Source organism: Fodinicola feengrottensis (assembly GCF_010993775.1).
In the GTDB taxonomy this organism is placed as follows: Bacteria; Actinomycetota; Actinomycetes; order Mycobacteriales; family HKI-0501; genus Fodinicola; species Fodinicola feengrottensis.
On record NZ_WOTO01000069.1, the window covers coordinates 1 to 47,306 of the forward strand.

A 47,306-nucleotide genomic window follows, 5' to 3' on the forward strand; every position below is an offset into this window, starting at 1 on the left:
GAGCGGGGCAACCGGAAGCAGTTTTCGGAGATGAATGTTCGGTTTTCCGAATTTTTGAGGCATTTGTATAAGTGGAGGCCGCACACGGGTCGCTGACGCGGCGTTCGTCGCGCAGAACGCCGCCCGCTCGTGAATGCCGGCGTGTCGCCCAATACCGTCGCTTCGTTCAAGGCTCAGAACCCAGACGTCAAGCGGTTACGGACGTGGGACGGGAGCGATGAGGGCCGCTACGGGCCGCTGTAGGCCCTTCAGAACGCACATCACAGCAGGGCTGAGCGGGTAAGTGAAATCCCATGGAAAGGCGGTCGCCTTAGCGCTCTGCGCGGCCTGTGTCCGCCAGAGAAGGTGACCAGTAGGGTTTTCGGTCTGTACGCCGCCGTCGGCGGTTGTGTTCGCGCAGCTCATGGCCATGCCGGGGGGCAGCGGTCTCCCCGGCGTTCTAGTCGCTGGGTGATCGCGGGGCACACCGCTGGGCAGAGCGCTGATCTGATTGCCGTTCCCCGGTTTGTGGCGTTGACGCGAGAAGCGGTGAAGACAGCTCTGGCCAGCTGAATCAGCCCGTACCGGAGTCGCTCACCGGCAGGCTCCGTGACTGGCTCAACGGGTGGCTTGTGGGGTGGGTCCAGACAGAGCCCCGTGGGCCATGGCGTTGCCGCAGGTCAGATGGGTCGCATAGTCCGGATGGGCGTGGCTGACTGATCTACGACCACGCTGGCCAGAGAAACTTGCTGCCGGCTGCGAACGTGGTTCCAAGGAGCTGGTCATCCATCGCAACGGTGGAGTGCACCTGTGTCGCACTCTGCATCGTCGCGCCGGCCGCGACCTGCGGTGTTGCCGATATGTCGCCGATTGCGTCGCGCGGTCGTGGATCCGTAGCGGGTCGCCCGTGGCGCGGTGACCAGGGGAGCTACCCGCTGCCTATGCCCTGGCTACCCGCGTCCTTACCGCCATTGACCTCGCGCGACGGTCACCAGATCTCCTCCACAGGCAACCTGTGACGCGAGTGTCTGAATTGGCCACGAACGCCGCTATTAGATAACGAGCGGAACCCCGTTTGCGGCAACGTGGCCAGCACCAGATCCTGACACCCGGTTGCCCCCGCGCGAAAAGGTGACCATCTCGAAAGGAGTACACGAACAGTCCAACCCGTGACCCGCGAAAACAGCGAAAACGGCTTCCTGCAGCAGCGTGCGGCATTGCGGCTCTCTCCCGCCGACTGCGCAGCGACTATTTCGTCAACCTATTAGCCCAAGGTTGCCCAGCCGGTTTATCGGCTCGCGTTCGGTAGCGGTCGCCGGAGAGAAAATTAATGTGTCGGTCGGGCCGTTCGGATGACCGCTTTCCATGCCTCCGAAACGGTAACCCAAACGGTGACGGTCGCGAGAGGTCGCGAATGAGAGAAACCGCAGGTCAGACCCTGAACACATCATGGACGTCCAGGTGTTCGTCGAATGCGGGTATTTGCCGCCGCGAACGGGGTGTTCGCGTGCGTGTTCATGATGTGTTCAAGCGAAAATTCATGCGTTCGGGTCCTTGCCAATGACTGTTTTCTGGTTCACCGTTGACGCCAATCCACCCCTTTGTGTTCCCCGTCGCCGCGCGGGGAATTCCGTGCACGGTGGAGACCACGAACACCGCACTACGCCATCGGCGGACGCGCTGAGGGAATTCCTCTCGAAGCGCGTCCACCACACATGTGACCTCGGCCGCGTCCGGGCGGCCTTGGCATGTCGTACCACCACAAGGAGGAGCGCCATGAACAGCCCTGCAACAAGCACCACGGGTCACCACAACCGCATCGCGATCGACCGGCCCGCGCCGGTCGGTGGACGCGCGCCGCACCGCAGCACCCTCGCCGGGTTTCTCGCGGGACCCCGGCGCGCCAGGAGGGCGGTGAGCAGTCCTGTCGACCGACCCTAGCCATGACCCGCCCAAGGTCCCCGCCCCGCGCCGACCCGTCTCCCCGAACGCGCAAGCGCCGCAGTCCCCGCTGCGTACCAGGGTCCGTTGCGCGAACGGCCGCGCCGACCCACACGGCAGCCCTATCGGTCTCGCCACGGCACCAACCAGGACCACTCCCGCCAGGTCCGGGACGGTGGGCTGCGTTCCTCGCGGCGTGCTTGTCACTTCGTGGGGTCGTAGCGTTGCTGCTGTCCGGTACGGCCACTGCCACGTTCGCGGTGACATACGAGCACATCGTCACGTTCGCCGTCCAGCACGGCCAGAGTGACTGGACGGCGCTGGTGTACCCGTTTTTCATCGACGGCTTCGAAGTCATCGTCACGCTGTACTTGTTCTACTGCAAACGCGACGGGCAGGCCACGAACGTGCTGGCCTGGACGTTCCTGGTCGTGATCGTCCTCGTCAGCGTCGCAGTGAACTGGCTGTCCAGCCCGAAAGCCGACGACACGCTCTCACACCTGTTCGCCGCACTGCCCGCGATCGCCCTGCTGGGCGAAATCAAAATCATGGCCACCCTGCTCGGCCACAAACCCACCACCCCACCAGCGGAACGGCCACGCGGGCCGATAGTGAGCCCGATCCCGCCGTACGCGCGCTGCTGCCGGCGCGCGCGGGCCGCCCGGGACCAGCTCGCCACCGCCGGTCACAAACTCACCCGGCAAAACCTGGCAGACCAGATTCGCCGCAACGGGCAACCCGTGTCCAACGAACGGGCCTGCGAGCTCCTCAAAATCCTCACCCAACCCACCCACGCATGGGCGAACCCGCTCACCCACCTACCCGGCCTCCACAAGCTCCGCCACCGCGGACAGACCGGCAGCCAAGACAGCGGCGGGAGGCGGTCGTAATGTTGATGCCCGGCACCTCCAGCGGCGGTCTGCGACCAGCCGCCGCACACCCCGCCATCCTCGGACTCTTCGGCCCGGTGCCCGCTGCCGCTCGTCCGTCAGTCACCCACATGTCCCCGATGGGGACATCTGCCGTTGGGCCGATCACGGTCGGCGCGGCTGGCCCGGCGGGTGGATCGGCGGGTGGCCCGGCGACCAGCCGGCGGCCAGGACCCGCCGCCCCACCCGCCGACGGAAACACCTTGATACGCCCAGGTCAGAGCCATGATGGGCCGGCCGTGAGTAGTGCCCGACAGAATCCAATAGATTCTCTCTCCAAGGAAGTACACAACAAAACAAAAACAACACCACCGCTGCTCAACAGCCTCAACAGCCAGCTCCTGCTCCCACACCACAGTCAGCTCCACGACGTGACAGTGACGGTGCCAGCGGGCAGCAGCCCGTCGGACAGCCTCTGCGCTCGTCACTGTCGGCGCGATCGCAGCCGACAGGACGGCGCAGCGACGGAGGAAGACGCAACCGGCAGCGCGATGATGGGCACAGATCGGCGCGACGAGGGAGCCGTGAGCGGGCCGATCGTGATCCTGAGGCGTTCGGTGCGCTGTGGGCGCGGCTGATGCCGCGCGATCACCGCATCCTGGGTCTGCTGGCTCTGCACCGAGTGCTCACGATCGACCAGCTGGCCCGGCTGGATTTCACCTCCGCTCGGCGTGCGCAAGCGCGGCTGCTGGAACTGGTCAAGCTGGAACTGGTCTGGCGGGCACGTCCGCCGCTCTCTGGCGGCGGCACGTATCCCACCCGATTCACCCTCGGATACCGCGGCGCGTGCCTCATGACCGCGCAACTGGGCGACAAGCCACCCCGGCGAGCCGCGTACAAACACCGCAACGACGGCATGCTGCTCTCACCCAAGCTGCGTCACCTGCTGGGCATCAACGATTTCTTCACCGACCTAGCCGGCTACCACCGGGACCACCCCGACCTGACTGGCCCCGGCGGGCAACCCGGCGGCCTAACGCTGTGGATGCCCGAACGTACTGCCATCGGACAGGTCCAGGCTCTGACGAGCGAGATGTACGCCCGGATCAAACCCGACGCCTACGGCTGCTTCGAAGCCGAGGGCCGCGCGGTGCGGTTCATGCTGGAGCACGACACCGGCACCGAACCCATCGCCACCCTCGTGGACAAAGTTCTCACCTACTACGACCACGTCAACGCCTCCCGCGCGGGCATCGTGCTGTTCTGGCTGCCCAGCACCACCCGGGAAACCCACCTCAGAGCCGCACTGGATCGTCAACGGCACCACATCGAGGTCGCCACAGCCGCCCGCGACCACGGCCATCCAGACGGCCCCGCAGGACCGATCTGGGCCGTCCACCAATCCACCGGCACTGAATACGACGGCAGCCTCTTTCGGGCGCGCCTGCACCAGCTCCCCGAGCACGGACCCGACGCGCACCATCACCCCGACCTCGGCCTTCCGTTCCACCAAGCCGCCGTCACCAACACCGCCGTGATGCTGTCTCCGTGGGGTGAGCCATGACCAACCCCCACGCCACACCAGCAGAAACACCCAACGACCCGCCGCAGGCCGGCAACAGCGACGCTGACTGCCCACGATCGCAGGACCCGTGCGCGACCAAGCCGCCGCACATACCTCGACCGAGAAACCCGATTCCCCGCAGGGCCAACAAGTCCCAGGCAGCAACACCCAGAAAGCCGATCCCGAGCCCAGAGGAATGGGCGCGCGAACAGGTAAAAAACGCCCCGCCTCGGTCGCTGGAATGGGCACGAGGGGTCGCGCGCATCTACGGCCTCACCCTCGACAACGACATGGAGACCGAATCCGGCACCGACTCGGACACCTGACCAGCCCGGAAAGAAGCCCGGGGCCGAGATTGTTTTGAAGGCAAGCTCACACGTTCAAGGAAGCGCTAGCGTACCGCATCCGGCGCGCGCTGCAATATAACGCCTCTGTCACGGATGAACGACCCTGCCAGTCCGCTGCGGCGCGGATGAGTCAAGGAAGGAGGTTGTCTCTTCCTTATCTTGTTGCTGGTGCCGAGTTGGATCACGTCGGCGACCGTGTCAGCTCTCAGCAGGACCGGGACCCCGTGGAAAAGACTCGCCATTGAATCTCTCCAGCGTGCTCGAAATGGCCCCGATCGGAGGATCCCAAACGGGCTTGTTGGTGTGGGCGTCACAGGCTCTTTGAGGTACTCGCGGCGGGCACATTCGTTCTTGTAGTCTTCTGCAAGAAGGTCGGCTCGGCGACTCGCGCCGGTACAATCGTATTCGAATGCGGCAACCACACTCTCCACGAAACTCTGCGCCATCATAAGGCGATCAGTAAGTCTGATGGTCTTCCAAAATGGAAGGTTCGGCCACTCTGCCACCTCAGGATCAATGCCGACCCTCGGATTGATCTCGGCGGCAAATCCGTCTCGCCACGGAGAAATAGTAATCCTCGCCAGATCGGCTCTTCCATTAATGAGCAGACGTTGCCCCCATTGCAGTTTCACCTCACAGCCCTGCGGCACCGAGACAACTGGCTCCATCTCGGCTAAATATGTCGTGCTGATCGTCAACCGCCGATGCCGATCAATACGCGCCAGCTCATTTATCACGGCAATGACACTAGCTCCTGAAGTGTTGTTGAATGGCTGCATCTTCAAGAGCATGTCCCGGTGCGGCTCATCCAAATGCTTCAGACGGTGGATGTTGTTGTTCCATGCCTTCGGTGTGTCGTATGCGGGGAACTGAAGTATGCCCTCATCTGGAGGCGGCAAGCGGCCCGTGACGTGTGCACAGGCCGCCCACACTGTGTAGTCAAGGCATGCACGCAAGTTGTATAGCCATTCACCCAGCTCGAGAGCGAAAGCGACCGGAATAGGGCGGCTCTGGCAAGCTTGCAGGATATGCACACCGTCACCTTGGTGTTCGAATGTGAAATCGAATGGACTGGTGTCGATGTACTCATTCCAGACTTCGACTAAGCTGTAGCGATGTTTGTCGGCACGATCGAGCCGATCCCAACATGCCGCAAACGGAACGTTCCCCATCCCATAATCATCGCCAATGTGCTCGCCGGATAGAAGGGCCAAAGGGCACCTGCGCCTCAACCGAGCGGCCGATCTATGGCTGGGCATAGTGACAAATCGCGGACGCGGACGCGGACACCTGCCTCACCAGTGAAGAGGTACCTGGCTTACGTGGCTGACAACACCCTCGACCATGTGGGCAGGAGGCGCCAGGCGAGGGTGATGCTGTGGGGCATATTGAGTTTCACCCTTTGCTAGGACGCCTGGTGCAGCGATGACACTTAGCAGCCCGACTGGAATTGATCTGAAATCGCCGCAGATCTGGGGTACGAGTTCCCCCCAGGTTGGGATCAGATGTGGGTACAAACCGAGGGCTGTACCCAATCATGCAGCAACAACGCGCTCCTGGCCGATATATTCGCAGGTCAGCGTAGACTCTCCGTGGGAGCGAAGAGTCCGACGAATATATCTTCTTTCTCCTTATCTTGGAGGTGTGTTTTCTACGGCTGCTCGCGACGTACTTCGTTCTACTCCGTCGATCACCTTTCGTGACCGGTCATCATGAGTGGCTGTACGATCACCAGATCCTGACCACATCAATGTCCATCTTGATGATCGTGTGTCCGGGTCTCGAGCCGCCTCTTTGTTTGCGCGTCCTCCTGTGTGCGGTTCGCGCGTCGCCGCTGGTTTCGTTTCGTCGCCTCTGCCGCCCGTTAACGAGGGTGGTTTGCTTCTGACATGGAACATCTGCTGCCGTCTAGTGCTCGGTGTTTTGGAAACTTCCCGTTTTTGTTCAACGTGAGGGGTCTGCGATGGCAGCAGGTGCAGGTTTGCTTGCTCAGTGGCCTTCTGCACTTCCACCTGCGATCGCGGTCAGGCGTGTATCGGGTTGTGCCGGAGCCGGGACAGGCCGTTTGAGGGCCGCCCCAAATGCTTCTGGAGTCTGTGTAGTGCTTGGGCAGCGTTTTGTCCTTGTTCAGGGACAACCGCAGGCAGCACACGTCACAATGCGCCATCGAGCCGCACGCTCCTTTCGTCCGACGTACCGGTTGTGGTGGACCGCATGTGCGCGCAGGCCGCCGTTGAGCCCGACCTGAAGGGCGTTCGGTGGCGGCGGGCCATCGTGCGCCAGAATCCGCGTGCGTCGGCGGTACTGCCCGGTCGTGTACCAACTGAAGCCGTCGCTGGGTCGACCACCCGCAGCCAAAGCAGCATCGACGAGCAAGCCACCGATTCCGTACCCGTCGTACGGCGGGTAGGTCTCTACCTTGCAGACCAGCCCGCGCTGACAGATAGCGCAGGACTCGAAACCGATCTTGCCGATGGCGTCCCCGTGCAGGTTGGCGACAACGATCAGCATGTCGTCAGCACGACGTGCGTGCTCGAACGTGAGGGCGCGTCGGAGCTGGTGGCGTCGCCACCACCAGACTGGATTGAGGCGGCGCCGTTTGCGCAGCCACCGCCAGTTACGAGCCCACTGCCGCGGTCGATCCCAGAGGGTCGACGACGCCGCCGGGGTCGAGCGTTGGTGTATCTGCCGAAGCAGACGCTCGCGCGCTTGCGGGAGCTGGTATCCGCCCCGGCTGTCCGCACTCGCGCGGCGCCCAGCTCGGCAAGGTAGGCGCCCCAGACATCGCCATGATGTGGTGGACAACCGGCGGCCGTGTCCTGGTCAGCTCGCTCTCGACACTGGGCAGCTGCGGCGGCGAGCCGATCAGGATCTGCCTCCAGCTCCTCCACGATCAAATCGACATAGTCGTTGATCAACGCCTGCTGGTCGGCACCGGCCTGCTCGGGCGGATGCTCGTCATCCAGGCAACAGTTCAGGGCGTACGTCCACACCCGAAAGGCGTCATCGCCGCCCGCGTTACTCCCACCTGGTTCGCCCACAATCCTGACGTTACGTCAGCAGTACGACACTTTCCGCGCATTCTGGAGGTTGCGGAAACGCACGATCGACATCCGGCTTGGGTTAGGAGCCGCCGTCGGTTTGGTGCCAGATCAATTGGATCTGGTCAGGATGGAACGCGACGCCCTTGTTGGCGGGCAGCAGGATGACGGCGGTGAGGCTCTTGGCGACGGCGGCTTGTTTCTCCTCCATGGTGAATTCGGGCGTATCCCATCGGGCCTCCAGATCGGCCACAATGCTGCGGCGCGCGCGTCCTGTTCCCGGGAGTAGGCGCGCAGTTCGGCTTTCAGCTCCGCTTCATCGATTTCCATCCGATCCAGAGACGAGAAGTAACGAGACGCGTCGCGGTATTCACCGGCCTCGTACCGGCGGGTGGCTTCCTTGATCCGGCCCTGCAACGCCTTCAACTCGGCCGTGCGGGGCCACGGCGGCAGGTCCTGCACCCGTCGCATCGCGTTCCGGCGGTGGTCGGCGATCACGGCCGCTTTCACGAACATGTCGATGTCCTCGGCCTTCCGGGACACCCCACCGCAGCCACCCTGACCACTGGACGGGCACCGATAAATCGCCACCAGCGACCCATCGGCACGGCGCCGGGTCGAACCGATGACCCGCGCCTGACACTTCCCACACCGAATAAACGGCGACAGCAAGTAGATAGTGCGGTACCCGCGCCCTTTGGCGCGCAACCGGGATCGCGTGGCCGGGCGTCGAACGGCGGTGGCGGGTTGGCCGTCGTCGCCCGTATCGTCGTCGTCGTCGCGTCTTTGTCGGTGGCGGTCTCCGGACGCCACAGGCGCACGATCTCGTCGTAGTCCTCATCGCTCATCATGGGCTGCCACTCGCCACGGACATAGCTGCCATCCTCGTTGCGCAGCACCGCGCCGCGGTACTTCACCCGTCCACACATCCGGGGCGCCAGATACATCGCCGCCACCGTGGACGCGCGCCACTGTTTCCCCGTCGCGGTCAGGATCTGCTTGGCGTTCCATTCCTTGGCCAACGTCAACGCGGTCACCCCAGCCTTGATCCGAGGCAACTCCTCCTGGAGGATTTTCGCCTCGCGTTTGCGGAGCCGGATCTGATCCTTGCGCCAGCCGAACGGTCGGGTGCCCCCCGTGTTTGCCGCCCTTCCAGGCCGCGTGCCGCTTGCCGTCCGTGACCCGCCGGGAAGTGTTCCGGGACTCGGTGTTGCGCTGGTCCACCAGCCGCCGCGCCGCCGAGATACCGACATCGGTGGTCAGATCCATGTTCCCGGTCATCGACGCCACGTGCACGCCGTAGTACTCCACAACGTCGACCAGATCCTCGAGCATCCGAGGATCACGAAACGCCCTGTCACCATCGGTCACCGCCAACGCGTTTCGCCTCGCCGCGCCGCAGATCCGTCAAAATCGCGTCCCACTTCGGACGCTTGACCTCCCACCCGTACGTGCCATCCGGGAGCAACTTGCGGGTCTTCTTCGTCGCCGAGACCGCGTTCTCCGGCACCTCACGAAAAATCGTCCCGCCGATGTCTTTCACGAATTTCCGCAGGTCAGTAAGCTGGTTGACCACCTGCTCCTCACGGTCAGTGGACTCCCGAGCGGACAAGATCCACCGCAACTGCGACGGATCAACCGTCAGCTCTGTCCGACCACCTGACCGCATCAATCTCGATGTCGTCATACATCCATAGTGCACTAAAACCGCAGTCGCTACAGCGCGAAAATGTCGTACCCCCTGTATGAATTGGCCGCCACCAAGGTTCAGCGCAGCGCACGCATCGCGTCGATGCGGACAAACGCCGGGGGGGGCGGGCGGGCGGTGGTCGTTCGTTCTGAGACGATCGGCGGATGGGTGCTGAAGAGCTGGTCACGCTGGCGGATATCCAGGCGGCGCAGAAGCTGCTGTCCGGGATCGTGCGGGTGACTCCGCTGGACGAGTCGCCACCGCTGGCCGCGCGGCTCGGCGGGCCGGTTTACCTCAAATGCGAGAACAAACAGCGCACCGGTTCGTTCAAGATCCGCGGTGCGTACACGCGGATAGCGCGCCTCAGCGAGGCCGACCGGGCCCGGGGCGTGGTCGCCGCGAGCGCTGGCAACCATGCGCAGGGAGTGGCGCTGGCCGCGCAGCTGCTGGGCATCAAGTCGACGGTCTTCATGCCAACCACCGCGGCGTTGCCGAAGATCGCCGCGACCAAGGGCTACGGCGCGTCCGTACGGCTGCGTGGCCTGACCGTCGACGACGCGCTGGTGGCTGCGTCCCGGTTCGCCGCCGACACCGGCGCGATCCTCGTTCACCCGTTCAACCACCCGGACATCGTCGCTGGTCAGGGCACCACTGGGTTGGAGATCCTGGAGGCCTGCCCGGAGGTCGCGACCATCGTGGTGGCCACTGGCGGCGGCGGTTTGCTGTCCGGCATCGCCGCCGCGGTCAAGGCCATCAGCCCGCACGTACGTGTCGTGGGCGTGCAGGCCGAGGGCGCGGCGGCCTTCCCCGACTCGCTGGCCGCCGGCCAGCCGGTCGCGCTGGCCGCCATGACCACCATCGCGGACGGGATCGCCGTCGGCCGTCCTGGCGAGGTGACGTTGGCGCACGTACGCGACCTCGTCGATGACGTCGTGACGGTCTCCGACGAGGACATCACACGCGCGCTTTTGTTGCTGCTTGAGCGGTCCAAAGCAGGTTGTCGAGCCGGCCGGCGCGGCGGCGGTGGCAGCGCTGATGGCCGAGCCGCACCGTTTCACCCCACCGGTGGTCGCGGTGCTCTCCGGCGGCAACATCGACCCGTTGTTGCTGCTTCGGGTCATCGAGCACGGCATGGCCGCGGCCGGTCGCTACCTCTCCTTCACGGTCCAGTTCGACGACCGGCCCGGCTCGCTCGCCGCGCTGCTCACGCTGGTCGGCGAAGAAGGCGCGAACGTCCTCGACGTCTCACACCTGCGTGCTGACCCACACCTGCACCTTGGCGAGGTGGACGTGGAGCTCCGGGTCGAGACGAAGGGCACCGACCACTCCGCCCAGCTGCTCACCGCGCTCAGCGCCGGCGGCTACCGCGTACAGCTGCCGTCATAGTGGTCTGCCTGTGATTTGGCCGGCCAAATCACAGGCAGACCACTAGCTTCGGTGCTGGGTCCAGATGAGGCCGCGCAGGATCCAGCCGCCGCCGACGACCAGGGCGCCGATGAGGCTGACCAGGCCGAGGTTAGGCCCGTGCAGGAGGGCGTAAATGGCGACGAGAATTCCGTAGAGAACGGTGACGCCGGTCATTATCCGTGTGAACAGTTGTGAGGTCATGGCTCATTAGCGTGGGCCGCTCGGCGGTTGGCCGGCAGTCGCCGACCGGTGGGACGGTTTCTCCAACGACAGTTGGATAGCCAACCGGCCGTTGGGTCGGTCATGCTGTGGTGGTGAATGCGCCGGCCGGGGAACGGCACGAGTGGAAACGGGTGGCGCGCGGATGGTATCTCGCGTACGGGGTGCTCGCGGCGATCACCGGCGCGCTGTTTTTCGTTGACGACACTGTGAGTCCGGCGCAACGGTGGGGTGGTCTCGTCGTCCTTGTGGCGCTCTGTTGTTGGTACGCCGCGATAGGCACCAAGTTGATGCACGGTGGCGGGCACGGCCGTGGGCTGCTCTATGTTTCGCTGGCGCTTCCGCTCACCGTTGGTTTGTACGCCATAGTGCCTTTCGGTGCGGTGATGTTATGCATGCTCTACCCGCACATCTGGTCCATGCTCCGGCTGCGGCAGGCGCTTGCCGCCACTGTCGCGGCGTGATCGCCACTGCCCTCGCGATGGTGCGCTGGACCGGGTTTTCGGTCGATGTCCTGGTCGTCGCGATCGCCGGAATGCTGGTGGCGCCGGTTCTGGGATTCTGGATCGGCCGGATTATCGAGCAAAGCAAGCGCAGGGCCGAGTTGATCGCCGAGCTCGCGGCGACCCGCGCGGAGCTCGCCGAGCTGAGCCGGCGGGCCGGCGCGATGGCTGAGCGGGAGCGGCTGGCCCGGGAGATCCACGACACGCTCGCGCAGGGATTTACCAGTGTCCTGCTGCTTTTGGAGGCTCTCGAGACCGAACTTGGCAAGGACGATAGGGCAGCTTTGGGGCATCTGCACAATGCCCGCAAGACGGCCCAGGAAAACCTGGCCGAAGCGCGGGCAATGGTGGCCGCGAGCGGCCCACCGCATTTGCGCGACGCGTCGCTGCCGGACGCATTGCGTCAGCTGGTGGACCGCATTGGTCCGGAGTTGGCGGTCGAGTCACGGCTGGTCGTCACCGGCGAACCCCGCCCGCTCGCGACCAGCGGGGAAGTGGTGCTCTTGCGGGCAACTCAGGAGGCGCTGGCCAACGTTCGCAAGCACGCCAAGGCAAAACACGTCGACGTGGTGTTGGCGTACGAATCAGCGGAGGTGGTCCTGCGGATCGCCGACGATGGCTGTGGTTTTGATCCAGTCCGAGCTACCGGTTTCGGGCTCGTGAGCATGCGGGAAAGAGTGGCCCAGGTGGGGGCGGAGAAATGCACGTTGACGCTGTCGCCGGCACCGTCGTACGAGTGGCGCTTCCACTATGACCGTGCGGGTGATTCTCGTCGATGACCATCCGATCGTACGGGCCGGACTGCGGGCGGTGCTGTCCAGCGAACCCGACATCGAGGTGCTCGCCGAATGCGGCTCGGGCGAGGAGGCGGTCTGGTCCGCGGCCCAGTGCCGGCCGGATGTGGTGCTGATGGATTTACGGTTGCCGGGCCTGGATGGGGTGGCCGCGACCGAGAGCAAATTGTGGCCGCTGGCCACGGATCCGTGCTCGTCCTGACCACTTACGACACGGACGGCGACATCGCCCGCGCGGTCGCCGCCGGTGCCACTGGCTATCTCCTCAAGGACGCGCCACGGCAGGATTTGGCCGCGGCGGTGAGAGCGACCGCCCGCGGTGAGACCGTGCTGGCCGCGCCGGTGGCGGCGAAACTGGTCAACCACGTCCGCGGTGGCATACAGCTGACACCTCGGGAGACCGAGGTGTTGCGCTGCATCGCCCGTGGCTTGTCCAATCCGGAGACCGGCCGGGAGCTTTTCATCAGCGAGGCAACGGTGAAAAGCCATGTCATGCGAATTTTCGAGAAGCTGTCGGTGAAAGACCGGACGGCCGCGGTGACGGTCGCGATCGCTCGCGGGATTCTCCCGGAGCCTCGTTAGGCAACTCCCATCGCGAAGATGTGCATGGCGGTGGAATGGCCGGCCGAGCCCGCACTGATCCCGGGCAGCGCCACCGCTCGACCCGTTTGGCCGGGTTGATCGGGACGGTGGTGGCGAAAATCCGTACGGTGTGGTCATAACGGCCGGTGGGGCTGTTGACATAAGGCATCGCGGCCACCGAGGTGTTCTCGGCGCCCGGATCGAACCAGAAATCATCAAGCCCGGCACTGAAAGTGTCTGTCGTGCCGTCGGTGTAGAAAACTGTGCCGGTGCCGCTCGGGCTGCCGGAGTTGCTGGCGCCGAGGAACCCCAGTGTCGATCCCTGTCCGCTGACCGCGATCAACTGTCCGTTGGAAGGGGCGTTGTCGGGCTGCCCTGGCGTGGCCGTCGGCCAGGTGAAATCGACTCCAGCGGCTCGTACGATCGCGCCCGGAGTCAGGCCAGCGGCGGCCAGCGCCTGCGCGGAGAAACTGTAGCCGGCGCCGTCGAAATCGCCGGTCGTGGGCTGGGCGTCATCGGAGATTCCCTTGTTGCTGAAGGCATCCGCGATCTTTGGGTACGGCACGGCGAAAGTCGCGGTGCCGGCGGTGCCGCCACCCAGGTCGGTAGCGGCGACTTGGTAGCTGCCCGCGGTGAGACCGGCCGGGACGTGCACTGTCCACTGTAGATCGGCGTGCCCGCCGGGCGGCAGCGCACTGACCGCGATCGGATCGGCCGGGCTGACCGTCCAGCCGTCTGGGGCGGCCAGCCTGACCTGGGTCGCCGCGGTCGAGGTGGCACCGGAGTTGGTGAGTTTTCCGTTCACCGTAAGGGTGTCGTTTCCGTGCAGCAGCTGCGTGGGGCTGGACAGCGCGAGATTGACCTGCGACGGCTGGGCGGGCGAGCCGTACGTGTGCTGGCTCCAGGACGGTGCTGGCACCTGCTTCACTGGTACGCCACCGGAATACGTGCCGTAGGGGACGAGTTTGACGGTGCCGAGGCCACCGCCGGCCGCGTCCGAGCCGGTGACGGCGATGGCGACTGTGTTGTGGCCGTTGGGGTTCAGGATGCCGGTCGGCAGGCTGAACATGTGCTGCGGGCCAAGGTCGTTGGCGTAGAGCCCGAGAAGCCAGCCATTGACGTAGATTTCGGCGCGGTAGCGATAGGTTGGTTGGTCGCTGATCTGCAGGCCGATCGGAACATCGGTGCCATGCGGCAGATTCAGGTCGAAGCTGGTGCGATACCAGCCGACCCCGGCCGGCAGCCCACGGCTCGACCAGCGATCGGGCAGGGTGGTGTTCTGCCAGCTGCTGTCCGGATAGCCGGGCAGGAACCAGCCGTGCCGGGCACCGTACAGACCGCCCGTGTTGAGCGGTCCACGGGCCGGGTCGACCGGGGTCTCGCCGCCGAGGTTGCCCTGGATTTTCCAGGTGACCGCGGTGGTCGCGCCGGTGAGCTGGCCGGTCCGCAGACCCCTTGGGTTTTGGAAAGACCCGCACGGCGCGCCGCATTCCTCGTGGCCGGCATTGTGGACGAGCACGGCTACCACGTTGCCCGCGCCGGTACGGGCAACCCCGGCCGGGAAAGTGAAAGTGTGGGAGCCGCTGGTCTGAGTGCCGAGTAGGGCGCCATTTAGCCACGCCGACCAACTGCCGGCCGGCGAGCCGCCCTGACCGTCCAGCGTGATGCCGGTTTCCTTGCCCGTACCGGTGAAATGGCCGCGATACCAGACATCACCGGAGTGGAATCCGTAGTCGTCCTGGTAAAGCACCGGCAGGCTGCCCGGTGCGTTCGGGTTGCCGGTGCTGGTGTGGTCGGCGGTGATCCAGCCGGAGTCGTCGAAACCCGGCTGCCGCTCGGCCGATTCGTAGCCGAACTTCCAGTTGGTCAACGCTGGCAACGAAAGGGGCGGGGGACCGGTGAGCCGGAAGGTGAGGCTGCCATCCTGGTGCCGGCTGGACCATACCGGACGCCCGTTCCAGGTCACTTGAGACACGTTTGCCGGCGCGAAAACCTGGGCATCGGTGGTCGCGCTGGTGTCGCCGGTCAGGGCCAGCACCGAGCCGTACGTCCGCGCCGATCGCACCAAATAGGGCGCCTGGGTGAGGACCAGCCCGGCCGTGGTCTGGTCCGGCCAGAAATTCAGCGCGGTGGTGGTGTCCGCCAGCAGCAGTTTTTACCGGCCGCCGACCGCCGCCGCTGACCTGCACTTCGGTCAGCCCCCGGTGGTGGTAGTTCAGCCGCAGGTCGCCGCGGGACGGATCCCAGCTGGCGGTGGCCTGTCCGGCCAGCACCTGGACCTGCGGCCGGCTCGGGTAGCGCAGCACGGTCTCGCCGTCCGAGCCCGGAACGCCATACAGCAACGCGATCCCCTCGCTGGCGGTGACGAGTTGTGAGGTGGAGTAGACCATCCGCTGATCGCCAAACGGATAGTTGGCTACCAACAGCTGTGAATCGCGGCCGCCGACCGTGATGCTCGTGCCAGGTTGTTGCGGCACGGTGGGGTAGAAGTCATTCGCGGTCGCATCGTACGCGTCGATGCCATCCACCGGCACGAAAGTGCCGGAAGAGGCGGAGTTTTTCGTACCGGTGGCACAACCTTGACGGTATGCGGCCCGGAAGAAAGCCCGCTCGCCCGGTAGAGCACCTGCTCATATTGTTTGTTTCCAGGGGCGTACGTGTCGATGGTCGCGGCTTTGGTGCCGTCCAGGTAGATTTCGGCGATGCCGCCGTTGCCGCTCTTGGCGCCTACCAATCGGATGGCGTTGGTCGTGAACGTCATCGACGCGCTGGCGCCGGCCGCGCTGGCGAAAGTCTCGGTGTCACCGAAATCGCCGGCCGTGTAGTCGACCGCCTTCGCGTGCGTCCACTCACCGGAGTACGTGATCGCCGGGCTCGGGTCGTCGTTGCTGATGGCGGTACGGCCGGCCAGATCCAGGGCGAGATGCGTCTTGCTGGTCGCCGTCGAGGTGGTGTCCGCATGCCGCAGGGTGAGGAGTTCGAAGGCGTTGTCGGGATTCGCCCGCCCGAGCACGGTGAGGTCGTTGGCGTCCGGCGGCGCGACCGCGAGCTGATCGGTTTTCGTCAGTGGGGTAGCTGCCCGCAAGAACTGCGCGATCAGCTTCTGCTGGTTGAATTTGGTGCCGATCTGCCGCGACTCGGTGATCGCCGATCCGTAGTCGTACGAGGAATAGACGCAGGTGCAGGGCAGGAAACCCCAACTGGTGCCGCCATACGTCATGTAGAAGTTCATCATCGTCGACCCGGCTGCGATGTTGTTGTCGTAGTAGACCTTTTCGAACTGGTCATTGGTCAGTTGCTGGCATTTGTCGTAGTCAGCGCCGCCCCAGGGATCGAAGGCGCCGCCCTGAAACTCAGGAAAGAACAGGGGACTGTTCGGGGTCACCCGATGGGTGCCCATTTCGTCTGGGACCTGGTTGGGCCAGACAGTGGGATTCGAGCAGTCGAAGCCGAGCGGATAGCGGTCGAAGCCGGGCAGTTGGGTCGCGCCCGTGCCGCTGACGTAGGCCGAATTATTGTTCCCAGTCAACGGAACGGTGATGCCGTCAGCGCGCATTTGGGCGGCCAGTGGCCATGTAGTTCTGCCCGTCGGCGGTGTCCGAGTCGTAGATCTCGTTTTCCACCTGCGTCGCGATCACCGAACCGGTGCCATTGGTGAGCTGGTGCCGAGCGATGATCGGATCGATATGGTTCAGCCACTCCTTGCCATACTGGAGATAGCGTGGATCAGATGTTCGGGGCGTGCCGGCCATCCGGGCCAGCCAGCCTGGGAACCCGCCGCCGTCGACTTCGGCGTTGATGTAGGGCCCTGGTCGCGCGATCACGTAAAGACCGGCGGCCGCCGCGTCGGCGAGAAATTCGTCGACGTTGCGTACGCCGGAAAAGTCGTAGACGCCCGGTGCGGGCGAGGCATAGCCCCAGTCGAAATACGCGGTGACAGCGGTGAAACCGGCCGCCTTCATCTTCTCCAGCACGTCCGGCCAGAGGCTGGGGCTGGGGAGCCGGAAGGGATGCACCTCGCCGCTGTAGAGAAACATCCGGCGGCCGTCGACGGACAGCGAATAATGATCCCAGGTCCCAGGTGACCGAATGCGTTTTTTTTGGTGCCGGCGCGGCGCTGGCCGGAATTTCCGCTCGTACGGCCGGTAAGAGAGCGAGTAACACCGCCAACACCACAGTGGCCACCAACGGCCGACGTCCGGATCTGGCCGTATGCTTGCCAGTGACGGGAGCAAAAAACGACAACATTGCGTACCTCCGAGACCATAGAGTCCCCGCGACGCCGTCGTTGGGCCGCGCCGAAATCGACCGGACAAGCCACGAAGAGGCTATAGGAACAACCCGCAGCTGGGAACATCCTCAGGCAGCAAAACCTACTGAGGAGTAACCTCGTGGATGTCACCCCAATCGAAAGGCCTAACCGATGACCGTGAGTGTACGTACGGTTACTCTACACGGCCACGATGTTGGCTATCGCGAGCTGGAACCCGCGCCTGACAGCGAAAACACCGAAGTCGTGGTGCTGCTGCACGGGCTCGCTGGGAGTGCCGAGACCTGGTTGCCGGTCCTGGAGCGGCTGAGCCCGAGCCGCCGCCGGTTCATCGCCCCCGACCTGTTGGGCCACGGATCCTCGGCGAAACCGCGGGGAGATTATTCTCTTGGCGCGTACGCGAGCGGGGTTCGCGACCTGCTCGCGGCGCTCGGGCACGAGCACGCCACCATCGTCGGGCACTCGCTCGGTGGCGGGATAGCGATGCAGTTCGCCTACCAGTTCCCGCAAAGTTGCGACCGACTGGTGCTGGTCAGCAGTGGCGGTCTCGGCCGTACGGTAAGCCCCGTGTTGCGCTCAGCGGTGCTTCCGGGAGCCGGCCTGGTGTTGCCGGTGATCGCCCATCGCCGGGTGATCTCGGCGGCCAGCCGGATGGGCCGGACGATGCAGCGGTGGAAAATCGGGACCACGCCGACGCTGCGTGAATACGCCCGGCATTTCGCGTCGCTGTCGGACCCGGAAGGCCGGAAAGCCTTTCTGCACACCGCCCGCAGTGTGCTGGATATCGGCGGCCAGCGGGTGAGCGGCACGGATCGGCTCTACCTGGCCGAAAATGTGCCGACCATGGTGATGTGGGGGAGCATCGACCCGGTGATTCCCATGCGGCACGGCGAGCGGGCGGCGTCGGTGATTCCCGACTGCCGGCTGGAGATCTTCGAGCGAGCTGGCCATTTCCCGCACTGTGATCAGCCGGGGCGGTTCAGTCGTACCCTGCTGGATTTCCTGGACAACACTGAACCCGCCCGGCTGGAGATCTCCGAAGTGGCCGCCCGGCTCACGGCTGTTCGACCGTACGATGGACAAGCCAGTCACGGGAAGTCTGAATAAGCGCATAGCGAACGGTCTCGGCTCGTCCGTGCAAGGTGAAAAGAATCCGTTTGTCCGTACGGTTGTGTTCTTCCCACCAGCCAGTGTCGGCGATGCTCTTGTTCGCGTCGTGGTAGTCGAGATGGTCGAGGTCATGGTCGGGAACGGCGACCGCGAGCCGGTTCTCGCCGGGTTCGCGAGGCATTCCGCGAGGCACCGCCCAGGACCGTAGAACGCCGTTTTCCTCCAGCCGAAGGTCGAAATGGTGCCGCGGCTTGTGGTGTTCGTGCAGCACGAAGGCCGGCCGGACGGCCGGTGGGTTGTCATTGGACGGCATCTGCACCTCCCCACTTGCGAGAGTAGATCAGCACGTACCGCGGGCTGCATGCGTGGGCGCCGTCACGCGCACTTGACAGCGGACGAAACTCCGGGGGAAGGTAGCCAACGTGTTGCGCGACGTTGGCCAGGACGGCGGCGGTCGGGTGGCACCTGACTTTATGAGGATGATGCCGATGACTACGGTCGCCAGCAGCGACGCCGGGTAGTTCTTTCCGGCTCCTTCCCTCATCTCGACCGCCTGGGTTCTGACCAGCCGTCGAGATCCTTGCTTTTTCACCGTTGGTGGGCCCGTTTACGCTGCCCTCTTTCGGTTCCCGTACGTCTACAGAAAGGACTTTTCTATGCCTGTTAACCATGTTCCGTTCACTCCCGCCGAGGTGGCCGCCGTACGCGCGCAACTGCCGACAGTCTTTCGTGATCCACCCGTGCTTACCGGGAAGGCGGACCGGTCCGAGGTACTGCCGAGCCCGGCGGCGGCGTGCCGGGCCAGTGGATCACCGCCACCGATCGAGTACCGACGCCCGAGGACGGGGTGACGATTTACGTCCACGGCGGCGGTTTCAGCATCAGCAACCCGCCGCTGGAGCTGGTCATGGCGCAGCGGCTGTCCGAGGCCACCGGTCGCCCCGCTTTCGCGGTCGACTACCGACTCGCGCCGGCTCATCCGTTTCCGGCGGCCATCGACGACGTGGTGGCCGTCTATCGGAGCCTGTGTGATCAGGGCGTGCCCGCGGAGCGGATTCTGCTGGTCGGCGAGTCCGCCGGCGGAACGCTGGTTTTGTCGATCCTGCTGGTTCTCGCGGCGGCCGGCGACGCGTTGCCGGGTGGGGTGATTTCGGTGTCACCAGTGACCGATTTCGTTGGCGACAGCCCGTCCATCAAGGCCAACGAAGGCCGCGACGTGATCAACCCGGCGATGCTGGGGCCGATCGCCACCCAGTACCTGGCCGGGGCGCGTCCGGACGTGGCACCACAGTCGCCGATTTACGGCGAACTCGGTGGACTGTCGCCGATCCTGCTCGCGGTCGGCGCGGACGAACTTCTGCTGGACGACTCCCGGCGCTTCGCCGCGGCCGCGGAGGCTGCCGGAACGCCAGTGACGCTCGATATTTACCAGGGCCTTCCGCATGTCTTCCATGCGGCGGTTCTCGTTCCCGCCGCTGACCAACTCACGGTGGCCACGACGTACCTGCGCCGAGTAGCCGACTGGATCAGCGCATTACCTGCCCGCGGCCGCATCTAGCAATCGGCCGGTTCGTACGGCCGTCGCCCAGGTCAAGCCCCCGCCGTCGTTACAATCGGATTCCGATTGTCACGACCGGGGGTCAGCCGAGGGCGGCGATGAACTTGCCGGCGAGCGGCACCGCGGCCTGTTGGGAGTTGCGTCGCGCCGTCGTAGACGAACACCGCGAACGCGAGGTCACCGTGATAGCCGGCGAACCAGGAATGCGTACGCGGCGGGGTGTCCGTGCCGTATTCCGCCGTGCCGGTTTTCCCGCCCAGTCCGGAAACATCACGCAGCGCCTTCGCGGTGCCGTCGGTGACCACCGCGCGGGTCATGTCGCGCAGCGGGCCGATGATGTTCGCCGGGATGGCGGGCGGGGCGGTTTTCGGGGTGCCGGGCTGGCCGACGATCAGGGACGGCGTCGGCAGGCTGCCGCGCTGGATCGCGCCGGCGACCAGCGCCATGGTGAGCGGACTGACCTGCACCTTGCCCTGGCCGATCGCGTCGGCGCCCTGCTCGGTGGTGTTCGCCGGGGTGGGCAGCGAGCCGGAGAAGGTGGAGCCCGGCAGGTCCCAGCCGGCCCCGATGCCGAACTGCTTGGCGGCGGTTGTGAACGCGGTGGTCGGCAGTTTTGAGCCGAGGCCACCGAAAGTCGTGTACACGACTGCGCGAACGCGGTTCGCAGGGGAACTTGGCCGAGGTCGAAGGAGTTCTCGTTGATGAACTTCTTGCCGCCGATGGACAGCGAGCCCGGGCAGGCCACGCTGGAGTTCTCGGTGACGCCACCGGCCTCCAGTAGCGCACCCGCGGTGATCATCTTGAAGGTCGAGCCGGCCGGGTACGCGCCGTTCAGCCCGATGTCGTACGACAGCGCGCTGGTCTGCGCGACGGCGAGGATCTCGCCGGTGGACGGCCGCAGCGCGACGATGCTGGCCGCGAGCGTGACGCCGCCCAGCGCCGACTGAGCCGCTTTCTGGACCTTCGGGTCGAGGGTGAGCTTGACCGGGCTGCCGGGCTTGCCGCCGAAGGAAGTCAGGGTCTGCGCGTTGCCGCTGCTGTCAATGCGGGCGACGGTGGTGCTGGGAGTGCCGGTGAGCTGGCCGTTGAGTGCACGCTGCAGCCCGGAGATGCCGATGTCGCCGGTGGTCTTGCCGAGTGGGTGGTTCTCGGTGAGTACCTCGGCGGTCGGCGCGCCGACCTTGCCCAGCAGCGCCGGCGCGAAGGTCTTGTCCACCGCGAGCGTTCGCTGCGCGGTGTGGAACACCGCGCCCGGCAGGTCGTAGATCTGCGACTTCACCTGGTTGTAGCGGTCCTGCCGGAGGGTGATCACCGGCACGAAGTCGGTCGGCTTGGCCTTCTGTACGTCCTTGACAATGTCGGCGGCCACCACTCCCTCCGGCTGCAGCGCGGAGGCCAGCGTGTTCGCCTCGCCGGTCACATCCGTCACGTGCTGCGGCTCCAGGCCGACCTCCACCACCGGGAGTTCGGCGAACAGCGGGCTGCCGGTTCGGTCGGACAGCGCAGACCGCGGCGGCAGGGTCGTGTTCACCTGCAGCCGCTGCTGGGCGCCGAGGGTGGGCTGGACGACCGCGGGTGTCCAGTGCACCCGGTCGTTGTCGCCGGACTTGGCGGTGTGCAGGGTGTTCGCGTACGACCCGGGTGGTGCGCGCCGCCGACCAGCGGCCACGTCACGGTGTACTGCGCGGTGGCCACGCCGTCCTTTTCGGTGACCGAGCCGATCTTGATCGACGCGCGGGCGCCGAGCCCGGTGGCCGCGGCGGTGAGTACGTCCTCGGCGCCGGACCCGCCGTCGGTCTGGGCGGCCGCGTCGTCGTACTTCCCGGCGCCCCAGGCGGTCAGGAACGCCTTCGCCGCCGCGACCGGCGCGGAGTCGCCGAACAGCGAGCATCCCGGGAGTGTCGCGAGCAACACCAACGCGAGCAGGACCGCCGCGGGGCGGGGATTCGTCTTCACGAAGGTTGAGTGTGCCCGGCCGGGCACAGTTACACAGGCCTTTATGGCCGGCGACACGAACCGGCAGTTATCGGGTTACCTCGCGAAGCTTGCCGGTTTCGACCTCGTAGACGAAGCCGCGGACCGCGTCCTTGTGCGGCAGGAAGGGGTCGTCCATGACTCGGGCGATCGACTCTCGTACGTCGCGTCCAGGTCGCTGAAGGCATTGGCTGACCAGCGTGGACGCCGTCCGGTAGCGGCCTCCAGCGAGCGCGCGAAACCGTCGTCGGTGATCGACAGCATGCCGCAGCCGGTGTGGTGGATCAGCATCACCTCGGTGCCGAGCGAGCAGCCGTTGGCTGATCGCGAGCGTACGCAGCACGTCGTCGGTCACCACCCCGCCGCCGTTTCGGATGGCGTTCGCCTCGCCCTCGGCCAGGCCGAGCAGCGAGTAGAGGTTGATGCGGGCGTCCATGCAGGTGACCACCGCGACACCCAGTGACGGGTGGCGCGGCAGGTCACCCTTGTCGAAAGTGTCCGCGTAGCGGGCGGCGTTGACGAGCAGGTCATCGATCTTGGACACGACGGCTCCCACGGCAGTAGAGAATGTCGGTGGGGACGAACTCGACGCTGAGCCCGGCAAACTTTCGCAGACGCTACCCCGTGAAGGGCGCGATCTTGTCGATCGTGACCTTGATCTCAGCCCCGGTGGGAGTGGTGTATTTGACCGTGTCGCCGGTCCGGTGGCCGGTGATCGCGGAACCCAGGGCCGACTCCGGAGAGTAAACGGTCAGCGTCGTCGTCTTGGCGATCTCGCGGGACCCGAGCAGGAAGGTCTCGGTGTCGTCCTTGTCGCCGTCGAAGTGGATGCTCACCACGACGCCGAGCTCGACCTTGTCGACCTTGTCCGGAGCCCGGTGCACTTCGGCGGTCCGCAGCAGCTCGTTGAGCTCGCGGATCCGGCCTTCCTGCTTGCCCTGTTCCTCGCGGGCCGCGTGGTAGCCGCCGTTCTCCTTCAGGTCGCCCTCTTCGCGCCGCTCGTTGATCTCGGCGGCCACCGCGGTGCGGTTCGCTATCAGTCCGTCGAGCTCGGCCTTCAGGCGGTCGAACGCCTCCTGGGTGAGCCAGGTTGCATGGGCCTTGGGGTCGGTCGTGGACACGGCTAGCTCCTCGATGGGCGGATAAGACGAATCACCGACGTTACCATCGGTGGCGGTCGCACTGCCGGGCGTCAGAACCTCGCGGGCCATGCTGATGGCTCGTTGGTTGGCGCCGGTTTGCAGGCATAACACGCTACGTGCGGCGGCGGGCGTGTGCGGGGCGTTACTTTCCGGTTGGTCTCGGACCATCGGGCCTGCGCGCTCTGGCACTGGGCGAGCGAGGGACAATTGAGTCCGCCCCGCTGCCATGTGGTACGCCCGCATGGCTCCTTCGTCCGGTAGAAACCGAGGAGCACGACCGCGTGTCCGAACAGTTGCGTCTGATGGCCGTACACGCCCATCCCGACGACGAGTCCAGCAAGGGCGCGGCCACCATGGCCAGGTACGTCCGCGAAGGGGTGCGCGTCATGGTCGCCACCTGCACCGGCGGTGAGCGCGGCAGCGTACTGAACCCGGCGATGGATCGGCCCGAGGTGTGGGAGCACTTGAGCGAGATCCGCCGCAAGGAGATGGAGGCGGCCCGGGAGATCCTCGGCGTCGAGCAGGCCTGGCTGGGGTTCGTGGACTCCGGGCTGCCCGAGGGCGACCCGCTGCCGCCGCTGCCGGAGGACTGCTTCGCGCTGCAGCCGCTGGAGGTGGCCACCGCCCCGCTGGTACGGCTGATCCGCGAGTTCCGTCCGCACGTGGTCACCACGTACGACGAGAACGGCGGCTATCCGCACCCCGATCACATCATGTGCCACCAGGTCTCGGTGGAGGCTTTCGAAGCGGCCGGTGACCCCGAGCGTTACCAGGAGTTCGGTGAGCCGTGGCAGCCGCTGAAGCTCTATTACCAGATGGGGTTTCAGCCGGAAGCGGATCGAGGCGTTGCACGCCGAGACGGTCGCCGCCGGCCTTGAGTCGCCTTATGAAGAGTGGCTTCAAAAGTGGTCGGAGAACCACGAGGAAGACAAGGCCGCACTGCGGGTGACCACCCAGGTGCCCTGCGCTGACTATTTCGGCATTCGCGACGACGCGCTGCGCGCGCACGCCACTCAGGTCGACCCGACCGGCCGGTGGTTCCAGACCCCCCTGGACGTACAGCGAAAAGCCTGGCCGACCGAGGACTATGAGTTGGCCCGTTCGCTGGTGGACACTGGGATTCCGGAGGACGACCTGTTCGCTGGAATTACGGAGAGTGTGCACGTCTAAACAATTTGTGAGTCAAAAGGCCGTCGAACGTAAGCAAATCGCGTACGTTAGAGTTGCCGCGGTCTCCAGGGATTGGCTGAGTTCATGGCAGTTGTGGTAAGTGTCCTCGCGAGTAGTGCCGTCACCTTCACTCAAGACGTGTTGGCCGCCAACAATTTCGGTGACGACGTGCCCGGCGGAGTGGCGGGCCCGCTCGGGCTGTTCATCATTCTTCTGCTGCTTATTGCCACTGTTCTGCTGATTCGGAACATGAATATGCGGATTAAGCGACTGCCCACCAGTTTTGATGAACAATCCGTCAAAGAGTCGAAAGACGCCGAGAGTTCCACGAAAAAACCGGACAGTTCGGGACATTAATTCCGACGAAGAGGACTCCAGGGCGCATTGAGCCCCCGATGCTCTGCGTGCTGGCACTAGAAAACTCCCCCTGATTCGCGAAAGGGGGTGATTTCGATGGAGCGCGGAGACAACTGGGGCTAGGCATTTAGTTATGTCAATGACTAGTTTCTCGTCGCTGTGTCTGACATCCTCGACGGACGTCAGGCGGACACGTCGTGCCCGCGACCTTAGTGGCGCTGGGGTCGTATGGCAGTGGCGTTTAGCCCAATGGAAGGGCTAGACGAGATCGTCGTGACCTGCTTTCGACCTGCACGGGGATCGGCAGGCTGGGGGGTGGCAGGGGGTGGGTGCTGCGGCTGGGGTGACCGGCGCGCAGCCACTGCGGCTTTATGTCGCTGGTGTTGCTGTGCTGGCCGGAGGGCTGCTTGCCCTCGCGGCCAGCCAAGCTGCCGCTGACCCCGTACAGGAGTGGCCAAAAGTCGCGGTGGCTTTCGGTCTTTTCCTCGGGTGTCACTGGATCAACGTGCCGCTCCGGTTCGGCAGCCACCGGCTGATCTCGGACTGGAGTGAGGCCGCTCTCATCATCGCGCTGGCCCTGGTCGGCGGCGGCTGGGTGGTGCTGGCGGCCGGGCTCGGGATGGGCCTGGCCGACCTGGCCCGGCGTCGGCCGCCGATCAAGGCCATCGTCAACGCGTCTGTCCTGATCATCGCGACCACCGCTGGCGTGTCGGTTTTCCGGTTGGCCGGCGGGGTGCCGGGAGGGCCGGTCGAGGTCGGCGTGCTGCCGTTGTTGGCCGCCGCGGCCGCGGTCAGCTGGCTGGTCAACGCGGTCCTTATAGCCGTCGCTATCGGTCTCGCGCAGCAGATCCCGCCGCTGAAGGTGTTCGCGACCGGCCGGCCCATCTCGCTGGTGGTGCTGCTGGGCAACGCGGCCGTCTCGATCGGCGTGTTGGAGATCGGCAAGCTGCAACCGTGGTGCCTGCTGGCCATCCCGCCGGTGCTCTGGCTCGTCCACCAGGGCCATCTCGGCCGCACCCGGACGCGGGTGGAACGCCGTACGTGGCATCAGCTCGCCGCCGCGACCAGGGCGCTCAACCAGCTGGACCAGGACCAGGTCATCGACGCGGCCATCTCCGGCGCGGCCGAGATGTTCGCCGCCGACGTGGTCGAGATCGATTCCGCGTACGCGCCGCCGCAGTGGCGGCTGACCCGCGGCGACCGGCGCGGCTCCGGTGGCGCGGCGCGGCGCGCCCGGCGCGCTGCTGCGGTCCGAGCCGCTGGTGGTGCCGTCCACGCTGGCCCACGACGGCGAGGTGGTCGGCGAGTTGCGGCTGTGTTTCCGCAGCCAGGTGGACCTCGGCGAGCGGGACCGGCTGGCGCTGTCGACCTTCGCCGACGCGGTGGCCGCCGCGCTGGCGAACGCGAGTGCGCACCAGCAGATCCGCGAGCTCGCGGACCGTACCCGCTATGAGGCTTCGCACGACACGCTCACCGGCCTGATCAACCGGAGCCGGCTGCTGGATCTGATCGACCTCCGGCGTACGCACCCGGTGAACGACAGTCCGGAAGCGGCCTTCGCGCTGCTGCTGTTCGACCTCTCGCACTTCAAGGAGGTCAACGACACGCTCGGGCACTCTGCCGGCGACGCCCTGCTCGTACGGGTAGCCGAGCGGATGAGCGACGGGCTGGCACTCGGCGAGCAGCTGGGCCGCCTGGACAGCGACAAGTTCGCGCTGCTGATGGCCCCCGAGGTCGACCCGGAGGTGGCCGCGCACGCGCGCACGCGGCCATCGAGCGCGCTGGCGCGCTGCAGGGCGCGCTGGCCGAACCGATCGTGGTCGAGGGCGTCACGCTGACCGTCGAGGTCCGGGTCGGGCTCGCCGTCACCGAGGTGGCCGACGGCTGCCCACACACCGAGCTGCTGCGGCGCGCCGACATCGCCATGTACGAGGCGAAGAGCAGCGGCCGCAACCTCGTCACGTACTCACCGGAACGGGACGGCGGCCGGCTCGACCGGCTGTCGTTGTTGGCCGCCGAGCTGCGCTACGCACTGACCCAGGACGACCAGCTGTTCCTAGAGCTGCAGCCGCTGATCGACCTGGCCACCGATCTGCCGATCGGCGCCGAGGCGCTGGTCCGCTGGCGGCACCCGCGGCGCGGGCTGCTCGGGCCGAGCGAGTTCATCCCGATCATCGAGCGCAGCGAGCTGATCCACCCGTTCACCCAGTGGGTGCTGGACGAGGCGCTTTCGGTCATTGGCAGCTGGCACACCGGCGACTTGGACGTACCGATCGCGGTCAACCTGTCGGCCCGCAGCCTGTTGGACCGTACGCTGCCCGGCGACATCGACCGGATGCTGCGCAAATACCGGATCCCGGCGAGCAAGCTGGTGCTGGAGATCACCGAGACGGTGATCATGAGCGAGCTGGAAGTGGTCGAGGAGGTCCTGGACGGCCTGCGCTCGATCGGCGTACAGATCGCTGTCGACGACTTCGGCACCGGCTATTCGTCGCTGACGTTCCTGGCGCGCGTACGCGTGGATGAAGTCAAGATCGACCAGTCGTTCGTGAAGGCGATGCACCACTCCGTCGAGGCGTCCGCGATCGTGAACAGCACCATCGCGCTCGCGTCCAGCCTGGGCCTGCGGGTCATCGCCGAGGGCATCGAGACGCCCGAGCAGCGCGCCGAGCTGGAGGCGCTGGGCTGCACCGGCGGCCAGGGCTACGGCCTTTATCCGCCGATGTCCATCGACGCCGCCACCGCGCTCGTCGAAGAAGCCGCCGACGGCCTCTCCGGCGCCTCCGCGGCCTCCGGCCACTGATTCTCGGCCAGCGAGGTCGAAGCTCGAGGTCGAAGGTCAAGGTCGAGATCGCAGGTCAGGGGCGAGATCGCAGGTCAGGGGCGAGATCGCAGGTCAGGGGCGACGGCCAGGGCGAAGGTCAAGGGCGAAGGTCAGGGGCGAAGGTCAGGGGCGAAGGTCAAGGTCAAGAGCGGCGGTTGCCTCGGGGGAGGGTGGATCCCGGGTTGGCTTGTTTGGCTGCGTGGCGTGGCGTGGCGTTTGGGTGCGGGGTTGCGGTGGTCCGTTCTCCCCGTCGGCGCCCAAGGGCAGCACATTTCCTGGCCCGGCGGCGGAGCTTGGGTGCCGTGCCCCGGCCTGGGTGCCCCGCCGCCGGGCCAGGAAATGTGCAGGGCTGCGCCCGCCGACGGGGGGAGACCGGACACCTCGCGCTGCTGGTGATGACGTTGGTTAGTTCTGTGCCCTATTTGTCCGGTTTCCCGAGTCGTTTGCCGGGGTGCTTGTCGTCGAGTGCGGGACTTTATCCACCACTCGACGTCGAGTGCAGGCTTTTGTACCGCACTCGACCCCCAACCTGTGACAGCTGGGACTGATGGGGTCCCTGCGGCGTGCCCGTCCCACTCTTCGGGACGAGAGTTGTTGATCTTGGTTAGTTGGCCTACCCAAAACGGACATCGGACTGAAATGTCTGGTTTGGGTAGGCAAACTAACCAAGATCAACAAAGGATGTCGCGGAGAGTAGCCAAATCCGGCACGATGGTGGCGTGGAGTAGCGAAGTCGACGGATGAGTGGGGGTCGCGTGAGGGTCGATGAAGTGGGGGTGAGGGGATGTGCTTTTTTCGCGAGTGTGGGCTGCTTGTTCTCCCCGTCGGCGGGCGCAGCCCTGCACATTTCCTGACCCGGCGGCGGCGAACCAAACGCAACCACCCACCCAAGCTCCGCCGCCGGGCCAGGAAATGTGCTGCCCTTGGGCGCCGACGGGGAGAACAAGCAGCCCAACCACCCACCCAACGCACCGCCCGCACCCAAACTCCGTTCTTCCTAGAGGCGCCGCCCGCAGGGCAGACCTTGACCTTCGCCCTAGACCCAGATCCCAGATCCCAGACCTAACCCCCGTACGGAACCGCAGTTCAGCGGCTAGCTGGAAGGAGAGCCGGACGCGTCGATGGCGGCGCCGAACGTACGACCGGCTACCCGTAGACCGGTGGCGGTGACGGGCCGACCGGGCTGGGCCGCATCGGCCGCAGCTCCACCCGCTTCGCCGGCACGTGCACGCGCAGCCCCAGGACCGCGGTCAGCACCGCCACCGCGGAGGCCGCCGACCAGGCCTGCGGCCGGCAGGCCGTCGCGTACGGGACAGCGGCCGGCAGGTCGCCCGCCTGGTCGCCGGCGTGCAGCTCGGGCATCCGGTAACCGAAGTTGGCGGCGGCCGCCAGCAGGCCGTCGATGAGCGACGCGGCGACTTCGAAATGCCCGTCGGCGACCAGGCCGCTGATCGCGATCGCGATCGCGGTGTCGTGCGCCCACACCGACCCGCGGTGGTAGCTGTCCGGCGCGTACGCGACCGAGTCGGCGGCGAGCGTACGTAGGCCATAGCCGGAGTTCATCGCCGGTCCGCCCAGCCGGGCGGCCACCAGCGCCGACTCGGCCTCGGTCAGCAGCCCCGTGCCGAGCAGGTGGCCGATGTTGCTGGTCACCGTGTCGACCGGTCGATCGGTCGGTGCCGTCCAGCGCGACCGCCGGGAACGGCCCGTACGCGTCGGTCACCCAGAACTTCTCCCGGAACGCGGTGCGAAGCTCGCCGGCCCACCGCTGCCAGCGGTCGCCGCCGGGCTGACCGAAGGCGTCCAGCAACTCGGCGCCTCGGATCGCCGCGTCGTACGCGTACGCCTGCACCTCGCACAACGCCATCGGCCCGGTGGCGAAACTGCCGTCGGCGAACCGGATCGCGTCGCCGGAGTCCTTCCACCCCCTGGTTCGCGAGACCGTGCCCGGAAGTGTCCTGGTAGCGCAGGAATCCAGCGTGCCCGCCGATCCACTCCAGCGCCGCGACCGCGGCCGGCAACAGGTCGGCGACCTGCTCGGCCGGCATGCCCCACCGCCAGGCGTCGTTGAGCAGCGTCACCCAGAGGCAGGTGGCGTCGACTGTGCCGTAGTAGACCGCCGGCAGCACCAACCCAGTGCTGTAGGCCACCGGTTCGCGCCGCAGTTCGTGCAGGATCTTGCCGGGCTCCTCAGCCGAGTCCGGGTCGACCCGGCGGCCCTGGCGGGCAGCCAGCGCGCGCAGGGTGCCGGCCGCCACCTCGGTGCCCAGCGGCAGCAGCATCCGGGCGGTGATCAGGCTGTCCCGGCCGAAAAGAGTGAAGAACCAGGGCGCGCCGGCGGCGATGAACACGTCGTCCGCCGACGTCATCCGCAGCTCGTCCAGGTCGCGCAGCGCACCCGCGACCCAGGCCGCCAACCGCCGGTCGTCGGCGGTGACCACGGGCACCGACCAGGACGGCCGCTCCGGTGCCGCCGCCACCACCGCGCCGCGGTCCGCGCACCGCAGCTCCCAACTCATCTCGCGGCTCTGCCCGGCTGGTACGGCGACCGTCCACGCCAGCACTCCCGGCGCCTGCACCCGCGCCCCGCCTTCGGCGGTCGCCCGTACGTCGACCCCGCTGTCCGTACGCCACCGGAACGCCACTCCGTCGACCGCCATGCCCAACAGGGCCCGCGGCGGCCCGCCCGGATGGTCGATATCGGCACCCCGTCGGCGGCAAGGTGCAGTCGTACGGTCGCGGTCACCGTCGCGGCACCATGGTTGACCAGCGCGAACCGCTCCCGCATCCCGGTCGCGGTGACCTCCCGCCGACGCTCCAGCCGGACGCCGTCGCCGAGGTGTCGCAGCAGCCCGACGAACGCAGCGGTGCCGGTCCCGGTGGCACCTCCGGCCAACGACTCGGCGGCGACGCCGTCGACGGTGACGGACGCACCGGACAGGACGCGTACGTCCGCGTGTAGGACGCCGTGCCCATTCTCCACGTCGTCGGGCGGCCCGATCTGGCCGTCCAGAGCGGAAAGTGTCACGGTCGGCGCGCGTACGCACACCGACAGCTCGTGCATCAACGGCTGACGGCCGCTCATCGGTTCTCCTCGGTGTCGACTGCACTCCCATCATTGCCCGGGGATTGGCGTGACACCGAAGTAGCGTCGGGGAATGACTTTCTGGCGGCTGTCGGTGCTGGCGCGCTATCCGGACTTTCGCCGGCTGTTCGTCGGGAATTCCGTCTCGCTGCTGGGATCCAGCGTGACCGCGGTGGCCCTTCCGCTGACCGCCGTTGTCTACCTGCACGCGGCACCGGCTCAGCTGGGCGTTTCTCGGCGCGCTCGCATTTGCCCCGCAGCTCGTGCTGGGACTGCCGGCGGGCGTGTGGGTGGACCGACTTCCGTACCGGCGCGTCCTGGTGCTGGCGGACTTGGCGCAGGCGCTGCTGGTCGGCTCGATTCCGGTGCTCGCCCTGTTCGGCGCGCTGCGCCTTTGGCATCTCTATATCGTCGTTTTGCTTACTGGCGCTGCTAATCTCTTCGAGACAGTGACTGCTCAGTCCTTCACCCCAGCGCTGGTTTCCCGTGACGATCTGCTGCCGGCCAACAGTGCTTTGATGGTCAGCAACGCGAGCGTCAACACGGCCGGTTCGGCCGTCGGCGGGTTGCTGGTGGTGTTGTTTGACCGCACCGATCGCGATCGCGGTGGACGCGGTCTCTTTCCTGGTGGCCGGTCTGACCAAAGCGCGCATTCAAGTGGCGGGCGGTGCTTCGAGCGTACGGCCCAAAAATCTGTGGGTGGGCGTCTTCGAAGGACTGCGGGCGGTCTTCGGGCACCGGACCATTCGCGCGGTGACCATCGCCGCCACGGTCGGCGCGCTGGCTGGTCAGATGCAGAATGTGGTGTGTTGGTGTTTTATCTCGTACGAACTCTCGATTTTCCGCCGGGGCTTGTAGGCGTGGTCATCGCGATCGCCGGTGGTGCCGGGATTTTGGGCGCCCTGCTGGCAACGCCGATCACCCGACGGATCGGCCCCGGCCGGGCTTTCATCACCGGGCTGGGCGTCGCGGCCGCGGCTGGCTTGTTGGTGGCGGGGCCTTTCGTTGTTCTTGTCTTGGCCTCACAGCTTTTCCGCGGTGCCGGCCCGTCACTTTACGGGGTCAACCAGCAAACTTTCCGGCAGGCGTTGATCGCCCCGGAACTGCTCTCGCGCGCGAATGCCACCTGGCGATTTCTGGTCTACGGCACCCAAACGCTCGGTGCGCTGCTCGGCGGTGTGCTCGGCTCGGTCGCCAGTGCCCGGGTCACTTTGTTGGTCAGCGGTGGCGCAATGGCGCTGGCTACCGCGATCGCGCTGTTTTCGCCACTGCGCCACCGAACAGTTCAGGCCGGCTGACCGTTTTCCGCGGTGACAAAGAATTCGAGCAGCTCTGGTACGAGTGCGGCCGGGTCGACATTGTGCGTCTGGTGCTCCAGCACTCGGTGCGCCGCGCCGGGAATCGTTGCGGCTACTGCCTTTCCGGCATTGACCATCCATGCCGGGCTGGCGCCGCCGGTGAGGACCAGCGTCGCTGGGGGTCACCGTCGCGAGCCGCTCGGCCGGCAGGGCGTTGCCCGGTCCCATCACGGCGGCCTCGTACGCCAGCGTGTGCGCGATGGTTTCGCTGGCCAGCCACGACGGGGTCGGCCCGCATGATGGCGACCAGCTCGGTGGGGACCTGCGCCGCTTCGGTCATGAACATCGCCACCGCGTCCCCTGCCCGGCCGCTGTCGACCAGCTTTCCCAGCCGATCCGCGAAATCGGGCGACAGGGGCGGCGCGGTTTCGTCGACGTGATAGGGCGGCTCCCAGAGCGCCAGCCGGGTGATCGGGAGGCCACCGAAAGCCGCCTGGAGCACCAGACCGGATCCGCTGGACCCGCCGAACACCATCGCCGACCCGCCGGCCGCCGCGATGACGGCAGCGAGGTCCTCGACTTCGCGTTCGACCGCGTACGGGCGAGTGTCGCCGCTTTCGCCGCGACCGCGCCGGTCGTAGTTGAACACCCTGAACCAGGGCGCCAGCGCGGCCGCCACGGTCGCCAGGGTGGGATGCGTTTTGTCAGTGAAGGCACCATGAACCAGCACGATCGCCGGACCGTCGCCGGTCCGGTCGTACCCGATCCTGGTGCCGTCCGCTGAGGTCACCATGGCTGTCATCGGCATTCTTTTCAGTCGGTGGGACGAACCAGGCAGAGGGCTTCCCAGTGGTGGCCGTCCAGATCCCGGAAGGCACGCTGATAACGGCCACCTTCGTCCCGGGCCTCGCCGATCGGGGTGGCGCCGGCCGCGAGCGCCTTGTCGACCAGCCCGTCCACCTGTGCGCGGTCCTCGAGGCCCAGCGCGAGCATTACCTGCGTGCTCTTGGCCGGGTCGGCGATGTCATTTGCGATGAACGAGCTGAAAAGTGGCTTCTTCAGCAGCATCACCTGGGTGCGCTCGCTGATGATGACCGATGCCATGTCCTCGGTCGCGCCGAAGAAATCGAAGCTGAGGGCGGTGAAAAAGGCCTTGGACCGGTCCAGATCCTCGACCGGGAGGTTGACGAACAGTGTCGCGGCCATCGCGGACTCCTTTCGTTGTTGGCGACAGTCTGCGCGGCGCGTACCCGTCCGGTCTTGGTTTCCGGTGCCAGCCTCTTGACTATCCGTGCACGCCCACCGAGGCCGTCGGCAGGAGGCAGCGGTGCCGGTATTCGACCGGTGGCAATCCGTACGTACGATGGAAAAGCCGGCTGAAATGCGCTGGATCCGGCAGCCCCCCAGCGGGCCGCGATCGCACTGACAGGCAGGGTGTGCAAAGCCGGGTCCGCCAGGTCGTGGCGACATTTCTCCAGCCGCCGATGTCGAATCCAAGCCGCCACAGTGGTGTGCTGGGGCTCGAAAAGTCGGTGCAGGTAACGTAAAGACACGTGATGGGCGGCCGCGATCAGACCGGGCGTGAGATCGGTTTCGGCCAGATGTTCTTCGATGAAGGCGTTGACGCGTACGAACATCGTCCGCTGTTGCGTTTGCGCCGACACCGCGTCGATGCGGTCGATCCGCTCGGCGACAGCGGTGGTGATCAGGTCCATCACCACCGTCGACAGTCGGGCCGCGCTGGCGGGCTGGTAGGTCTCCACGTCGGCGGCGACCCGGCGCAGCAGGGGCCACCAGCGCGCCGGTCCCTTCGGCGGTGATCGGCACCGCGGTGAGCTCGCGAACCGAACCCGCCGGCAGCGCCAGCATTTCCCGCGGAAAGCTGAAAACCGCGAGTCGTACGGTTGAGTCGTAGGCCAGCTCGTACGGCCGGGCGAAGTCGTAAATCGCGAAATCGCCGCTGCGCAGTTGCGAGGCGCGTCCGTCCTGCCGGAGCCGGGGGCTGCCGGAAATCGCCAGCACCGCCCGGTAAAGCTCGCGGCTGTCCCGGCCGACCTGACCGGCGGTCCGTCTGACGCCGTGTGGCGTGGTGGTCTGGATGCGGCCGACCCGCAGCGGACCGAGCGTGTCCGCGTGGATCTCGCCGCGCAGTGGCACGTCCGGGTCGACGTACACGTCCAACGGGCCAAGCATGTCCGCGGCCACGCTCCGCCAGGCGTCGTGGCGTTGCCGGGCCGGCACGTCACGTGCACGGATCAAGATTGTCATCGCACTGTCCCTCCGTCGCCCATAATAGGGACGTGGGGCCGTCGGCGGATGCCGATAGAGAAGGCGCTCTGGCCAGGCTAAAGATGCACTACTCTGCTGGTATGACCTCTCGCGACCGGGTTCTGCCGCCCTGGCTGGAAGACCTCGCCGCGTTCGGCCGCGGCGAGAGCCGGGTGCACACGCTCGTACGCAAGTTGCTCGCCCGCCTGCGCGAGCGCGACCACTCGAACCGATAGGCCGGATTCGGACGTCCCCGCAGGGTTGACCGATCCCGCGATGTCTGATTTTGCCGTCACAAAACAGGTTGTGTGAGACAGTGTCGGGGATTCGATCGACATCGAGCCTGGGGATCGGCGATGACGTTTTCGAGTGTTCGCAAGTCTGCCGCACTGGGTCTTGCGCTGGCGGTGTCCCTCGTGGTTGGCGGCATGCCAGGGCCAGCGGCGGCCGCCAGCCAGCCCTTCACCTCCGCGGTGTTTCTAGCGACCCACAACAGTTATTCCGGGAATGTGGACGCGCGCCAAGAATTCCATCGTTTACCAGTTGGATCATGGCGTACGATTTGTCGAATTCGACATCCAGGACAACGACTACGCCACCGACCACGACTATTCCATCGGGCACAACAGTGCCGGCGACGCGGTCGACCATGCTGGCAATCCGGCGTCGAATCTTTTGCGGGACTGGCTGAATGTGGTGGCCGGTTGGTCGAACGCACATCCGACACACGCGCCGCTGGTGGTCATGCTCGATCTCAAGGACGACCTGACCGACAACGTGTCGTACGCGGCCGGCAACCTGACCGCGCTCAACCAGGAGCTCGAAACGGCGTTCGGTTCAAGTTTGCTTAAAGCCAAGGACTATCCGGCCGGCCAACCGACGGTCGACGCTTTGCGCGGTCGCGTACTGACGTTGTTGTCCGGTGATCCGACCAGCCGCAGCGAATACCATCGCGACCTCGGCTATCACCCGGCCGTCGCGCTGAACGGTCACGGCCAAATCGTTGAGGTGCACGATTCCGGCGGTGGCGGCCTTTGGTACTGGACCGGCACGTACGGTGCCGACGGGACCGTCACGTGGTTGCGGCATGGACACTACGACAGTGGGACGACACCTGCGGTTGCGCTTAACGACAACGGTTGGCTCGTCGAAGTCCATCAGTCGGAGACCGCGAGCACACTTTGGTACCACGTCGGCCATTTGGGCGCCGACGGCGAGATTACCTGGTCCGCCAGCCACAAGTACGACAGTGGCGTACTGCCCACCGTCGCCTTTACCAACCCCGCCGGCACCACGGTGCGGGAAATTCATCGCAGCCAGTCCAACAGCCAGAACTGGGACTGGAACGGCGTGCTGGACACCGGCTCGGGAACAGTCGCCTGGACCGGAAACGCGAAGACATCCGATGCCGCCTTCGACAAGTCCACCTCGATCCGTGGCACAGCCCACATCACTGTCTCCACCGGCGCCGACGGCGCCGCTCCCGTACAAACCCTGCGGTACGCGACAGACCGCCAGCCGTCGACCCGGATTCGTTACCAGCAAACGGCTTTTGACGAATTCCAGAAAGGCGACAGTGCACTTCTGCAAGAAGGCGCACTCTTCTACGCGGCCCCTGCCACCGAGTCCGCCTTCATCATCGCCGCCCGCCAGTCCGGCCACATCGTCCGCGGCTGGGACTTCGATTCAGCCACCCTCGCCACCAACCCGATCGCCAACTACCCAGCCACCACCACAACCCCTGGAGCGACTGGTATCAAACCCTGCTCACCCAATCGGGCGCAGTTCAGTAGCCTCATGCCGAAACACGGAGAATCTGCGGCTCAGCAGTCGAAGACTGACCAACAGATGCTGTTTCGCAACCGCTGGTCGTCGATGACGAGCTCGCGAATCGCCTCCGGAAGCTGGTCACGCTGCCATTGGCATTCGAGTCGACCCGCAGCCCCGGCCTCGTCTTTCGGCGCAGCAGCCCGTGCGGCCTTGATCGCATAGGCGGCCGCACCGAGTTCGTGGGCGGCGGCGACATGCGCCACGGCGCCAGCCTGACCAGCAGCGTACGCGGCGTACCGTGCCGCTCCTCGCTTGTCCCGCGCTGCCCCCATGGCATGACCGCCGGCCGCGCGAGACTCCATCATCTTGACCTCGCCACGCACCCAGGCGCGGGCATGCTCAATGGCCTGGCGCGGCCGTGGATCCCCAGGGTGAGGGGACTCGAATAGTTCCAGGACGTGCTCAGCGCATGAGGTCGCCCAAAGGGCGAGTAGATGGTGATCCGAATCCGTCAAGGTCCCACCGCGGCGGACCGTCACGAAGCGCGGGTCTCGAACTGGCGGCAGGATCATGGTTGGCGCTCTCTTCCGTACGTTCGCCAACATCCTACTCATCAGGCAGGTGGCATTTTTTTGGCAAGCGGTAGGGCAGGGTTGTGGGCCGCCGGGTGTGGTGGTGCCCGGCGGCCGGGTGGATTTTCCTATGCGGCGAGCTGGTTAATCCCGCGGATGGGTCTTCGTTCGCGGTCAACGTACGCGGGCGGAAGGAATTCAACAATTCCGTCAACAATGCGTACGTCCCAGCCGCCGTGGTGGACGAGCCGATGGCAGCGATCGCACAGGAGCACGCAGTTTTCAAGGAAAGTAGCCCCACCGTCCGCCCAGTGCTGCACGTGGTGCCCCCTCGTCCAGCGGGGTGGTCGGCCGCACCTGGCGCAGCCTTTGTCTCGCGCTATCAGGGCTTTGCGTAGGGCTGGTGTGATGAGTCGTTCGTTGCGCCCGACATCCAGGGGCACGCTGTCGCTGCCCAGCACCATCGGGATAATGTCCGCGTCACACGCCAGCCGGCGGACGCCTTCTGGGGAAATCGGTGCACCACTGTACGGATAAGCGACACCGAGCCGCTCGCGCAGCATGTCCCAGCTTATGGTGATGGTGAGATGCGGCCGCTCGGCGCCCTGGATGGGGAGTTTCCCGGAGTCCGCGATCAGATTCAGGGCTTCCGCGAGCGCGTCCCCGTTGCGCCAGACAGACACTGACCGCTGATCAGGGGTGCCGTTCTCAGCGGGGCGAGGTTTGGCCAGTGGACTGAGGATTTCACTGAAGAGCGTGCCGGTTTCGCCGTCGAAGGAGCCGGTGAAGTTCAGGCGTCCGTCTGTGCCGGTGTGGAGGGATAGTTCGCGGCGTGGTGTCTCGTTTTCGTGTTCGGAGGGCGCTGGTCCGTCGGGGTCCAGGTGGTCGTGGATGCGTCGCCCTACTTTGGCTAGGCCTGGTGCGGTGTACCGTTTCGCGTGTTCCACCAGGGAAGCTTCGGCTTCTTCACGGTCTTTGATGTTTACCCTGGCCGGGAGCCTGGTCACGACCCCAACAATCGTGTCGATTTGGGAGTCCGCGAGCTCACCACGGCGCATCGCCTCACTCGCGATACTGAGTGTGGGCGCGAGCGTTTCACCGGTCAGGGCTTGACTGGGGCACAGGTTCAGGGCCCGCTTGTAGCGCCGGGACGCCTCCGTGGGAGACAGCCGCAGGAGATCCTGCAGCATCCCCAGGGTGTTGCGGTGCCCGAGCGTCTTGCCGACATTTCCCCGGTGGATCGCCGCGACAATGTCCAACACCTCGACCTGCAGCAGCCGGACCGCTTTTTCTTTCTCCTGCAGCAGCTCACCGAGCTCGTCCGGGTCACACCTCCAGAGTTCTGGAGTGGTGGTGTCGTCGCCGGCGGCCATGCTGTTAATTCTACCGCTGGCACCGACAGTTTGATCACGTACGGGCAATCAGGAAATGCATACTTTCACAATAACCTCAACGAAACATAGAGCGCGCGCGTTCAAGTCTTTGCGGGCGAGAACGTTGGGCCTCAGAACGCAAATCGCGACGCGGTTAGGCCAAGGGACGACAAGTTACCCAAGAGGTGATGCTGGCTGCTGGAATCACAGATCGGGCTCCAGTCTGGTGTTTTCAACTATGCCCCAGCGGGAATCGGCGCGTCCGGGTCGTATGCCTCCCGGGTCAAGCAAGGTGGTCGCACGACGACCTGAATAGTCGGCCAGGCTGGAGCGCAGTACTGAGCCGGTGGCTCACCTGAGCGGAGCTCAGTGCATCGAGCGACGCTTGCGACGGCTAGGAGTTCGTGGAAGCGCAGTAGCCGTGGGTCGGAGATGAGTCACAGCGGCAGATGGCGGGTACGGCACTGCTGGGGGCACGTTGCGTGTGACGATGGTGGGGTGAATCGGTTAGGGAGTGCGACGTCGCCCTATCTGCTCCAGCATGCGGACAACCCGGTGGAGTGGTGGGAGTGGTCAGATGCGGCTTTTGAGGAGGCCCGCCGGCGCGACGTGCCGGTGTTGGTCTCGGTCGGGTACGCGGCCTGTCATTGGTGTCATGTGATGGCGCATGAGTCGTTTGAGAACGCGGAGATCGCCGCGTTGGTCAACGAGAACTGTGTGCCGATCAAGGTTGACCGGGAGGAGCGACCGGACGTCGACGCGGTCTACATGGAGGCCACGCAGGCGATGACGGGCAGGGTGGGGGTGGCCGATGACGGTGTTCGCCACTCCGGACGGTCAGCCCTTCTTCTGCGGGACGTATTTTCCGCCCGCCAACTTCGCGCGGCTCGTGTCCGCGGTCGCGGACGCCTGGCAGAACAGGCGGGACGCGGTGCTGAAGCAGAGCGCGGAGGTTGTCCAGGCGTTGGGGAGCCGGCTGCCGGCCGGTGGGCCGCTCAGTGCGGAGCTGGTGGACGGCTGCATTGCCGTTCTGCACAAGGATTACGATGCGGCGCGCGGTGGTTTTGGTGGGGCGCCCAAGTTTCCGCCGTCGTCGGTGTTGGAGTTCCTGCTTCGGCACCATCATCGGACTGGCTCCGCGGTCGCACTGTCCATGGTGGAGGGTACGGCCGAGGCGATGGCCCGGGGCGGTATGTACGACCAGTTGGCCGGCGGTTTCGCTCGCTACTCGGTGGATGCCACCTGGACTGTGCCGCATTTCGAGAAGATGTTGTACGACAACGCTTTGCTGCTCCGCGCGTACACGCACCTCTGGCAGCGGACCGGGTCGCCGTTGGCGCAGCGGGTCGCGGACGAGACGGTTGCCTTCCTGCTGACGGATGTGAAGACGGCAGAGGGCGCGTTCGCGGCGTCGCTGGACGCTGACACCGACGGTGTCGAGGGCTTGACGTACGCCTGGACACCCGATCAGCTCGTCGAGGTTCTTGGCCCTGACAACGGAAAGTGGGCCGCGGATCTGCTCTCGGTGACGAAGGAAGGAACGTTCGAACACGGCTCCAGTGTGCTGCAGTTGCGGACGGATCCGGACGATGTGGACCGTTGGGCGGAAATCCAGCAGCAGCTGTGGGCGGCACGGGCAGTACGGCCGCAGCCGGCGATGGACGACAAGGTGGTGGCGTCCTGGAACGGGTTGGCTATCACCGCTTTGGTCGAGTACGGCGTGCTTCGCGGCAGTCCGTCCACTGTGGACTTGGCGGCCTCGGCCGGCGACCTGATCTGGCACCTGCATTTCGTTGACGGCCGGCCGGCTGCGGCGGGCGTCGCGGCATGGCGTGGTGGGGGCGCCGGCCGGAGTGCTGGAGGACTACGCGGCATTGGCTGAGGCGTTTTTGTTGCTGCATCAAGCAACTGGGTCGCTGCACTGGTTGTCCCGCGCCGAACAGCTGCTGGGCATCGTGCTGGATCATTTCGCGGACGGCGAGGGTGGCTTCTTTGACACCGCCGACGATGCGGAGGCGTTGGTCGTACGGCCGGCGGAGATGACCGATGGCGCGACGCCGTCCGGGATGTCGCTGGCCTGCGAGGCCCTGCTCACGTACGCGGCGCTGACGGGGTCGTCCCGGCATCGGGAGGCCGCCGAGGCCGGGCTCAACCGGCTGTCGACCGTGATGGCGCGGGCGCCCCGGTTCGCCGGCTGGGCGCTCGCGGTGGCCGAGGCCGCGTTGGCGGGGCCGTATCAGGTTGCCGTCGCGGGGGATCCGGACGGTACGAGCGAGCTGCGTCGAGCCGCGTGGGCGGCGGGTTCTTCGCGGGCGCGGTGGTGGTTTTTGGCGAGCCGGACGCGCCGGGAGTGCCGCTGCTGGCTGACCGGCCGCTCGTCGGGGGCCAGCCGGCCGCCTACCCGTGCCGGGGTTTTGTCTGCGACCTTCCGCTCACCGAGCCGGGTGCGCTGCGCGCGAGCTGCTCTCGCCGGCGAGCCAGCCGGAGCTCTGAGCGCGGGACAAAGTCCCACTTTCGGCGCCGAGCGTGGGACAAAGTCCCGCACTCGGCGCCGAAAGAGTGCTACGAGCCGATGCCGGTGAGGGAGCGGACTTCCATTTCGGCCTGTCGGCGGGGTTCGGAGTGGCCGCGCGAAATGACGGTGCCCAGGAAAGCGAAAAGGAACGACACTGGAATGGAGACAATGCCGGGGTTTGTCAGCGGGAAGTATGCGAAATGCAGGTGCGGGAAAATGGACATGGGGGAGCCGGAAACGGTCGGGGAGAGCACGACGAGCGCGAAGCACGAGATCAGTCCACTGTAGTTCCCCAGAGCGTGCCGCTGGTGTTGAAACGTTTCCAGAACAGCGTGTAGAGGATCGTCGACAGGTTCGCGGACGCGGCGAAGGCGAAGGCCAGTGCCACCAGGAAGGCGACGTTCTGGCCGTTCGCGAGGATGCCGCCGGCGATGGACAGCAGGCCGAAAACCACCGCGGAGATGCGGGCTACCCGGATTTCGGCGCCGGGGCGGGCCCGGCCTCGGGCGATGATGTTTGCGTATACATCGTGGGCAAAAGACGCCGACGCGGCCAGCGTGAGGCCGGCGACAACAGCCAGGATGGTGGCGAAGGCGACGGCCGCGACGACGGCCAGCAGCACGGTGCCGCCAATGTGTAATGCGAGCAGTGGCGCGGCCGAGTTCTGTCCGCCGGGGGCGGCGAGGATCGCGTCGGTGCCGACCAAAGCGGCCGCACCGAAGCCGACTATCAGCGTGGCCAGGTAGAAAATGGACATCGTCCAGGTCGCCCACACCACCGATCGGCGGCTTCGCGGGCGTTGGGCACGGTGTAGAACCGCATCAGAATGTGCGGGAGACCGGCCACGCCGAGGACCAAAGCCAGTGAAAGCGACACGAAATCCAGTTTGCTCAGGTCGGTTTTGCCGTATTCCACCCCAGGGCTGAGGATCGCCGTGCCTTTCGGGTTGTGCGCGGCCGCCTGTTCCATGATCGCCGAGATGCTGAAACCGAACTTTCCCAACAGGAAGACGGTGATCAGGGTGATCGTCAGCATCAGCAACGCGGCTTTGATGATCTGTACGAAAGTGGTCCCGCGCATCCCGCCGACCAGTACGTAGAAGATCATCACCAGCCCGACGCCGATGATCACCAGCGCCTGGCCCCATCTGGTGTGTACGTTGAGCAGCAATGCCACCAAACCGCCGGCGCCGGCCATTTGCGCGACCATATAGAAAAACGAGATAGCCAGCGTGGAAGTGGCCGCGGCGGCTCGGACCGGGCGTTGGCGCATCCGGAAGCTCAGCACGTCACCCATCGTGAACCGGCCGGTGTTGCGCAGCAGTTCCCCGACCAACAGCAGGTTGACCAGCCACGCCACCAGGAAGCCGATGGAATAGAGGAAACCGTCGTAGCCGTTGATGGCGATCGCGCCGGCGATGCCCAGGAACGAGGCCGCGGACAGGTAGTCGCCGGCCATCGCCAGCCCGTTCTGTGGGCCGCTCAGGCCGCGGCCGGCCGCGTAGTAGTCGACCGTGGTGCTGTTCCGGTTGCCGGCCCGGTAAACGACGAAAAGCGTGACAAGCAGGAATGCCACGAAAACCGCCGTATTGATGAGGGGATTTCCTGTCACTCCGCCTCCAAACCGGCCTGCCGGCGGATCTCGGTGACCCGCGGGTCGATCCGCCGGCGGGCGAACCGGACGTACCAGGTGGTGATCACCAGCGTCGACACGAACTGCAGAGCGCCGAGCACCAAGCCGACCGTGATGGTGCCATAGAGCCGGTAGCTCATGAAGCTGTGCGCGTACGCGGCGAGCAGCACGAAGGCGAGATACCAGCCGAGGAACACCACGGTCATCGGGAACACGAACCGGCGCAGCCGGCGGCGCAGGTCGGCGAACTCCGGGCTGGCCTGGATGGCCAGATAATCTGGCTGTTGATCCAGCGGCAGCCCGGACAGCGCGCCAGTGTGTTCAGAGAGACCGTGTTCAGAGAGATGGTGGTCAGAAAGGCTGTGTTCGGAAAGAGCCTGTCCGAAGGCGCCGGCTGGGGAATTATGCAACGGCATCGTCGGCGGCTGCCCGTACGGTGGCTGTGACATTCGTCCCTCCCGGCCGGTGGTTCGACACCCTGTTGTCAAGGTCCATCAAGCGGTGCCGTTTATGCGCGCCACTCATGAAAGGGACGCGTATAGTTCATTTCCGGGTCGTTGGCCATCGTCGCCACCGACTATTAATTCCTCGCTGTTCGCAGGGTGCGGAACAACTGTGCCGGTGGTGTAAAGTTGCCTCCACTCGCGGGGATCCTAGCAGGGTGTATTCCCCAAAAGATTGTCCCGGTGTTCGGCGTTTGGCAAGAAAAGTTACGGCAGTAAACGGTAAGCGGTGAACGTGATTGGTCTGGGTGTGGCCAACGCTGAGCCCGGCGGGTTTGTGCACCGCGCCCATCGGGCGGTGAACCGCCCAGGATTTCGGCCCGCCACCACGGATTCCCGCGGGGGAGTGACCGCGAAGGGGGTCGGGATGGCTGGACGAGCGGGCTGCACCCGACCGGACGGGCAATAGGTCGATGGACGACAGCGCGTACGAGCGTCCCCGCCGCGCCGGGTTGACCCGCTGGCGGGACTGGCGGCTGACCACCAAGCTGGTCGCCGTTATCGGCGTGCCGCTGCTCTTCCTGTTCACGCTCGGCGGGGTGCAGATCCAGGGCGCGGTCGCGAAGACGAGTGAGTACGCCCGAACGCAGAAACTCGTCGCCGTCACCGCCGCGCTGGGCGATGTCGTTGCTGGCCTGCAACAGGAGCGTACGGCCGCGGCCACCGAGATCGCGGCTGGCACTCGCGGCGCTGGCATGGAGCCGTACTACCGCGTCACCGACAGTGCCAACAAGGCCCTCTCCCAGCGGTTATCCGCCGCCGGGCCACTGCCGGCCGGGCTGCGTCCGACGGCCATTTCGGCGTTGTCCGGGCTGTCGTCCCTACGTACGTCCGCCGAGCCGGCGGCGCAGGTCGTCGACGGATATTCGCGGCTCATCGGGCCGCTGCGGCTTTTTGACCAGGAGTTGGCCGCTGGGTTGGCCGACCCGCGGCTCAGCGCGGCCGCGCTGGCGCTTTTCGACCTGCGGGCGGTGCAGGAGGAAGTCGCGGTGCAGCGGGCCGTGCTGGCCGGTACGAGCGGGACGATCACCGCCGCCCAACGGGACCTGGTGCGCGCCTCGGATGCCCGGATGGCCGTACGGGCCGCCGATTTCCTGGCCAGCGCGAGCCCGGCCGACGCGGCTCTCTATCAGAACGCGATGGGTGCGTCGGCGGCCCGCAGTCGTGAGCAGCTAAAAGTAGAGGTGCTTGGCGCTGAGCCGACTGTGCCGGCCGGGTGGAACGGCGCTTCCGATCAGACCGCGATGGCGCTCAACGGGCTCGCGATCACGTTGACCCCGGCAGCTGCAAGCCCAAGTCGCGCAGCTACGCGAAAACGCCAGCAACGCGGCCGGGCTCGCGTCGGTGATCCTCTTCGTGGCGTTGCTGATAGCGGCCAGCGTGATGATCGCGATCGCTCGCCAGCTGGTCCGCTCGCTGGGCGCGTTGCGCCGGCGGGCCGACGATGTGGCCGCCCGCCGGTTGCCGGCCGCGGTGGCCGACCTGCGGGCCGGCCGCCGGGTGGACACCATGGTCGCGTTGGTCGCCGGGCCGGACGAGATCGGCCAGCTCGGCGCCGCTTTCGACGCGGTGCACGCGCAGGCGTTGCGGCTGGCGGTCGAGCAGACCCGGCTGCGGGGCAACTACGCGGAGATCTTCGTCAACTGTCCCGCCGCAGTGAGACGCTCGTACAGCGCCAGCTGGCCCTGATCGAGCAGCTGGAGCAGGACGAGGACGACCCGGACCAGCTGTCGATCCTGTTCCAGCTGGACCACCTGGCCACCCGGATGCGGCGCAACAACGAGAACCTGATGGTGCTCTCCGGTACGGACGTGACCAGGCAGTTCACCCGTCCGGTCGGGCTACAGGACGTGTTGCGCGCGGCGGTCTCGGAGATCGAGCACTACCAGCGGGGGTGGTGGTCGGGCCGCCGGCCGCGCTGGCCGTCGCCGGCTATGCGGTCGGTGATGTCGTACGCCTGGTCGCCGAGCTGCTGGACAACGCCACCGCGTTCTCCCCGCCGAGCACCCAGGTCACCGTCAGCTGCTATCCGGCCCGCGCTGGCGGGGTGTCGCTGGACATCCTCGACCACGGCATTGGCATGCCGCAGGAACAGGTCGAGGCTTCCAACGCGCAGCTGTCGTCGACCGCCGAGATGGAGCCGCAGCACGTCCCGCCGGATGGGCTTGTTCGTGGTCGGCCGGCTTGCCCGCCGGCACGGCGTGCGGGTGCTGCTGCACTCCGGCGAGGAGCTCGGCGGCGTACGAGCGACCATCACGCTGCCGGCGGCGCTGCTGCAGCCGGAGAGCGAAGCCCAGCACGCCGGCCCGGCGGACGAGTGGCGGCCGTCGCCGCGGCAGAAGGTGCTCAACGGCGGCCACCGCGCCGATTTGCTGGCCAGCCTGCCCAAACGGCGGCCGCGGCGGCTCGCCAAGGCACCTCGGACGGTGCCGCCGCCGGTCGGCCCCGAGCAGGTCTCGCCGGCCCCGGTCAACGGCTCGGCGATCTCGGCGATCTCGCCGGCCATCGCGGCCGCGGCGGCCGCGGTCGAGGAGGTCGCCGGCCTCGCGCCGGAGTGGGCGACCAACGCCGAGCACACCGGCGAGATCCTGATCGCCCCCCGCCGCCGGCCGCCGACCAGGTCGCCGGGCCGCCGGAGGGCACCCCGATCTTCAACCAGATGCAGACCGGCTGGTTCGCCGAAGAAGACGAGAAAACTCCGCAGAAGGCCACCCAGTCGTGGACCCACGGCCGCGGACGCCGACATCGCCGCGGTCACCCGGGCGCTGGCCGGCAAACCCACCAAGGTGACCGCCGCTGGGCTGCCCAAACGGGTGCCGCGAGCGATGCTCGTACCAGGCACCGCGTCCTCCCCGGCACCGGCCGCGGTGGTCCCCGCCGAGCCTCCCGCGAAGGTCGCGCCGATCGCCCGGCAGAGCGCCGAGCGGGTACGTGACCAATTCGCCAGCTACCAACGCGGCGTGCGGCAGGCCCGGTCGGTGGGCGCGGCTGGTAGTACTGACACCACAGTGGACGGGGCAGGACGGGAGAGTGGATGACCGGGAGTGATTCGCCCATCGCCCAGTTCGGCTGGTTGGTCACCACCTTCACCGAGCGGGTGCCGGGTGCCGCGCACGCGGTCGTCGTCTCCACCGACGGGTTGCTGCTGACCGCGTCGGCGCGGCTACCGCAGGACCGCGCCGACCAGTTGGCGGCGGCCGCCGCCGGGCTGCTCAGCCTGGCCCAGGGCGCGGCTCGGTGTTTCGACGCCGGCGGGGTCCGGGAAACGGTCGTCCAGATGGACCGCGGCCTGCTCATGTTGATGGCGATTGGCGAGGGGTCCTGCCTCGCGGTGCTGGCCACGCCGAACTGCGACATCGGCCAGGTCGCGTACGAGATGGCCCTGCTGGTGGAGCAGGTCGGCCAGATCCTCACCCCGCGGCTGCGGGCCGAGCTGCAGGGCACGTCGTATTTGCCGACCGAACCCGTTTCGCCAACCAGAGCCTGAGCGATGACCAGCCGCGGTGAGCCGCCGATCTGGGCTGGCCGGCACGAGCCCGGCCACACCGGCGAGTTCACCGCACTGCCCGCTCCGGCCGAGGACCTGGCCGAGCCGCCGCCGGTCGTGGTGCCGACTACCGACCAGCGGCCGGTCGGCGGCCGGATCGTGTCGATCGAGCCCGGAGGCCGGCCATGTGGCCGCGCACGCGGAGGCGACCTTCGGGGACGTGGTCAACGCCTTCAGCCTCGGCAGCCGGCGCCGGCAGCGGCGCCAGCGTGCCCAGGAGCCGCCCCCGATCGTTGCCGTACGAGCCGAAGTCGCTGGTCAGGACCTGTTCCAGTCGCCCCCGCCGGCACCGCCGGAGGATGTCGAGGCACCCGCGCAGGCGATCACCGTGGACACAGCCGCTACCGTCGTACGCCCGTACACATGGACGAGCGGGCGCACCAAGTCGTCCATCGACCTGGAGATTGAGACGCTGGTATCGACGACCGAGCAGGCTACGGAAACGGCGGCGCCGCGGGTGGAGCACCGCTCGATTGTCCGGCTCTGCGCGCAGCCGCGGTCGGTGGCCGAGGTGGCGTCGGCGCTGTCGGTGCCGCTGGGGGTGGCCAAGGTGTTGCTCGGCGACCTGGCCGACGCCGGCCTGATCGCCGTCCACCGGAACGCGCCGGCCAACGACCGGGACGCGCATCTGGCGCTGATGGAAAGGGTGTTGAGTGGACTCCGTCGCATCTAGCCGGATCACTTCGGCGAAGATCGTGGTGGCCGGCGGTTTCGGGGTCGGCAAGACGACCTTCGTCGGCGCGGTGTCGGAGATCCCGCCGCTGACCACCGAAGCCCAGATCACCACCGCCAGTCTCGGCGTTGACGACCTGGCCGCCACCCCGGACAAGGTCGCCACCACCGTCGCGATGGACTTCGGCCGTCGTACGCTCGCCGAGGACCTGATCCTCTACCTGTTCGGTACGCCTGGGCAGCACCGCTTCTGGTTCATGTGGGACGACCTGGTCCGCGGCGCCATCGGCGCGGTCGTGTTGGTCGACACCCGTCGCCTCGCCGACTCGTTCTCCGCGGTCGACTTCTTCGAAGAGCGCGGTCTGCCGTACGTAGTGGCCGTGAACCGCTTCGACGGCCAACTCCGCCACACCCTCGCCGACGTACGCGAAGCCATGACCATCGACCCCGCCGTCCCCGTCATGTCCTGCGACGCCCGCGACCGCGAATCCACCAAACAAACCCTGATCCGCCTAGTCGAATACGCCATGATCCGCTGGATGACCCCCGCCCGCACGTAGCTCACCCCGCGCGAGCGCACCTTTCACCCACAGTCGGCCAACTCCGACGGCACCCAGGCCCTGTCCCCACCCCGTGCGGACCCGGCACCTTCACACCCAAGTCGGTCAACTTAGACGGGACCCCCCCCGCTGTCCCCGACCCCCGTGCGGACCCTTCACCTTCACACCCA

The 47,306-nt window shown here is 66.4% G+C and carries 36 protein-coding genes and 13 pseudogenes; 22 read left to right on the plus strand and 27 right to left on the minus strand.

Features of this window, described 5'->3' with window-relative positions; genetic code table 11:
- Window positions 1-1,922 precede the first annotated feature (1,922 nt).
- The 3 genes from GNX96_RS41500 to GNX96_RS41510 all read left to right on the plus strand — a co-directional run bounded on the left by GNX96_RS41500 (window position 1,923) and on the right by GNX96_RS41510 (window position 4,679).
- Window positions 1,923-2,810: a DUF2637 domain-containing protein gene (locus GNX96_RS41500; RefSeq protein ID WP_279582889.1), complete on the plus strand. Its 888-nt coding sequence runs from the start codon at window positions 1,923-1,925 to the stop codon at window positions 2,808-2,810.
- Window positions 2,811-3,426: 616 nt separating this feature from the next.
- Entirely contained in the window at window positions 3,427-4,353 is a 927-nt protein-coding gene (locus tag GNX96_RS41505; protein WP_163573073.1) for a replication-relaxation family protein, read from the plus strand.
- Window positions 4,350-4,679: a hypothetical protein gene (locus tag GNX96_RS41510; RefSeq protein WP_163573074.1), complete on the plus strand. Its 330-nt coding sequence runs from the start codon at window positions 4,350-4,352 to the stop codon at window positions 4,677-4,679. Before GNX96_RS41505 ends, GNX96_RS41510 begins: the two co-directional genes overlap by 4 nt.
- A gap of 65 nt (window positions 4,680-4,744) precedes the next feature.
- Here the strand turns inward: GNX96_RS41510 and GNX96_RS41515 are convergent, their stop codons facing one another.
- The 8 genes and pseudogenes from GNX96_RS41515 to GNX96_RS41545 form a co-directional block, all read right to left on the minus strand.
- Complete coding sequence (locus GNX96_RS41515; protein WP_163573075.1) at window positions 4,745-5,872, minus strand: hypothetical protein; 1,128 nt, start codon at window positions 5,870-5,872, stop codon at window positions 4,745-4,747.
- Between the two features lie 955 nt (window positions 5,873-6,827).
- Window positions 6,828-7,211 carry a hypothetical protein gene (locus tag GNX96_RS41520; RefSeq protein WP_163573076.1) on the minus strand — a complete coding sequence of 128 codons (384 nt, stop codon included), beginning with the start codon at window positions 7,209-7,211 and terminating at the stop codon, window positions 6,828-6,830.
- Window positions 7,205-7,741 carry a hypothetical protein gene (locus GNX96_RS41525; RefSeq protein ID WP_163573077.1) on the minus strand — a complete coding sequence of 179 codons (537 nt, stop codon included), beginning with the start codon at window positions 7,739-7,741 and terminating at the stop codon, window positions 7,205-7,207. Before GNX96_RS41525 ends, GNX96_RS41520 begins: the two co-directional genes overlap by 7 nt.
- A gap of 82 nt (window positions 7,742-7,823) precedes the next feature.
- Window positions 7,824-7,994: a hypothetical protein gene (locus GNX96_RS59220; RefSeq protein WP_279582890.1), complete on the minus strand. Its 171-nt coding sequence runs from the start codon at window positions 7,992-7,994 to the stop codon at window positions 7,824-7,826.
- A 302-nt stretch (window positions 7,995-8,296) separates the two neighbouring features.
- Window positions 8,297-8,554, minus strand: a pseudogene (locus tag GNX96_RS66285) (hypothetical protein); the annotation flags it as partial.
- 20 nt (window positions 8,555-8,574) lie between these two features.
- Window positions 8,575-8,994 (minus strand): annotated as a pseudogene (locus GNX96_RS66290) (recombinase family protein); the annotation flags it as partial.
- Window positions 8,945-9,076 (minus strand): annotated as a pseudogene (locus tag GNX96_RS66295) (hypothetical protein); the annotation flags it as partial. The pseudogenes GNX96_RS66290 and GNX96_RS66295, both read right to left, overlap by 50 nt.
- A 22-nt stretch (window positions 9,077-9,098) precedes the next feature.
- Entirely contained in the window at window positions 9,099-9,317 is a 219-nt protein-coding gene (locus GNX96_RS41545; protein WP_279582891.1) for a hypothetical protein, read from the minus strand.
- A gap of 278 nt (window positions 9,318-9,595) precedes the next feature.
- Between GNX96_RS41545 and ilvA the strand changes: the two are divergent.
- Window positions 9,596-10,817, plus strand: a pseudogene (ilvA, locus tag GNX96_RS41550) (threonine ammonia-lyase).
- Between the two features lie 42 nt (window positions 10,818-10,859).
- On the opposite strand, the gene GNX96_RS41555 reads toward ilvA, so the two are convergent.
- A complete protein-coding gene (locus GNX96_RS41555; RefSeq protein WP_163573082.1) occupies window positions 10,860-11,012 on the minus strand; it encodes a hypothetical protein in 153 nt (50 codons plus the stop codon).
- 179 nt (window positions 11,013-11,191) lie between these two features.
- Between GNX96_RS41555 and GNX96_RS41560 the strand changes: the two genes are divergently transcribed.
- The 3 genes and pseudogenes from GNX96_RS41560 (at window position 11,192) to GNX96_RS41570 (ending at window position 12,936) form a co-directional block, all read left to right on the plus strand.
- Window positions 11,192-11,521, plus strand: a complete 330-nt coding sequence (locus GNX96_RS41560; protein ID WP_163573083.1) for a hypothetical protein — start codon at window positions 11,192-11,194, stop codon at window positions 11,519-11,521.
- Complete coding sequence (locus GNX96_RS41565) at window positions 11,518-12,339, plus strand: sensor histidine kinase (protein WP_163573084.1); 822 nt, start codon at window positions 11,518-11,520, stop codon at window positions 12,337-12,339. Before GNX96_RS41560 ends, GNX96_RS41565 begins: the two co-directional genes overlap by 4 nt.
- Window positions 12,311-12,936: pseudogene (locus GNX96_RS41570) on the plus strand (response regulator). The gene GNX96_RS41565 and the pseudogene GNX96_RS41570 overlap by 29 nt, the downstream one beginning before the upstream one ends.
- Here the strand turns inward: GNX96_RS41570 and GNX96_RS41575 are convergent.
- The 4 genes and pseudogenes from GNX96_RS41575 to GNX96_RS41590 form a co-directional block, all read right to left on the minus strand.
- Window positions 12,845-15,001 (minus strand): beta galactosidase jelly roll domain-containing protein, encoded by a 2,157-nt coding sequence (locus tag GNX96_RS41575; protein ID WP_279582892.1) that lies wholly within the window; start codon window positions 14,999-15,001, stop codon window positions 12,845-12,847. The pseudogene GNX96_RS41570 and the gene GNX96_RS41575 overlap by 92 nt on opposite strands.
- Window positions 15,002-15,170: 169 nt before the next feature.
- Window positions 15,171-15,470, minus strand: a pseudogene (locus GNX96_RS66300) (hypothetical protein); the annotation flags it as partial.
- On the minus strand, window positions 15,353-16,492 hold the full coding sequence (locus tag GNX96_RS41585) for a beta-galactosidase (protein WP_163573087.1): 1,140 nt from the start codon (window positions 16,490-16,492) through the stop codon (window positions 15,353-15,355). The pseudogene GNX96_RS66300 and the gene GNX96_RS41585, both read right to left, overlap by 118 nt.
- Complete coding sequence (locus tag GNX96_RS41590) at window positions 16,482-17,171, minus strand: beta-galactosidase (RefSeq protein WP_279582894.1); 690 nt, start codon at window positions 17,169-17,171, stop codon at window positions 16,482-16,484. The genes GNX96_RS41585 and GNX96_RS41590 overlap by 11 nt, the downstream gene beginning before the upstream one ends.
- Window positions 17,172-17,359: 188 nt before the next feature.
- Here GNX96_RS41590 and GNX96_RS41595 point away from each other — a divergent pair, with 188 nt between their 5' ends.
- Entirely contained in the window at window positions 17,360-18,313 is a 954-nt protein-coding gene (locus GNX96_RS41595; RefSeq protein ID WP_163573089.1) for an alpha/beta fold hydrolase, read from the plus strand.
- Here the strand turns inward: GNX96_RS41595 and GNX96_RS41600 are convergent.
- A complete protein-coding gene (locus GNX96_RS41600) occupies window positions 18,261-18,629 on the minus strand; it encodes a DNA polymerase ligase N-terminal domain-containing protein (protein WP_163573090.1) in 369 nt (122 codons plus the stop codon). The two genes, GNX96_RS41595 and GNX96_RS41600, sit on opposite strands and share 53 nt — an antisense overlap.
- Before the next feature lie 480 nt (window positions 18,630-19,109).
- Between GNX96_RS41600 and GNX96_RS41605 the strand changes: the two genes are divergently transcribed.
- Window positions 19,110-19,874, plus strand: a complete 765-nt coding sequence (locus GNX96_RS41605) for an alpha/beta hydrolase (RefSeq protein ID WP_279582895.1) — start codon at window positions 19,110-19,112, stop codon at window positions 19,872-19,874.
- Window positions 19,875-19,906: 32 nt separating this feature from the next.
- Here GNX96_RS41605 and GNX96_RS66305 read toward each other — a convergent pair.
- From GNX96_RS66305 to greA, 4 genes and pseudogenes are all read right to left on the minus strand, one after another.
- Window positions 19,907-21,462, minus strand: a pseudogene (locus tag GNX96_RS66305) (penicillin-binding transpeptidase domain-containing protein).
- On the minus strand, window positions 21,402-21,830 hold the full coding sequence (locus GNX96_RS41620) for an NTF2-like N-terminal transpeptidase domain-containing protein (RefSeq protein WP_163573093.1): 429 nt from the start codon (window positions 21,828-21,830) through the stop codon (window positions 21,402-21,404). Before GNX96_RS41620 ends, GNX96_RS66305 begins: the two are co-directional and overlap by 61 nt.
- Window positions 21,831-21,897: 67 nt before the next feature.
- Window positions 21,898-22,392: pseudogene (locus GNX96_RS41625) on the minus strand (beta-class carbonic anhydrase).
- Between the two features lie 73 nt (window positions 22,393-22,465).
- A complete protein-coding gene (greA, locus tag GNX96_RS41630; protein WP_279582896.1) occupies window positions 22,466-22,969 on the minus strand; it encodes a transcription elongation factor GreA in 504 nt (167 codons plus the stop codon).
- 323 nt (window positions 22,970-23,292) lie between these two features.
- On the opposite strand from greA, the pseudogene mca reads away from it, so the two are divergent.
- From mca to GNX96_RS41655, 5 genes and pseudogenes are all read left to right on the plus strand, one after another.
- A pseudogene (mca, locus tag GNX96_RS41635) lies at window positions 23,293-24,160 on the plus strand (mycothiol conjugate amidase Mca).
- A 72-nt stretch (window positions 24,161-24,232) separates the two neighbouring features.
- Entirely contained in the window at window positions 24,233-24,517 is a 285-nt protein-coding gene (locus tag GNX96_RS41640; RefSeq protein WP_279582897.1) for a hypothetical protein, read from the plus strand.
- 325 nt (window positions 24,518-24,842) lie between these two features.
- The gene (locus GNX96_RS41645) at window positions 24,843-25,970 is read left to right on the plus strand and encodes a hypothetical protein (protein ID WP_163573095.1); all 1,128 of its coding nucleotides are present in this window, start codon (window positions 24,843-24,845) and stop codon (window positions 25,968-25,970) included.
- Window positions 25,900-26,355, plus strand: coding sequence for a diguanylate cyclase domain-containing protein (locus tag GNX96_RS41650; protein WP_163573096.1), 456 nt, complete (start codon window positions 25,900-25,902; stop codon window positions 26,353-26,355). Before GNX96_RS41645 ends, GNX96_RS41650 begins: the two co-directional genes overlap by 71 nt.
- Window positions 26,334-27,320 (plus strand): putative bifunctional diguanylate cyclase/phosphodiesterase, encoded by a 987-nt coding sequence (locus tag GNX96_RS41655; protein WP_163573097.1) that lies wholly within the window; start codon window positions 26,334-26,336, stop codon window positions 27,318-27,320. Before GNX96_RS41650 ends, GNX96_RS41655 begins: the two co-directional genes overlap by 22 nt.
- A gap of 1,167 nt (window positions 27,321-28,487) precedes the next feature.
- On the opposite strand, the gene GNX96_RS59230 is transcribed toward GNX96_RS41655, so the two are convergent.
- Both GNX96_RS59230 and GNX96_RS59235 read right to left on the minus strand, forming a co-directional pair.
- Window positions 28,488-28,994, minus strand: a complete 507-nt coding sequence (locus tag GNX96_RS59230) for a glucosidase family protein (RefSeq protein WP_279582898.1) — start codon at window positions 28,992-28,994, stop codon at window positions 28,488-28,490.
- A gap of 862 nt (window positions 28,995-29,856) precedes the next feature.
- Window positions 29,857-30,426, minus strand: a complete 570-nt coding sequence (locus tag GNX96_RS59235) for a glycogen debranching N-terminal domain-containing protein (protein ID WP_279582899.1) — start codon at window positions 30,424-30,426, stop codon at window positions 29,857-29,859.
- 194 nt (window positions 30,427-30,620) lie between these two features.
- On the opposite strand from GNX96_RS59235, the gene GNX96_RS41665 reads away from it, so the two are divergent.
- Complete coding sequence (locus GNX96_RS41665) at window positions 30,621-31,724, plus strand: MFS transporter (protein WP_163573098.1); 1,104 nt, start codon at window positions 30,621-30,623, stop codon at window positions 31,722-31,724.
- Between the two features lie 112 nt (window positions 31,725-31,836).
- Here the strand turns inward: GNX96_RS41665 and GNX96_RS41670 are convergent, their stop codons facing one another.
- From GNX96_RS41670 to GNX96_RS66315, 3 genes and pseudogenes are all read right to left on the minus strand, one after another.
- Entirely contained in the window at window positions 31,837-32,526 is a 690-nt protein-coding gene (locus tag GNX96_RS41670; protein WP_163573099.1) for an alpha/beta fold hydrolase, read from the minus strand.
- 265 nt (window positions 32,527-32,791) lie between these two features.
- A complete protein-coding gene (locus tag GNX96_RS66310; RefSeq protein ID WP_390624289.1) occupies window positions 32,792-33,439 on the minus strand; it encodes a helix-turn-helix domain-containing protein in 648 nt (215 codons plus the stop codon).
- Between the two features lie 85 nt (window positions 33,440-33,524).
- Window positions 33,525-33,992: pseudogene (locus tag GNX96_RS66315) on the minus strand (AraC-like ligand-binding domain-containing protein); the annotation flags it as partial.
- A 101-nt stretch (window positions 33,993-34,093) separates the two neighbouring features.
- On the opposite strand from GNX96_RS66315, the gene GNX96_RS59240 reads away from it, so the two are divergent.
- Window positions 34,094-34,228, plus strand: coding sequence for a hypothetical protein (locus tag GNX96_RS59240; protein WP_279582900.1), 135 nt, complete (start codon window positions 34,094-34,096; stop codon window positions 34,226-34,228).
- 1,587 nt (window positions 34,229-35,815) lie between these two features.
- Here GNX96_RS59240 and GNX96_RS41685 read toward each other — a convergent pair.
- Together GNX96_RS41685 and GNX96_RS41690 are read right to left on the minus strand one after the other, a co-directional pair.
- Window positions 35,816-36,334, minus strand: a complete 519-nt coding sequence (locus GNX96_RS41685; RefSeq protein WP_163573101.1) for a putative immunity protein — start codon at window positions 36,332-36,334, stop codon at window positions 35,816-35,818.
- Between the two features lie 128 nt (window positions 36,335-36,462).
- On the minus strand, window positions 36,463-37,707 hold the full coding sequence (locus tag GNX96_RS41690; RefSeq protein ID WP_163573102.1) for an HNH endonuclease: 1,245 nt from the start codon (window positions 37,705-37,707) through the stop codon (window positions 36,463-36,465).
- 432 nt (window positions 37,708-38,139) lie between these two features.
- Between GNX96_RS41690 and GNX96_RS41695 the strand changes: the two are divergent.
- A pseudogene (locus tag GNX96_RS41695) lies at window positions 38,140-40,177 on the plus strand (thioredoxin domain-containing protein); the annotation flags it as partial.
- Between the two features lie 92 nt (window positions 40,178-40,269).
- On the opposite strand, the pseudogene GNX96_RS41700 reads toward GNX96_RS41695, so the two are convergent.
- Window positions 40,270-41,833 (minus strand): annotated as a pseudogene (locus GNX96_RS41700) (solute symporter family protein).
- Window positions 41,830-42,162 (minus strand): DUF485 domain-containing protein, encoded by a 333-nt coding sequence (locus GNX96_RS41705; protein WP_279582903.1) that lies wholly within the window; start codon window positions 42,160-42,162, stop codon window positions 41,830-41,832. The pseudogene GNX96_RS41700 and the gene GNX96_RS41705 overlap by 4 nt, the downstream one beginning before the upstream one ends.
- 608 nt (window positions 42,163-42,770) lie before the next feature.
- On the opposite strand from GNX96_RS41705, the pseudogene GNX96_RS66320 reads away from it, so the two are divergent.
- From GNX96_RS66320 to GNX96_RS41725, 5 genes and pseudogenes are all read left to right on the plus strand, one after another.
- A pseudogene (locus GNX96_RS66320) lies at window positions 42,771-43,607 on the plus strand (nitrate- and nitrite sensing domain-containing protein); the annotation flags it as partial.
- A 647-nt stretch (window positions 43,608-44,254) separates the two neighbouring features.
- Window positions 44,255-45,292, plus strand: coding sequence for an ATP-binding protein (locus GNX96_RS66325; RefSeq protein WP_390624290.1), 1,038 nt, complete (start codon window positions 44,255-44,257; stop codon window positions 45,290-45,292).
- Window positions 45,293-45,391: 99 nt separating this feature from the next.
- Window positions 45,392-45,844, plus strand: coding sequence for a roadblock/LC7 domain-containing protein (locus GNX96_RS41715; RefSeq protein ID WP_163573104.1), 453 nt, complete (start codon window positions 45,392-45,394; stop codon window positions 45,842-45,844).
- Window positions 45,845-45,860: 16 nt separating this feature from the next.
- Entirely contained in the window at window positions 45,861-46,577 is a 717-nt protein-coding gene (locus tag GNX96_RS41720) for a DUF742 domain-containing protein (RefSeq protein WP_279582901.1), read from the plus strand.
- A complete protein-coding gene (locus GNX96_RS41725; RefSeq protein ID WP_279582902.1) occupies window positions 46,558-47,136 on the plus strand; it encodes a GTP-binding protein in 579 nt (192 codons plus the stop codon). The genes GNX96_RS41720 and GNX96_RS41725 overlap by 20 nt, the downstream gene beginning before the upstream one ends.
- The last annotated feature ends 170 nt before the right edge of the window (window positions 47,137-47,306 follow it).

Excerpts from the sequence above, each read along its gene's own strand:
- GNX96_RS41555 (WP_163573082.1), bottom strand. The coding sequence starts at position 11,012 with ATGACCGGCGTCACCGTTCTCTACGGAATTCTCGTCGCCATTTACGCC.
- GNX96_RS66310 (WP_390624289.1), bottom strand. The coding sequence starts at position 33,439 with ATGGACCTGATCACCACCGCTGTCGCCGAGCGGATCGACCGCATCGAC.
- GNX96_RS41595 (WP_163573089.1), top strand. The coding sequence starts at position 17,360 with ATGACCGTGAGTGTACGTACGGTTACTCTACACGGCCACGATGTTGGC.
- GNX96_RS41500 (WP_279582889.1), top strand. The coding sequence starts at position 1,923 with ATGACCCGCCCAAGGTCCCCGCCCCGCGCCGACCCGTCTCCCCGAACG.
- GNX96_RS41585 (WP_163573087.1), bottom strand. The coding sequence starts at position 16,492 with ATGCGCGCTGACGGCATCACCGTTCCGTTGACTGGGAACAATAATTCG.
- GNX96_RS41690 (WP_163573102.1), bottom strand. The coding sequence starts at position 37,707 with ATGGCCGCCGGCGACGACACCACCACTCCAGAACTCTGGAGGTGTGAC.
- GNX96_RS41685 (WP_163573101.1), bottom strand. The coding sequence starts at position 36,334 with ATGATCCTGCCGCCAGTTCGAGACCCGCGCTTCGTGACGGTCCGCCGC.
- GNX96_RS41520 (WP_163573076.1), bottom strand. The coding sequence starts at position 7,211 with ATGCTGATCGTTGTCGCCAACCTGCACGGGGACGCCATCGGCAAGATC.
- GNX96_RS41515 (WP_163573075.1), bottom strand. The coding sequence starts at position 5,872 with ATGGGGAACGTTCCGTTTGCGGCATGTTGGGATCGGCTCGATCGTGCC.
- GNX96_RS41715 (WP_163573104.1), top strand. The coding sequence starts at position 45,392 with ATGACCGGGAGTGATTCGCCCATCGCCCAGTTCGGCTGGTTGGTCACC.
- GNX96_RS41510 (WP_163573074.1), top strand. The coding sequence starts at position 4,350 with ATGACCAACCCCCACGCCACACCAGCAGAAACACCCAACGACCCGCCG.
- GNX96_RS41670 (WP_163573099.1), bottom strand. The coding sequence starts at position 32,526 with ATGACAGCCATGGTGACCTCAGCGGACGGCACCAGGATCGGGTACGAC.
- GNX96_RS41600 (WP_163573090.1), bottom strand. The coding sequence starts at position 18,629 with ATGCCGTCCAATGACAACCCACCGGCCGTCCGGCCGGCCTTCGTGCTG.
- GNX96_RS59235 (WP_279582899.1), bottom strand. The coding sequence starts at position 30,426 with ATGAGCGGCCGTCAGCCGTTGATGCACGAGCTGTCGGTGTGCGTACGC.
- GNX96_RS41505 (WP_163573073.1), top strand. The coding sequence starts at position 3,427 with ATGCCGCGCGATCACCGCATCCTGGGTCTGCTGGCTCTGCACCGAGTG.
- GNX96_RS59240 (WP_279582900.1), top strand. The coding sequence starts at position 34,094 with ATGACCTCTCGCGACCGGGTTCTGCCGCCCTGGCTGGAAGACCTCGCC.